We start from the raw sequence: 54,512 nt of genomic DNA, 5'->3' as shown, positions 1-54,512 counted from the left end.
GCGCGCCAGCGGCTGACGGCGCTCAAGATCGAAAATGTCCTGATAAAACAGGCAGATGGGCGACACGGACCTCCGGGTGGCGGCCCCTTCGACCGCATCATCGTCTGGCCGGCCTTCGACAGCCTGCCGCGCCATTTCGTCGATCTCATTGCCAGCAATGGCGTGATGGTCGCACCCATCGGTCCGGGCGACGGCCAGCAGGTGGTCGCGCGCCTCTCCAAGACCGGCAGCCGCTTCGAGCGCGAAGACCTGATGCTTGTGCGCTACCAGCCCTTCATCGAGGGCGTTGCGTCGGTGCTTTGAGGAAGAGCAAGGGAGTATGGTTAAAGGTTAACATATTGCCCTATTCGCGGGGGCTCCACTCCCTTAGATTTCTAATAAAGATCGTACCGTTTTAACGCCCCGGTAAGATTAACGCGCTTTAATTCACCATGCTTCGAGTATGAGTATGGACGGGTTGAGCATGCGTTTCAGGGTAATGGACCAGACGTCGCAGCGGCTTTTGCGCAATGCCGCGATCGTCTTGATCGCCGGGTTTGGCGCTGGTTGCAGCGCTGACGTGATGCGTTTCACCGACGGTATCTATACGGGATCGACGCCGAACCAGCGTTCGGTGATCAACAAGCCGGCAGCAGCGCAGCCTTATCCGCCCGCGGTGGACAGGGGTTACACCGGCTCCATCAATCGCGCCGCCGTGACGCCGGTCACGCGCAGCCCGGGGGTTGAGCGCGCGAGCCTGCCGCCCGTGTCGCAGGCTCCGGTCGCCGCTGCTCCCGCCACGCCGCCCCGTCAACCCGCGCCCGTCGCAGCGAGCGCGCCGCGCACCGTCCAGCCTGCGCCCGTCCAGCAGATGGCTTCGGCCAATCCAGCCCCGGTCAGGAGCGAAGCGGGCGAAGTCATCGTCCAGCCCGGCGAATCGCTGTTCGGCATTGCCAACCGCGTCGGCGTGTCGCCCAATGCGCTGATGCAGGCGAATGGCATAACGGACGCCAACAGGATCCAGGCTGGTCAGCGGCTGAAGCTGCCGGGCGGGCAGGGCGCACCTAGCCGTGGCGTCATCGCTGCCGACGGCACGAGAACGTCAGGCAATGGCGGCGCGCCGGTGAAGGAAACGGCGCAATTGCCGCAGAATCCGCGCGCTCCGGCGCCGCGTCCCGGCAATAGCGACGTGGCAATCCTGCCGCAAACGCCTGCCATCAAGGAAAAGCAGCCGGGCGTCGTTGCGCAAGCTTCGACCGCGCCCGCCACCACCACGCCCCCGGCAAAGGCGGGCAGTTACACGGTGCAGAGCGGCGATTCCCTCTATGGGATATCGCAGAAGACGGGCGCGTCCGTCGAGGCGATCAAGAAGGCGAACGGCCTTGCCAATGGCGCGATCCGTGTCGGCCAGTCGCTGGTCATCCCCGGCGCCGCGCCTGCTGGTGCAACGCAGGTGGCTGCCGCGCAGCCGCCCAAGCTCGATCAGGTGAAGACCGGATCGACGCCCCCTCCTGCTGCGCCGCAGGCCCAGCCGCAGCCCGCGCCGTCGAGCGTCAAGCCCTATACGCCGCCGCAGACCAGCAATAAGGTCATCGAGGATGCAGAAACCGACGTGGCCTCGGCGCCATCCGCGACCGGCATCTCGCAGATGCGCTGGCCGGTGCGCGGCCGCGTGCTCTCCAGCTTCGGCCAGCGCGAAGGCGGCTCGGTCAATGACGGCATCGACATCATGGTGCCGGAGGGCACGCCGGTGAAGGCGGCCGAAAACGGCGTTGTCATCTATGCCGGCGACGGTCTCAAGGAATTCGGCAACACCGTGCTGGTGCGCCATGAGAACGGCCTCGTCACCGTCTACGGTCATAACAGTCAGATCACGGTCCAGCGCGGCCAGAAAGTGCGCCGCGGAGAAGAGATCGCCCGCTCCGGCATGAGCGGCAACGCCAAATCGCCGAAGCTGCATTTCGAAGTGCGCAAGAACTCCGCGCCGGTTAATCCGGCGAAATATCTCGAATCGTAATGGGAGCGGAGCTGGTTTAGGCGACTTCCTGCCGTCATTCTCGGGCTTGTCCCGAGAATCTACCATAAGAAAAAGGATAAGCGACCACCGTACCGACAGGCTACCTCTCGGTAGATTCTCGGGACAAGCCCGAGAATGACGGTCGGAGGGACTAATCCATCGAATCGCCGCTGCCGGCCGCGGCGTCGGCACTGGCGCTGTTGGCGAGCACTTCGACTTCCTCGTCCTGGCCTGACGTCACCTTGAAATCGCGCTGGTAGATGCGGTCCTTGTTCTTGGCGATGGCGATATATTCGCCTTCCGCCAGCACCATGGAGGCATAGGCGCCGACGCTTTCGCGCACCGGGTCGCCCGATGTGTTGACGATCGACCAGGATGTGTCCGCCATGGCCTCGCCGCCGCGCTCGCGCACCAGCTTCAGCGTGACCTGCGCGGCGCGATGTTCGACCGTCGCCTCGGTCAGCTTGCCTGCCTCGACGCGAATATCGGCGCGGATGATGGCGTTGGCGGTGCCGTAATTCGAGACAACATGATAGGTGCCGGTGTTGAGCCGCACGACGCTGTTCGGCTTCACATTGGGAAGGATCAGCGAGCGGTCGTTCGCATTGTCCTCGTCGCCTTCATAGATCGAGAAGCGCAGAAGCTTTTCCGGGATATGGCCGCCATCTGGCAGCACGGCGTTGAGCTTGAGGCCTCCGGCATCGAGTATCATGCTTTCACGCCTTATGCCCTTGTGCATGGTGATGCGCTTGGTGGCGCCCGCGCGGCCATAGGCGACATGCACGAGATAGCTGCCCTCCGGCAGATGGAACGAAGCGGTGCCGCCCTTCGCCGTGGCGACCAGCGGTAGCTTGTCGTCGTCGCCGGGGTCGGGCGAGAAGACGCGCCAGACGAGGCCGCGCTGGATATCCGGATCGCCATCCCTCAGCTTCGCTTCCAGGATCAGCTCGGCGGTGTTGGCGAGCGGCCGGTTTTCCGGCGCCTGCGGGTTGGCATATTCGCTGATGCCGGGCAGTTTCAGGTTTGGCGCAGCCTGCTTCTCCTGCGCCATGCCTGGTGAGGCGAAGGCGAGCACGAGGGTCCCCGTGACATGCGGAAGACGCTGCAAGAGAAATGACAGACGGAGAAATCCCATAGCCCAAGTTTTGGGCCCAAACGGATGGCAATTTCAAGGCTGAAATTCCCTGTCTTACGCTTTATAAGACCGGGGCTCGCCCGTCCCCAACAAGGATCAGCATCTTGACCTCTCCCATTCTCGATTTTCTCCTGCAGCGCAGTTCCACCCCCATTTCGGCCATAGGCGAGCCGGGCCCCAGCGACACCGACATCGAGACGATGATTCGCGCCGCGATCCGTGTGCCGGATCACGGGCGGCTGACGCCCTGGCGCTTCGTCCTTTATCGCGGCGCGGCACGCGAAGAGGTGGGGCGCTATCTGGCAAGTCTCGCAGAAGAGCGGGAAGGGCCACTGCCGGAAGCCCGGCGCGAACAGGAGCTGAAGCGCTTCGCCCGCGCGCCGCTGGTCATCGGCGTCATCTCCTCGCCGGTCGCCCATGAGCGCATCCCCGAATGGGAGCAATTCCTTTCGGCGGGAGCGGCGGCGATGAACCTTTGCATTGCCGCCAATGCGCTCGGCTATGCCACGAACTGGATCACCAACTGGTACTCTTCGGATGAGAAGGGACGGCAGCTCCTCGGCCTTGCGCCGCATGAGCGGGTGGCGGGCTTCGTCCATATCGGCACCTGCGACATGAAGGTGCCGGAGCGTCCGCGCGCCGAATTCGCCGACGTCGTTTCCGACTATGCGGGGCCGTGGCGGGAAGGGAACTGACATGTTCTACGAACCGCGCAATGGGCACGGCCTGCCGCACGATCCCTTCAAGGCCATCGTCGCGCCGCGGCCCATCGGCTGGATATCGACGCGCTCGAAGGCAGGGGCGGTCAATCTCGCGCCCTATTCCTTTTTCAATGCGATTTGCGACAAGCCGCCGCTCGTGCTCTTCTCATCGAGCGGGCGCAAGGACAGTCTCACCTTCATCGAGGAGACCGGCGAATTCGCCGTCAATCTCGTCACCGAGGACCTCCTCGAAAAGATGAACGCAAGTTCCGTCAACGCGCCGCGCGGGGTGAGCGAGTTCGACTATGCGGGTTTGACGCCGGTTCCGTGCAATCTTATCGGCGCGTTGCGCGTGGGCGAGGCCCATGCCGCGCTCGAATGCGTGGCGACCGACATCAGGGAAGCGATCGACAGGCACGGCAAACGGTGCGGCAACTGGCTGGTGACGGGCGAGGTGGTCGGCGTGCATCTCGATGAGGCGATTCTGACCGATGGCATGATCGATATGCGCAAGGCAAAGTCCGTCAGCCGCCTGGGGTATATGGATTTTGCAACCACCAGCGAAGTGTACCAGATGCTGCGGCCGCGGTGGGAAGGAGGCTCATGATTAGAGTCTGTCAGGGATAATCGGAAGCGGTTTTGCCTCTGCCGTCATCCTCGGGCTTGTCCCTGATATCTGCGACGGTACGGTTTTCAGGACGGTCATCGCTATTCTCGCTCTTATTGCAGATCCTCGGGACAAGCCCGAGGATGACGGAAGAGGCTTGTTCTGCCTCGCGATTCATCCTGTATCTGACAGACTCTATATGGAATCGCGAGGCGCCCCCCTCTGTCCTGCCGGACATCTCCCCCGCAAGGGGGGAGATTGGCTAGCACGACGATCATCGCCCATCTTGCATCGTTTACGATTGGCGGAAGCGGAAATGACAGCGTAATCTCCCCCCCTTGCGGGGGAGATGTCCGGCAGGACAGAGGGGGGCGACGTAGGGCGCCAGCGTTTCCACTTCAGCAAAAAACTATCCCCCAAACGCCGCATTGATAACCGGCACCTGCGCCGGGTCAATCGCGAGCTTGGCAGTGAAGCCGTCGCGCGCGGCGGCGGCGCATTCTTTCCCCAGCCCGGCTTCGTCTCGCAGATTGGCATAGGGCGTGTCGATGGCGGTCACGCCGGCGGCTTTGGCGCCAAGAAGCGTAAGCGTGCGCGCGAGGCGGAGGGGCTCGATATAGACGCCGTCTTCATCGCGTGCCGTCCGTGCCCCGATTGCGCCTGCAAGGCTCATGGCATCCCAGCCAAGGCCAGTCAGTCGCGGCGTCGAATCGCGGTAGTCCGTCGACAGCGTCCCAGCGGCATTGGCGGCGGCGATGGTGATGATTTGCGTGGAGCCTTCATCCAGGCCCGCTTCAGCCTCATATACATTGAGCCGGGCCGAAAGCCTGACGATATCGGCAGGGCCGTTCGATTGCGGCAAAAAGACCCCGTGCGGCTTCATCGGTAGGAGGAGGGCAGCGAGATCGTCGGCATCGGCCATGCCGAGGCGCACATAAAGCGGGGCGGCGTCTTTCACTGCATCTTGCAGCAAGCCGGCCATTTCTGCCCTCGCCGTTGCCGGATCGAGAATGAGCGCGTCGGCGCCGCTCAGAAGCGCTTTCTCCAGGGCGGTTTCCGAATCGCCTGAAACAAGCAGCAGCGAGCGCATCAGGCCGCGCTCGCCCGCGTCAGCATCATGGCCTGCCGCCGGCAGCGGGTGACCAGCACATCATGCTGGTTGAAGCCGCGATGCTCGAACTCGATGATCCCGCGCTCGTCTTTCGACCGCGAAGGCCGTACGGCGATAACCTCCGTCTCCACACGTATCGTATCGCCATGAAAGACCGGGGCAGGGAAGGCGACCTCGCTCATGCCGAGATTGGCAAGCGCCGTGCCGAATGTGGTATCATACACCGAAATGCCTATCACGAGCCCCAGCGTCAGCATGGGGTTGACGGTGGGCCGGCCATACTCGCTCTTTCCGGCAAAGTGGTGATCTATATACAGGGGCTGCGGGTTCAGCGTCATCGTGGAGAACAGCATATTGTCTCCCTCGGTGATGGTCTTGCGCATGGCATGACGGAACACTTGGCCCAACTCGAATTGCTCAAGATATAATCCCGGCATTGAAGCTTCTCCTGGAACTGATCGGGTTGATGGCGGCCCGCACACGACGGCTGGGGCGCATGAGCGTCCCCATCTGCGAACCCGCCTCGCCCAATCTGAAGCCCCCACGCAAACCGGCGATGACGGGACTCATGCCCCGCTTTTGAAGATTAGAAAAAGCTTATAATCAGTTGTGCCAACGGGCAAGCCCGACAACCGACAAAGCTTGCCGGTGGGGAACATTTCACAGTCGCGGTCGTTCCGCCAGTTTCCTGTTTCTTCGCCGCTTCAGTAACGCCCCAAATTAACCTTTCGGAAACCATACGTCCAGAAGAGCGGGGAAAACTTTCTTGACATTGGAACATGAATAGAACAAAAAGAGAAATATAAGCGAACAAGAGGAGCGCAGCCATGAGCGATCTCATCCATGACGTTTTGTCCTTCGTTTCCATCAGCCTGTTTATCGCCACATTCGCCATCTGGGTCAGCGCCCTCTGAGGAGGCTGTTGAAGCCACGCGTCTTTGTCTGGACAGGTTGCCCGCATGGTCCTTAAGACTAAAGAGTGAGGCGGCTTGGAGTCGCCTGCCTTAAGCATAGGGAATGGACACGTGGCGGACGGTTCACAGGGAAATATCGGGCAGGTGGGGACGGGCAGGGCAGGGCCACGCTTCATCCATCTCAGGGTCCATTCCGCCTATTCGCTGCTCGAAGGCGCGCTGCAGATCGGGAAGATCGTCTCTCATGCCGTGGGGGATGGCGCGCCGGCGATTGCGATCACCGACACCAACAATCTGTTCGGGGCGCTGGAATTCTCGCAGAAAGCTGTCAAGGACGGTGTGCAGCCGATTGTCGGCTGCCAGCTCGATATCGGCTTCGGCGATAGCGGCGACGACAACCGCCATGCCGCGCGGCGCGAGGCGCTGGGGCTGGCGCCCATCGTGCTCATCGCCGCGACGGAGGCGGGCTATGCCAATCTGGTGCGTCTCGTCAGCCGCGCCTATCTCGACACATCGCCCGGCGATCCCGTTCATATCGAGGCGGGATGGCTTGAAGGCCGCGCGGATGGAATCATTGCGTTGACCGGCGGGGCGCTGGGCCCGCTCGGACGCGCGCTTGCGGCGGGACAGCCGGACCGGGCGCTTGCCCGGCTCAAATCCCTGCAGGGCTTCTTCGGCGACCGGCTCTATGTGGAATTGCAGCGCCCGGCGGGCTATGACCGGGCGCAAGAAGCGCGGATGGTTGAACTCGCTTATGCGCATGGCCTGCCGCTGGTGGCGACCAATGAGGCGTTTTTTCTCAAGAGTGCGGATTTCGAAGCCCATGACGCGCTGCTCGCCATCGCCGAGGGGCAGGTGCTCTCCTCCGACGAGCGCCGCCGCCTGACGCCGGATCATTATCTGAAGAGCCAGGCCGAGATGGTGGCGCTCTTCGCCGATCTGCCGGAGGCGCTTGACAATACGATCGAGATCGCGCGGCGCTGCTGCTATTATCCTGAAACGCGCAAGCCCATTCTGCCGCGTTTCACCGGCGAGGCCGACGATCCGGAGGCGGCGGTCAAGGCGGAAGCCGACGAGATGGCGCGGCAGGCGCGCGAGGGCCTGGCGATGCGGCTTGAGACGCAGGGCCTGGCGGAGGGCTATACGCGCGAGCAATATGCTGAACGGCTCGAATATGAGATCGGCATCATTACGCGCATGAAGTTTCCGGGCTACTTCCTTATCGTGTCGGACTTCATCAAATGGGCGAAAGCGCAGGGGATTCCGGTCGGGCCGGGACGCGGCTCGGGCGCGGGCTCGCTCGTCGCCTATGCGCTGACCATCACCGATGTGGACCCCTTGCGATTCTCGCTGCTGTTCGAGCGCTTCCTCAACCCTGATCGCGTGTCGATGCCGGACTTCGATATCGACTTCTGCCAGGACCGGCGCGGTGAGGTCATCTCCTACGTCCAGCGCAAATATGGCCGCGACCAGGTGGGGCAGATCATCACCTTCGGTACGTTGCAGGCCCGCGCCGTGCTGCGCGACGTCGGCCGCGTGCTCGAAATGCCCTATGGCCAGGTGGACCGGCTCTGCAAGCTCGTGCCGCAGAACCCGGCCAATCCGGTCACGCTTGGGCAGGCGATCGAAGGCGAGCCGAAGCTCGTCGAGGAGCGCGAGAAGGAGCCGGTGGTGGCCCGCCTGCTCGATATCGGGCTGAAGCTCGAGGGGCTTTACCGCCACGCCTCGACCCATGCGGCGGGTATCGTCATCGGCGACCGGCCCTTGTCGGAACTGGTGCCGATGTATCGCGATCCGCGCTCGGACATGCCTGTCACCCAGTTCAACATGAAATGGGTGGAGCAGGCGGGTCTGGTCAAGTTCGACTTCCTCGGCCTCAAGACGCTTACGGTGCTTCAGACGGCGGTGAAGCTCATCGCCCGTAAGGGCATCGAGATCGATCTTTCCAACCTGCCGCTCGACGACAAGCCCACCTATGAGATGCTGTCACGCGGCGAGACGGTCGGCGTGTTCCAGGTGGAAAGCGCCGGCATGCGCAAGGCGCTGATCGGCATGAAGCCCGATCGTATCGAGGATATCATCGCGCTCGTGGCGCTCTATCGGCCGGGCCCGATGGAGAACATTCCGACTTACAATGCGCGCAAGCATGGCGAGGAGGAAATCGCCTCGATCCATCCCAAGATCGATCATCTGGTTAAGGAGACGCAGGGCGTCATCGTCTACCAGGAGCAGGTGATGCAGATCGCGCAGGAGCTTTCCGGCTATTCGCTCGGCGAAGCGGACCTGCTTCGCCGCGCCATGGGCAAGAAGATCCGCGAGGAGATGGACAAGCAGCGCATCCGCTTCGTTGACGGCGCGGTGGAACGCGGGGTCGGCAAGGCGCAGGCCAACACGATCTTCGACTTGCTTGCGAAATTCGCGGATTACGGCTTCAACAAATCGCACGCGGCGGCCTATGCCATCGTGTCCTACCAGACGGCTTATCTGAAGGCGCATTTCCCGGTCGAGTTCATCGCGGCGTCGATGACCTACGATATGTCCAACACGGACAAGCTCAACGATTTCCGCCGCGAGGCGAACCGGCTGGGGATCGAGGTGGTGCAGCCTTCGGTGATGACCTCGTTCCGCCCGTTCGAAGTGGGCGAGAACAGGATTTTTTATTCGCTCGCCGCCATCAAGGGGGTGGGGGAAGCAGCCGTCGACCATATCGTCGAGAAGCGGCGCGAGAAGCCTTATGAAAGCCTCGAGGATTTCTGCGAGCGCATCGATCCGCGCGTCGTCAACCGCCGTGTTCTGGAAAGCCTGATCAATGCCGGTGCGCTCGACTGCTTCAAGCGCGACCGCGAGGCCATGATCGCCGGCCTCGACCGCATCATGGGCCATGCGCAGCGCACGCAGGAGAATGCCGTCAGCGGCCAGGCGGATATTTTCGGGCTCGGCGGCGGCCCGAAGGAGAAATTGCAGCTTCCGGCCGTCGCGCCATGGCTTCCCTCCGAGAAGCTCCATCGCGAATTCCAGGCGGTGGGTTTCTACCTTTCGGCTCATCCGCTCGACGAATATCGGTCGGTGCTGGAGAAGATGCGCGTGCAGAGCTGGGCTGATTTCTCCATCGCGGTGAAGCGCGGGGCGAGCGCCGGACGTCTCGCCGGTACGGTGACGGCCAAACAGGAGCGCAAGACCCGCACCGGCAACAAGATGGGCATCGTGCAGCTTTCGGATGCGACCGGCCAGTTCGAGGCGGTGCTCTTTTCCGAAGGCCTCGCGCAATATCGCGACCTCCTGGAATCCGGCAAGTCGGTGGTAATCACGGTTGCGGCGGAAGACCGGCCCGAGGGCATCTCCTTACGCATCCAGACCGTGCAATCGCTCGAGGACGAAGCAAGCCGCATCCAGAAGGCTTTGCGGCTATACTTACGTTCCAGCGAAGCGCTGCCGCATATCAAGCCGCATCTGTCGACGCGCGGTGACGGCCAGGTGAGCCTCATCGTCATCAAGGAGAACGGCCTGCGCGAGGTGGAAATCGAACTCCCCGACCGCTACCGCGTCACCCCTCAGATCGCCAGCGCCATAAAGGCGGTCCGGGGCGTGGTGGATGTGGAGCTGGTATAGCTCCACCAATCAATGCTCATTGCGCCTGCAATGCGGACAGCAGCCTGTCATAGCTTGGCGCAAGCGCTCTCATATGCGCCGCTGCTTCGCCGTCCGCTCCAATCGTCAGCGGATATTGCAGCGCGCCGATCAATTGCGCCTGTTCGGATGCGATAGTGGCGGCTTCGGTTTTGCCGATCCGGGCCAGGCAGGTCGCGGCATCTGCGAGCCGTCTGGCGCCGACGCGAATGGCGAAATGGATGAGATGGCCGCGCAGGTCCTCGTCTGGGCCGTGCTCGATCCTGCTCGCCAGGGCCATGGCGGCGTCGCCATTACCGAGCGTGCCAGGCGGAATATGGGCGGTGCGTTCCATGGAGAGCCAGCGGATTGCGCCGGGCAGGGACGCGCGGATGACGTCTTCCTCCGCCATCTCCCGGACGCGCCGGAAACCGGTTCGCATCGTGAAAGGCTCGCCATAATCGAGGGTTTCCGCGCGCCATGCGCTGAGAAAGTGATCCATGGGGAGGCAGGCGAAAGGATAACCCTGCGGGTCATGCATCCGCACCCTGTTGCCTTCGATGGCGAGCACGACCACGTAATGGTCCGCTCCGATTGCGCCTTTCATGCCCGGCTGGTGCTTGAGATGCCCCATTTCGACGGGGCCGGCCCAGACGGGTCCATTGGCGAGCGCGAGCCGGAGCCGGTCGAGGGCTTCCTCATCGCTTCCGCCCTTCGTCACCGTCGATTCCCAGCCCAATGCCGCGAGCGCATCATCAAAACCGGCTTCCGGCGTCCAGCCATAGGGATCGAAGAAGGGCAGGGCGCCGCCGACGAGCTGCATTCCGAAAGGGCTGCAGGTGGCGAATTCGATAATCGCCGGGGACGGCGCGTCCTCGCCGAACATCATGGCAAAGGAATTAGCATAGCAATAGGGGCCGGAGCCGATATAGGGGAAATGCTTCATGCGTGCCTCCAAACAGGTCGATAGAGGCAAGACAAGAGCGGCATTTTTCTCAAAATTGTCAACCCGCGCGCTCAGCCTTCCGCGCTTTCCGGCGGCGTTTCCACCCGGCCCTTGCCGAACGTATAGCCCGTTTCCACGGCCTTGTTGCCGAATTTCCCGCGCAGTTTGTCTATGGCGCTTTCGGCGACGGCGCGTTTGGTGGCCTGGCTGTCCACCAGATCGGGCGGGTCGGCGCGGCCGGCGTCGGAGAGGTCGCTGACGCCGATGCCGATCAAGCGGAACCTTGTTCCGTCTAGCTCCTTTTCCAGCAGGTTGAGCCCGGTGCGAAAAATCCGGTCGGCGAGTTGGGTGGGGTCGGCGAGCTGGCGATTGCGGGTTCTGGTCTTGAAATCCTGCGTCTTCAGCTTTAGCACCACGGTGCGCCCGGCGATGCCGCCGGCCTTGAGCCGCCGCGACACCTTTTCCGACAGCGCGCGCAGAATCGGCACGAGATCCTCGGCGGATGACAGGTCGGTGTTGAAGGTGGTTTCCGCCGAGACGCTTTTCATCTCGCTTTCCGGCTCGACGCGCCGCGTGTCCTGACCGCGCGCGAGGCGGTAAAGCCGCTGGCCCATCTGGCCATAGGCCTTCATCAGTGCCGTTTCGTCTATGTCCTGCAATTGGCCGATGGTGCGGATGCCGTCTCCTTGCAGGGTGGCGGCGAAGGCCTTGCCGACGCCCCAGATCAGCGTCACCGGCTTATCGCGCAGGAAGGAAACAGCTTCCTCCTCGCCGATGATGGAGAAGCCGCGCGGCTTTTCGAAATCGGAGGCGACTTTAGCCAGGAATTTGCAATAGGAGAGGCCGACGGAAATGGTGATGCCGATTTCGTCTTCGATGCGCCGGGCAAAACGAGCAAGCACGCGGGCAGGGGGATCGCGGTGCACCTTGTCTGTGCCCTTCAAGTCCAGAAAGGCCTCGTCGATCGAAAGCGGCTCGACCAGCGGCGTCAGCTCCAGCATCAGCCGCCGGATTTCGCGCCCCACCGCGACATATTTCTCCATATTGGGCTTGATCACCACCGCCTGCGGGCAGGCTTCCAACGCCTTGAACATCGGCATGGCCGAGCGGACCCCATGGATGCGGGCGATATAACAGGCGGTCGAGACGACGCCGCGCTTGCCGCCGCCGATGATCAGGGGCTTGTCCCGGAGCTCCGGGTTGTCCCGCTTCTCGACAGCCGCATAAAAGGCGTCGCAATCGATATGGGCGAGCGAAAGCCGGTAAAGCTCCTGATGGCGCACGAGCCTTGGGCTGCCGCACGCCTGGCAGCGCCGGCTCGCCGTGGAGCGTTGCAGCGCCAGGCAATCGCGGCAGAAGCCGGAAAGCGGATCGTTCGGCGCGCTTCCCGTGTGCATGGGCTACACCTGCCGGTCCCATGCCTCGTCGCCGCCGGGAAGGGCGTGCAGGGCGCGCTGCAAATCCGCGGGCTGGTTGCCGCTTGCCTCGCAGAAGCGCAACAGCGTCGGCTCATGGCCGAGATAGAATTGCAGCACACCCGCCAGGAAGCCCGGCTCACGTGCGGCCGCCCTGATGTCTTCCGCGCGGATGCCCGAGAGCGCGAGGAAGCGCGGCAGAAGCTCGTCGTCCTGCGCCAGAAAAGCCAGCGCCTGGATTGCGATGGCCTGCGCCGCATCGGCTTTGATATCAGTGTTCTTCATTTGTCCCGTCCCTGTCTGACGAATCTTTAGGGCTAGCCATTCCGTTCTGCAACTTTATACTAGGCTATCTTATAGCGGGCGCCGGTAGACATTTGCCTTTCGTCAATCAAATTGTTCTAAAGTGCAATTGGCTGGTTGGGCGGCATGGGGCGGGATTATTGCTGCGCGCAATGATAACAGAACTCAGGCGCGGCCATATTCGAGAAAGTTTTCAATGATAAAAAAAGTGATGATCGTTGAAGACAACGAGCTGAACATGAAGCTTTTCCGGGATTTGATTGAGGCGAGCGGGTATGAGACCATCCGCACCCGCAACGGCCTGGAAGCGCTGGAGCTCGCCCGGACGCACAGGCCGGATCTGATCCTGATGGATATCCAGTTACCGGAGGTCTCTGGCCTCGAGGTGACCAAATGGCTGAAGGAAGACGATGAATTACGCCATATCCCTGTGATCGCCGTTACCGCCTTCGCGATGAAGGGCGATGAGGAGCGCATCCGCCAAGGGGGGTGCGAGGCCTATATCTCCAAGCCGATATCCGTCCCCCGCTTCATCGAAACCATCAAATCCTATCTGGGCGATGTTTAGCCGCATTATGCGGTGCCGGGTGCTCCGCTCGGCCGCGAAATGCACTTGAAGGAACCTTCCGTGACCGCTCGCATCCTTGTCGTGGACGATCTTCCCGCCAATGTGAAGCTTCTCGAATCGAGGCTCCTCGCGGAATATTACGACGTCGTGTCTGCATCGAACGGCCTGCAGGCGATCGAGATCTGCCAGAGCAGCAATGTCGACATCGTGCTTCTCGATGTCATGATGCCGGGCATGGACGGGTTCGAGGTTTGCCGGCGCCTGAAGGACGACCCAAAGACCGTGCATATCCCCATCGTGATGGTGACGGCGCTCGACCGGCCGCAGGACCGCATCCGCGGGCTGGAAGCCGGCGCCGACGATTTTCTCACCAAGCCGGTGAAAGATCTGCAATTGCTGTCGCGCGTGAAAAGCCTGGCCCGGCTGAAAAGCCTGTCGGACGAGCTGCTGCTGCGCGCAGCCTCGTCGCGGGAAGCGGATATGGAGGCGCTGTTTCTTGCCCGCGCCGACGACACCGGGAAAGACGCAAATCTGCTGGTCATTGACGAGAATCCGGCTGCGGCGTTGCGGCTGAAGGCGCTGCTTTCGGTCGATAACCGGGCGGATGTGATCGCGGAGCCTTCCGCCGGGCTGCTCGGCGCGGTCGAGGGCAGTTATGATTGCGTGATTGTCGCCACCGGCTTCGCCGATTACGATCCCTTGCGGCTGTGCTCACAGATGCGCGCGATCGAGCGCACGCGGCTTCTTCCTGTTATCCTCATCACCGACCCCGGCGAAACCGACCTGGTCGCCCGGGCGCTTGATCTCGGCGTCAATGATTATCTGATGCGCCCGCTCGACCGCAATGAGCTGCTTGCCCGGGTGCGCACCCAGGTGAAGCGCAAGCGCTATAACGATCTCCTGCGCAAGAGCCTGAGCCGCACCATCGAGATGGCCGTGACCGACAGCCTGACCGGGCTCCATAACCGCCGCTATCTCGACGGGCATATGCCGACGCTTTTCGAGCGGTCGGTCTCGCGCGAGCGCCCGCTCTCGGTGCTGATCATCGACGTGGATCATTTCAAGCGGATCAACGACACGTTCGGCCACGATGCCGGAGACGACGTGCTGCGCGATTTCGCCGGCCGACTCAACCGCAATATTCGCGGGATCGACCTTGCCTGCCGCTATGGCGGCGAGGAGTTCGTCGTGGTGCTGCCCGATACGGACCAGCGCATGGCCGCGGTGGTGGCGGAGCGTATCCGCGGCACCGTAGCTTCTACGCCCTTTGTCATCAGGAGCGGCACGGTAAGCGTGGATGTGACGATCAGCATAGGCATCGCTTCGTTGCAGCCGCGCAACGACAGTGTGGAAAAACTCTTCAAGCGCGCCGACACAGCCCTCTACGAGGCGAAGAAAAATGGGCGGAATCGGGTGGTAGGCGCGGTAGCATGATGCAAATTCGTTAATGCGTAAATACGCATTTACCATGTTTTGTGATATGGTTAGCAAAGTTTTAAGATTTAGTTGCTTTTTTCCCACATTTGAGCAAATTTCTACAGTGTAAGAGCGCGTAGCAGGAGCGACCGCGCAGGCAATGCCCCATGATGCTCAGGTCCGCCGCATCTCCTGGGTCCGTGGGGTCGGTCGGTCGGCGTTGGCACAAAAGTGGAATCCTCGTACCGCTGCCTCATCGCCGACCGACCCCCTTTTTGAACTTCCGTCATTCCTGTGCTTGTTACAGGAATCCGTGCCTCGACATCTCCACCAAAACAACGGTTCACATTGAAGATATCTGTCCATGGCTCGAAGGGGATATGTTTATATCCTGGCGTCGCAAAAGAACGGGACGCTTTACATCGGCGTGACGAGCGACCTGGCGGGACGACTGTTGCAACATCGTTCCGGGCAGGGTTCGCAGTTCGCATCCCGATACGGTGTCATGCGACTGGTGTGGTTTGACGAATATGAACTGATTACCGACGCCATCACTCGCGAAAAGACCATCAAGAAATGGCCCCGCCAGTGGAAGATCAATCTCATCGAGCAGAATAATCCTCATTGGCACGATATTGCTTGGCACCTCGTCTGATTTGAACCGTTGTGAGATGGAGATGTCAAGGCATGGATTCCTGTGACAAGCACAGGAATGACGGATTGCTTTAATGTCGCTAATAATCTTCAACCTTGCAGCCTGCACAACGGTTCTCGCTGAGAGTAGCCATCTCCACCTCCGTCATTCCTGTGCTTGTCACAGGAATCCATGCCTCGACATCTCCACAGCAACAGCGGTTTGGGCCGCACAAACAAAAACGCCGCCCTTTCGGACGGCGTTCTTCAAACCTAAAAACCAAGCGATTACTTGATCTTGGTTTCCTTGAACTCGACGTGCTTCTTCGCAATCGGGTCGTACTTACGCTTCGTCATCTTTTCCGTCATCGTACGGCTGTTCTTCGTCGTAACGTAGAAGAAGCCGGTGTCGGCGGTCGACAAAAGCTTGATCTTGATGGTCGTAGCCTTGGCCATTTTCTGAAGTCCTGCTCTTTTTAAATTGAAACCGCCTGCGATTCCGGCGATTTCATCCGGCAGCGGAAATTCGGCGCGACACTACGAATATACCGGCAAAAGTCAACCCCGCTTCTTGGACACAAATAGCCGGAGGAGCGCTATCAGCATATAAAGCGCGAAAAATATGCCGAGCACCACGGCGAAGCCCTTCGGCCCCATCGCATCCATGCCGATGCCGACTGCTTGCGGTCCCGCCAGCATGCCAAGCGCATAGCAGAAGACGAAGGCGGCGTTGGCAGAGGCAAGCTCGCGTCCGGTCAGCTTGGAGCCGAGATGCGCGAGGCCCACCGTATAGAGGCCCGCCACCACGCCGCCCCAGACGAAGAGGAGAGCGGCCACCAGATACCAGTTGCCGATGATGAAGGGCAGGATGGCCATGCCCGCAAGGCCGATCGCAGCGCAGACGATGAGGAGGTTGCGGCGGTCGCGCACCCGGTCGCTGACGATGCCAAGGGGGATCTGCAGGAGCACATTGCCGAGCCCGATCATGGTGAGCAGCAGAGCCGCCTCGCTTTCCGTATAGCCGACACGGGTGCCGAAGACCGGGAAGAGGGCGAAGCCGCCGGTCTCCACCGCGCCGAAGACGAAGACGGCTGCCGTCGCGGTCGGCACGGCGAAGATATAGGGCAGGAACGGCACATGCTCGCCATCGTCGAAATCCGGGCTGTCCCTCCAGGCGAGAAGCACGGGGATCGTTGCCAGCATGATGATGGCGAAGCCCGCGGCGAAGGGCATCATGCCCGTGCTGCCGATCTGGGAGAAGAGCCAGGGGCCTGCTGCGAAGCCGAGCGAGAGCATGGTGGCGTAAACGCCGAGCACCAGCCCGCGCTTTTCAGGCGGGGCGGAAGCGTTGATCCAGTATTCCGACAGGACGAAGAGGACGGTCAGCGAGAAGTGCAGCACGATCCGCAGGGCGAACCAGGCCCAGAGCGCATCGAAGAAATGGAAGCCGAGAAAGGCGAAGCCGCCGGTGAGAAGCATCGCCAGGATCGACCGCACCACGCCGAACCGTGCCGCGATGGGCGCGGCGAGCGGGGCGGCGGCGATGGAGGCAATGCCCGCCACGGCCGTGTTCGCGCCGATGAGGCTGGCCGAATAGCCGCGCGATTCGAGGAGCACGCTCAGGAGAGGAATGCCAAGGCCGATCGCCATGCCGACCGCGCTGATCGTGGCGATGGCAGCGGCGAGCGAGCGCCAGGCGGTGGGGTGGGCCGCGTCTGTCATTGGGAGACTCTTATTGGAGTGTTCCATTATCGAATGAAGGCCGCGGAGGTGCGCTCCCTCCTTCCCCCTTGCGGGGAAGGTGGCCGCGTTAGCGGACGGATGGGGGTGGTGACGTTTGCGCTTGCTTCGAAGAATGTAGCGTACGCGTCACCACCCCCACCCGACCCTTCGGGCCACCCTCCCCGCAAGGGGGAGGGAAGGGAGCCAAGCCGATTCGCGAACCACTAAAGATGCTCCGTCTCTCCGCCGAACCCATGCATATAATACGCCCATTGCAGCCCGATGGTGGCGCCCTTGAGCGGCTGCAGGAGGAGCAGCGAGAGGAGCACTGTTAGCGGTCCCCACATCGCCATATGCGCCCAGAGCGGCAGCGTGAGCGTTGCCTCGACGCCCATAAAGCCCGCGACCACGACATGGCCGACGATGAAGATCGTCAAATAAGCGGGGAGGTCGTCGGCGCGCTGGTGGTGATATTCCTCGCCGCAGGCCTCGCACGAGTCGACCGGCTTGACGAAGGCGCGGAACAGTTTGCCTTCGCCGCAATGCGGGCAGCGACCGCAGAAGCCGCGCCACATGGCTTGCAAGAGGGGGCGCTGCGGACGGGCGGCGGCAGTTGCGCCGCCGAAAACTTGGCGGTCATCGATTGACTGGTTCATTGGCGTCCTCTCCGCTTTGACCGGGGGATGCCTGACGGCTTGCCCCGGCGGCCACGCATGGCGCGGCTCGATTTATGGTGCGAGCGCATCGAGGCGGGCAGGGGATGCGGCTCCGAGACCATCTCGAAGCGGAGCGCCCCGGCTATCGGCAGCGCCTCGACCAGCCTGACATCGACAATATCGCCGAGGCGATAGCCCTTGCCGCTGCGTTCGCCGGCAAGGGTGTGGTTCGCCTCATCGTAGAGATAATACTCAGACCTAAGCGTTGAAATGGGGATGAAGCCATCTGCGCCATATGTCGCAAGCTGGACGAAGAGCCCGGCCTTGGTGACGCCGGAAATCCGGCCCTGGAACTCATTGCCGACCTGCCCGGCCAGATGATGGGCGATCAGCCGGTCGATGGTGTCGCGCTCCGCCGCCATGGCGCGGCGCTCGGTGGCCGAGATGAGCGCGGCAATCTCATCGAGATGCGCTTCCTCGTCCGATGTCAGGCCGCCGGGGCCGAGGTCGAGCGCCCGGATCAGCGCGCGGTGGACGATAAGGTCGGCATAGCGGCGGATCGGCGAGGTGAAATGCGCATAGCGCATGAGGTTCAAGCCGAAATGGCCGATATTGTCAGGATTATATTCGGCCTGGCTTTGCGAGCGCAGCACCACCTGATTGACCAGCTCTTCATGCGCGCTGCCCTCGACTTGGCTGAGGATCTTGTTGAACTGGCCGGGCTTCAACTGCGCGCCTTTGGCGAGGCTCATGTCGAGCGTGCGCAGGAACTCGCGCAAGGATTCCTGCTTGGCCATCGAGGGCGCGTCATGGATACGGTAGATCAGCTTCTGCCGCTGCTTTTCCAGCGTCTCCGCCGCGGCGACATTCGCCTGGATCATGAACTCTTCGATGAGCTTATGCGCATCGAGTCGGGGCGGAATGATAACCTTGTCCACCTTGCCCTCAGGCGTGAGGAGGATCTTCTTCTCCGGCAGGTCGAGTTCCAGCGGCTCGCGCGCGTCGCGCCCACGTTTGAGCGCTGCATAGGCCTCCCAGAGTGGCTTCAGCACCGTGTCCAGGATCGGGCCGGTCTTCTCGTCCGGCGCGCCGTCTATGGCCGCCTGCGCCTGTGTGTAGGCGAGGCGGGCGGCGGAGCGCATCATGATCCGGTGGAATTTGTGGGCACGCTTGCGGCCATCGGCAGTGAAGACCATGCGAACGGCAAGGGCAGGGCGGTCGACGAGTTCCTTCAGCGAGCAGAGATCGTTGGAGATCCGCTCCGGCAGCATCGGCACCACCCGGTCGGGGAAATAGACCGAATTGCCGCGCTTCAGCGCCTCGCGGTCGAGCGCCGTGCCCGGCTGCACATAGGCCGCCACATCGGCAATCGCGACCGTGACGATGTGGCCGCCGGGATTGGCGGGATCAGGGTCCGGTTCGGCATAGACCGCGTCGTCATGGTCCTTGGCGTCGGCGGGGTCGATGGTCACGAGCGGAACGGCGCGCCAATCCTCGCGATGCGCCATGGTCGCCGGTTTTGCCTCTTCCGCCTCGCGAAGCGCCGCTTCGGGAAACACATGCGGGATCTCGTGAGCGTGGATGGCGATCATCGATAGCGCCTTTTCGCTGTCCACCGAGCCCACTACATCGCGCACGCTGGCGCGGGGCAGGCCATAGCGCCCGGCGGCGCGGGCGACATCCACCTCGACCAGATCGCCGGGCTTCGCGCCATTGAGCGCATCGGCGTCAATGATCAGTTCCGGCTGGCGGCGGTCCACCGGCTCCAGCCGCCATTCGCCCGCGCGAATCTGGCGCAGCACACCGAGCACTGCGGCGCGGCGATGCTCCAGCCGCTTGATGATGCGGGCGGTATAGACAGGGCCGGTTCGCTCCGCCGAAGGGAAGGTCTTGGCAAGCACGCGGTCGCCCACGCCGGGGGCAGGGCCCTTGTCGCCGCGCGAAAGCCGGATCAGCACCTGCGGCGCGGTGTCTTCCGCACCTGTCCACTCCGCCGGCTTGGCGATGAGACCGCCATCCTTGTCCCGGCCCGTAATGTCGAGGACCGTGACATGGGGCAGCGCGCCCTTGGTCGTCAGCCGCTTGGCGCGCTTTTCGATCAGCCCTTCATCGGCGAGATCGCGCAGCAAGTCCTTCAAATAAACCCGCGCCTCGCCTTTCAGGTTGAAGGCCTTGGCGATATCGCGCTTGCCCGCCTTGTCCGGATTTTCGTTGATGAAGGTCAGGATGTCGTCGCGCGTGGGAAGGTGCGCAGGCTTTGCTGCCCGCTCCGGTTTTGAAGGTTTTGAAATCCGCCGCGCCAAATCCTAGAGCCTTTTCTTTTCAAAGGGAAATGTTGGCGGGACAGTACCCCCCTCTGTCCTGCCGGACATCTCCCCCTCAAGGGGGGAGATTGGCTGACGCCACCCTCGGCCTTCCTTCTCCAACCTCTCCGATTGGTGCAGGACGCCTATGAGGGCGTAATCTCCCCCCTTGAGGGGGAGATGCCCGGCAGGGCAGAGGGGGGTGATTGGCGAGATCATAGATTTCTATTCCGCCTTCGCGGTTTTCTTCGTCGTCTTAACCGTGCTCTTCGCCGCCGCCTTCGCCTTGGCAGGTGCCTTCTTCTTCCCCGGTGAAGCGCCCGCCTTCTCCGCGATAAACACCAACGCTTCTTCCAGCGTCACGGTTGCAGGGTCCTTGCCTTTCGGCAGGGTGGCATTGACCTTGCCCCAGTTCACATAAGGCCCGTAGCGTCCGTCGCGCACGGTGATGGCGCCGCCATCGGGGTGGTCGCCGAGCGTCGCCAGCGCCGCGGGCGTCGAGCGGCCCCGCCCTCCGCCCTTCGCCTGCTTGTCCGCCAGCACGGTGACGGCTCTGTTAATGCCGATGGAGAACACTTCCTCGACGCTCTCGACATTCGCATAAGTGCCGTCATGCATGACATAGGGGCCGTAGCGCCCGATGCCGGCGGAGATCATCTTGCCGGTCTCGGGATGCTGCCCGATGTCACGCGGCAGCGACAACAGCGCTACTGCCTTCTCATGGTCTATGGTGTCCATGGTCCAGCCTTTCGGCAGGCTGGCCCGCTTGGCATCCTTGCCTTCGCCGCGCTGGATATAGGGGCCGAACCGGCCGGTGCGCACGGTGATTTCCTCGCCCGTAAAGGGATCCTTGCCAAGCGATTTCGGCTCGTCGCTGCCTGCGGTCCCGGCCTCGCCATTGGCGTCGCCGCCGAGCTGGCGGGTGAACTTGCACTCCGGATAGTTCGAGCATCCCACAAAGGCGCCGAACTTGCCAAGCTTCAAGGACAGGGTGCCCGTGCCGCAGGTCGGGCAGCTGCGCGGGTTGCTGCCATCCTCGCGCGCGGGGAAGACGAGGGGGCTCAACTCCTCGTTCAGCGCATCCAGCACCTCGGTGACGCGCAATTCCTTGGTATTGCCGACAGCGGCGGAAAAATTCGCCCAGAAATCACGCAGCACGTCCTTCCAGCGGAGCTTGCCGTCGGAGATGAGGTCGAGCTTTTCCTCCAGATCTGCCGTGAAATCATATTCCACATAGCGGTCGAAAAAACTTTCGAGGAAGGCCGTCACCAGCCGCCCCTTGGGCTCTGGGACGAGCTTGCGCTTGTCGATGGTCACATATTCGCGGTCGCGCAGGGTGCTGATCGTCGCCGCATAGGTGGATGGCCGGCCGATGCCGATTTCTTCCATCTTTTTGACGAGGGTCGCTTCGGAATAGCGCGGCGGCGGTTCGGTCGAATGCTGCGTGGCGTTGATGGCCTCACGCGCCAGCGCCTCATTCGCGCGGATTTCCGGCAGGCGACCGCCTTCCTCGTCGTCTTCCTCTTCCTCGCGGTGCTCGGTATAGGCGGCGATGAAGCCGTCGAAGCGGATGACGGAGCCGGTGGCGCGCAGCTGCGCCGTCTCACCGCCATTTGCCGCCTCGATCTCCACGGTCGTGCGCTCGATATCGGCGGACTGCATCTGGCTGGCGATGGCGCGCTTCCAGATCAGGTCGTAGAGCTTCGCCTGATCCTCGTCGAGATATTTGCGCATTTCCTTGGGATGGCGCGCGAAATCGGTGGGACGGATCGCTTCGTGCGCTTCCTGCGCGTTCTTGGCCTTGGTCGAATAATAACGCGGCTTCTCAGGCACATATTTTTCGCCGAAGCCGCTGCCGATGGCGCGCCGCGCCGCCTGGATGGCGTCCGGGTCCATCTGCACGCCGTCTGTACGCATATAGGTGATGAGACCCGCCGTCTCGCCGCCGATATCGATGCCCTCATAGAGCCGCTGGGCGATCTTCATCGTGCGGTCGGAGGAGAAGCCGAGCTTGGCGGAAGCCGCCTGCTGCAGCGTCGAGGTGGTGAAGGGCGGGGCCGGGTTGCGTTTCGTCGGCTTCGCCTCGACGGACAAGGCGCGGAAATTTGCGCCGTTCAGCATCGCCTTGATGGCGTTGGCCTGTTCGGCGTTCTTGATGTCGAGCTTGCCGAGTTTCTTGCCGTTATAGGCGGTGAGCCGCGCCTCGAACGAATCATCGCGCGGCGTCTTCAGGATGGCAGCAATGTTCCAATATTCCTCGCGGATGAAGCGCTCGATCTCCTCCTCGCGCTCGCAGATGAGGCGCAGCGCCACCGATTGGACGCGGCCGGCCGAACGCGCGCCGGGCAGCTTGCGCCAGAGCACGGGCGAGAGATTGAAGCCGACGAGATAATCGAGCGCACGGCGAGCGAGATAGGCGTCCACCAGCGGCATGTCGATCTCGCGTGGGCTCGCCATGGCGTCGAGCACGGACTTCTTGGTAATGGCGTTGAAGGCGACGCGCTTGACCGATTTCGAGCCCAGCGCCTTCTTCTGCCGCAGCACTTCGAGAATATGCCACGAGATGGCTTCGCCCTCGCGATCCGGGTCGGTTGCGAGAATGAGGCCGTCGCTCTCCCTCACCGCCTTGGCGATGTCGTTCAAACGCTTGGCGGCGGGGCCGTCGACCTCCCAGGACATGGCAAAGTCTTCGTCCGGGCGCACTGACCCGTCTTTGGGCGGCAGGTCCCGAACATGGCCGAACGAGGCCAGGACCTTGTAACCGGAACCCAGATATTTGTTGATTGTTTTTGCCTTGGCAGGCGATTCCACGACGACGACGTTCATAATTGTCTCTAACTGGCCCCGCCTCTACATAAATTTCAACGGGCGAGGTAAAATTCGCTTCCCAAATGAACAGCCCTTTCCATTTGGTCAAGGGCTGGGTGCTAATTTTCCATTAAATGCAATCTTTGGTTGCTTCATATCATTTTAAAATCGGCGATAGTATTACCATGAAATGATCTATTGATAAACCGTACGCATTCGACCCGATTATTAGCATATCGAACGCCATCCTTTGTCGATCAAAAATTTTCAGGTCTGCCATGAACAATCCGACTACAACACGTACTGAAACCCTTTCTTATATCCACCAACTGCTCGAGGAACTGCACGGAATGGCGCACAATGCCAATTTCCCGATGCTGGCTTACTTCATCGGAATGGCAGTTATCGAGAGCGAGGAGGCCATGTGGCACGAACAGCAGGACTCAGGCGGGGAGAAGAGAGACTGACCCGCCGGAATGACGGTTGAGCCGTCCTGCCAGATCGAGTTCGAGCAGGACGAGGAATACCTGTGACGGGTGCAGGCGGGTGTGGCGGATCAGATCGTCCACAGCCGTCGGTGTCGGGCTCAGGGCTTCGATCAGGCGCTCACGCTCCTCATCGGTGAGAAGCGGCATGGGTTCGTTCGCTGCCTCGTCGAGCCGTTCGCCGGGGCTTCGCAGCGGCAACTCGCCTCGGGCCGGCTCCTTGCCGATGAGCGGCGTTAGCGCGTCGATAACGTCATTGGCATCGGTCACGAGAATGGCTCCGTTCTTGATCAGCTTGTTGGTGCCCACCGAGCGCGGATCGAGTGGCGAGCCGGGCACGGCGAAGAGCAGCCGGCCCATTTCGCCCGCCAGCCGGGCGCTGATCAGCGAGCCTGAGCGGTCGGCGGCTTCGACGACGACGAGGCCCAGCGATATGCCGGCGATGATACGGTTGCGGCGGGGAAAATCGCGGGCGCGCGGCTCCCAGCCCATCGGCATCTCGCTGACAAGCGCGCCATTCCCGGCGGGAATGGCTTTATAGAGATGCAGGTTTTCGGGTGGGTAGGGCTTGTCGAGCCCGCCCGCGAGCACGGCGATGGTGCCTGTCTCCAGGCTCGCTTCATGGGCGGCGGCATCGATGCCGCGGGCGAGCCCGGAGACGATGGCGAAACCCGCCGCGCCAAGCTCGCGCACCAGCCGCTGGGTAAAACGGTTGCCCGCGAGCGAGGAGTTGCGCGCGCCGACGATCGCGACCGGCGGCGCGCCGAACACGCGCGTATCGCCCTTGACGACGAGCAGCGGCGGCGGGGCCTCGTAATGGCGCAGATAGGGCGGATATTCCGGCTCGCCCATGCCGATGAGCTGCGCGCCCATCCGCTCGATTTGCTCCAGCTCCCGTTCGGCTTCCTCCATACTCACCACGCGAATAGGCCGTTTGCCGCCGCCGCGATACATGAGCTCGGGCAGCATTTCCAGTGCATCGTTGGCAGAGCCGAAATGCGAGATGAGATCGCGAAAGGTGACGGGGCCGACATTTTCGCTGCGGATCAAGCGCAGCCAGTTGAGCCGCTGCCGGCGGGAGAGGCGAATGCCACGAGCAGGATGCGATGGCGTTGAAGGGGGCATCCTGCTCGTGGTCCTTATTGACGAGGCGCGTGTTCGTCATCCGAAGTCCTCGGGTGAAACCCGAGGATGTCCTGAGGATGACGGAAAGATAGCGTCACTTCTTGGCTCCGATCTTTCCCTCGGTGTCGTTGAGGAGGCGGGAAATATTGGCTTGGTGCTTGATGAAAATGATGACGCTCATGAGCGCGAGGAGCAGCGCCGTATCGTGGAGCCCCATGAAATAGAGCGCGATGGGCACCACGACAGCCGCGACGAGGGCGGAAAGCGATGAATACCGGGTGAGGAAAGCCACGATAAGCCAGACTGCGGCGAAGATGAGCGCGCCCTTCCAGGCAAGGCCGATCAGCACACCCAGATAGGTCGCGACGCCCTTGCCGCCCTTGAAGCCGAGCCAGACGGGAAAGATATGTCCCACAAATGCGCCGAAACCGGCGGCAAGCGCGGCTTCCAGCCCCCAATGCCGCGCGATCAGCACGGCAGCCGTGCCTTTCAGTGCGTCGAGAATGAGCGTGGCCGCCGCGAGCTTCTTGTTGCCGGTGCGCAGCACATTCGTCGCGCCGATATTGCCCGAGCCGATGGAGCGCACATCGCCGAGACCTGCAAGCCGCGTCAGGATCAGGCCGAAGGGGATCGAGCCGAGCAGATAGCCGAAAACAAGCGCGGCCAGAACGGAAAGAAGGCCTGCCTGAAGCATGATCGAATCGGTCATTCGCCGCTCTCCGGGCATTGAAGGGAGAAACTTGGATACGCGCAGAAGTGGGTGACTGGCGCACACATATCCATTTGGCCGCTTTAAAGGTTGAACACGGTTTTCCCCGCCACCATAGTCTGCAAAACGCGGCCTTGGAAGCGTGCGCCCTCGAAACAGCTGTTCTTCGAGCGTGAAAGCAGATATTTTTCCTCAACGATCCACGGCTCGTCGAGATCGACAACCGCCAGATCCGCCGGTGCCCCGGGCTTCAGCGTACCCGCGTTGAGGCCGAAGATCCGCGCCGGAGCGGTGGAGAGCACCTCGACGATTCGGATAAGCGGCAGGCTGCCATTGTGATAAAGCCTGAGCGCTGCCGTCAGCAGCGTTTCGAGGCCGATCGCGCCTGCTGCCGCGTCTGCGAAGGGCAGGCGCTTGGTGTCCACGTCCTGCGGATCATGGGCGGAAGCGACGAGGTCGATCACGCCCGCGCGCACGGCTTCCACCATCGCCAGCCGGTCTTCCTCGGTCCGCAAGGGCGGCGAGAGGCGGTAGAAGGTGCGGAATTCGCCGATATCGTTCTCGTTGAGCGAGAGATGGTTGATCGAAATGCCCGCCGTGACAGGCAGGCCTTGATCCTTGGCGCGCAGAATCGCTTCCGCCGAAAGGCCGGTGGAGATTTGCGCGGCGTGGTATTTGCTGCGCGTCAGCGCCGCCAGCCGTAAATCGCGCTCGAGCGGGATGACTTCCGCCTCGCGCGGAATGCCGGGCAGGCCCAGCCAGCTGGCGAACAGCCCCTCGTTCATGACGCCATTGGCGGCAAGGTATGGATCGTGCGTCTCATGCGCCACCACCATGCCGAAATCGCGCGCGTAGGTCAGCGCCCGGCGCATCAACAGCGTGTTGGCGATGGTCTTGCGCCCCTCGGTGATCGCAACCGCGCCGGCTTCCTTCAGAAGGCCGAACTCGGTCATCTCCTCGCCGTGAAGGCCCTTGGTGATCGCCGCCGCCGGGTGAATGTTGACGATGGCGGTGTCCCGCGCGGTGCGCTTGACGAATTCGACCAGTGCGACCGAATCGATCACAGGATCGGTGTCCGGCATCATGATGATGGAAGTGACGCCGCCCGCCGCCGCAGCCCGGCTAGCCGAGGCAATGGTTTCGCGGTGTTCCGCGCCCGGCTCGCCGATGAAGACGCGGGCATCGACCAGCCCGGGAATGATCGTCTTGCCGGTGGCGTCGATGCGCTCAGCCCCTTCAGGCGTGCCCTGACCCAGCGCATCTGCGCCCGCCGCGACGATCGAGCCATCCTTGACGATGACGGTGCCGACCTCATCCAGCCCGCGCGAGGGATCGACGATACGGGCGTTTTCGAAAACGGTCGCGCTCATGCCCGGCTCCCCGTCTGCTCATCGTTGCGGCGCGGGTCGAGCAGCGCCTCCATGACGGCCATGCGCACGGCCACGCCCATCTCCACCTGGCTCTGGATCATGCTCTGAGGTCCGTCGGCGACGTCGGAGGCGATCTCGACGCCGCGATTCATCGGGCCGGGATGCATGACCAGCGCATCGGGCTTGGCATGTTTCAGCTTCTCGCTATCGAGGCCGTAATAATGGAAATATTCGCGCACCGAAGGCACGAAGGAGCCCGCCATGCGCTCGCGCTGGAGTCGCAGCATCATGACGACATCAGCATCCTTCAATCCTTCCTCCATGGAGTTGAATACCTCGACGCCCATCTCAGCGATGCCTGACGGCAGCAGGGTGGAGGGCGCGACGACGCGCAGGCGTGCGCCGAGCGCATGAAGCGCCAGGATATTGGATCGCGCCACGCGCGAGTGCAGCACGTCGCCGCAGATGGCGATGGTGAGCCCCGCGATCCGGCCCTTGGCGCGGCGGATGGTGAGCGCGTCGAGCAGCGCCTGGGTCGGGTGCTCATGCGCGCCGTCGCCGGCATTGACCACCGAGCAGCCGACCTTCTGCGCCAGCAGCGCCGCCGCCCCCGCCGAGGCGTGGCGGATGACGAGGATGTCGGGCCGCATGGCGTTGAGCGTCATCGCCGTGTCGATGAGCGTTTCGCCCTTCTTCACCGACGAATTGCCCACTGACATGTTCATCACATCCGCGCCCAGCCGCTTTCCGGCCAGCTCAAAGGAAGACTGCGTCCGCGTCGACGATTCGAAGAAGAGGTTGATCTGGGTGCGCCCGCGCAGCACGGCCTTTTTCTTCTCGGGCTGGCGGGAAATCGCCACGGCCTCGTCGGCCAGGTCGAGAAGGCAGGTGATATCCTGCGGGGAAAGGCCCTTGATGCCAAGCAGGTGGCGGTGAGGAAAGATGGGGGAGGCTGGGTTCGATATCATGTTAAAACACCCCTATAGAGCGGTTCTCGCCGCGATGGAATAGGAAGAACCGCTCCATAGCTTTTTTCCGCCGCATTTATGCGCCGCGGCGGTTCCAAGCCGCCGGAAGGCCCCGGTGCGAACAGCCCGCAAGCAATGTATATAGGTGGATGAAAAATTTAGGGTATCTCGCTACGAGATCATATATTCTTTGCCTGCCGGCCCCGTTTTGGACAGGGGGCTGTCAAATTCATAATGGGAACTGCCTTTGAAAACGCACGAGGTCACCAACCAGACGCCGCCGATGACCGGCACCAACGCCTATCTTGGCGACCCGTTGCTCATGCGCATCACGTCCGGCTTCCCGAAGGCGCTGCATAGCGATCTGGAGCAGTCGGGCCGCTTCGTCCTGTCGGCGGAGGCGCAGGATCTGGCGCGGCTCGCCAATACCGAGCTGCCCAAGCTCAAGACCCATGACCGGCAGGGCAGGCGTCTCGATCAGGTGGATTACCACCCTGCCTATCACGCGCTGATGCGCCGCTCGATCGCGCAGGGGCTTCATTCTTCCATCTGGGAGGACGGGCAGGGCGAGGCGAGCCGCCGCCACCAGGTCCGCGCGGCGCGCTTCTATCTGACCGCGCAACTGGAGACCGGGCATCTCTGCCCGGTCACCATGACCAATGCCTCGCTCGCCGCCATCATGGCGAGCCCGAATCTCTACAAGGAATGGGCGCCGCTCATCCTCACCCGCAAATACGACCCGAGCCAACGTGCCCCTGCCAAGAAGACCGGGCTGACGCTCGGTATGGGCATGACGGAGAAACAGGGCGGCACGGATGTGCGCGCCAACACCACCAAGGCCGACCGGGCGGGCAATGGCTTCTACCGTATCACCGGCCATAAATGGTTTCTCTCCGCGCCAATGTCGGATGCCTTTCTGGTACTGGCGCAAGCCGCAGAGGGGCTTTCCTGCTTCCTCGTGCCGCGCATGCTGCCGGATGGATCTTCCAACGGCCTCAGATTCCAGCGCCTCAAGGATAAGCTCGGCAACCGTTCCAACGCTTCGTCGGAAGTGGAATTCGAGGAGACGCTGGGCCAGATGGTCGGCAAGCCGGGCGATGGCGTGAAAACCATCATCGACATGGTGACGCTGACGCGGCTCGATTGCGCCATCGCTTCCGCCGGGCTGATGCGGGCGGGGCTGGCGGAAGCCGTGCACCACGCCCGCCATCGCCAGGTTTTCGGATCGCCGCTCATCGATCAGCCGCTGATGCAGCGGGTACTGGCCGACATGGCGCTCGACGTGGCGGGAGCGACCGCCCTGTCGCTCCGACTCGCCCGCGCCTTCGACATAGCGGCCATCGACCGCACCGAGGCGGCTTTCGCCCGTGTCATGACCCCCGTGGTCAAATATTGGGTCGCGAAGATCGCCCCGGCGCTTCTCTACGAGGCGATGGAGTGTCTCGGCGGCAATGGCTATATTGAGGAAGGCAATCTAGCCCGCTATTACCGGGAAGCGCCGGTCAATGCGATCTGGGAAGGCTCCGGCAATGTCATGGCGCTCGATGTGCGCCGCGTGCTATTACGCGCGCCGAAGCTATTCGATGATGTGCTGGCCTGGATCGCCCGGCAACTCGGCCGCAGCGGGCAGGGCACGGGCGATGTGCTGCGCGCCGCGATGAGTGTGACGACTTCGGATGAAGGTGCCGCCCGCCTGCTGACGGAACAACTGGCGCTCGCCGCAGCCGGGGCGGAACTCAAGCACCTCGGCATGGAAGAAATCGCCGACGCCTTCGTTGAAACCCGCCTCGCGGGACAGTGGCGCACCACCTACGGCATGCTGGATGCGCGGCATGATGCTAAGAAGATTCTCGATGCGCTTTATCCGGCGGAGTAAAGAGGATGCAAAGGAGAACAGCGCTTGAATCGGCAGCAGCGCATGGCGGAATAAGCTACGGCCATCTGCCGGCGGAGCGTTTGCGGGCCATCCTTTTAGGCGACGAGCCTACGGAGGCGGAAAAGGCGCGGGTCTTCCAAGCACTGTCCGAAACGCCGCTCTATAGGCTGGCAACGCTGGCACGGGAAATCGAGCTACCGTTCGATGCGCTGAAGGAGCGATTTTCGGGCCTTTACGGGATTGAACTGGAGGATGCGCAGCAATGGAAGCATGGCGGTCACTGATCCGGCGGGCCGTTTCCCGGCTTGAAGCAGTCGGGCTCGACCGGCGCGATTGGGTTTGGGGCGGCGGAACCGTGCTGATGCTGCGATATCTCCACCGGCAGAGCCATGATATCGATATTTTCATCAACGACGTTCAATATCTTTCCTATCTTTCGCCGCGCCTCAATGATCGGGATTCAGCGGAGATGCAGGGATATAGCGAGCAGGCAAATCACCTTCGTCTCGAATATCCGGAAGGAGAGCTTGATTTCCTCACCGTCGCGCCGGTATTTCCCGATCTGAAGCCGCAGCCGACCAGAGTGGAGGGCGTGGAAGGTCCTATCCAAACCATGCGCGACAAGGAAATACTGGGCCAGAAGCTTCACTATCGCGCCGCCGGGTTTACAGGGCGAGACCTCTACGATTTCGTCGCTGTCGCGAAAGCCGATCCAGGCCTGTTGTCCGACCGAGATCTGCATGACATCGCCCGACAGCGTCGGGATGCCTTGGCTGCTTCGCTCTCGTCGCCCAATTGCGAGAGAGGATATTTGCAGGTGGAACGGCCGTCTTTAACGATCCCCTTCTCCGAGGCCCGTGCCGTTTTGTTGGATTGGATCGAAAAGTAACGTCGCTATTCATCCCGCTGTCTTAACATATGCAGCCGATCCAGCGCCCCCTGCAGGATAAAAGCCGCCGCCGCCGAATCGATCCGCTCCGCCCGTTTCTGGCGCGAGACGTCCATGCCGATCAGCGCCCGTTCCGCCGCGACCGTGGAGAGCCGCTCGTCCCAATAGACGAAGGGCAGTTCGGTCAGTTTCTCCATATTGCGCACGAAGGCGCGTGTCGCCTGCACGCGCGGGCCCTCGCTGCCGTCCATGTTGACGGGCAGGCCGATGACCACCGCGCCGGCATTCTCCGCCTTCAGCGCCGCCAGCAGCAGCTGCGCATCCAGGGTGAATTTCACCCGCTTGATCACGGGTCGCGGATTGGCGAAGGACAGGCCCCGGTCGGACACGGCGAGGCCGATGGTTTTGGTGCCCAAGTCCAGCCCGGCGACGGTCTGGCCCGGCTGGAGAGCCGTCTCGACAGACTCGATAGCGAGAATCGTCAAATTCCGTTCCACCCTTGAAATGCGTTATTCCGGCGTCATAACTGTCTGCTTGACGTATGGCGATATGCAAGGAGTGATTATCATGAAACTCACATGGCTCGGCCATTCGGCCTTTCGCGTGGATATTTCGGACGCCGCGATCCTGATCGACCCTTTCATTACTGGCAACCCCGGCGCAAAGGGCGTCGACCTCAAGGAAGCGGCCAAGGGGATTACCCATATCGCCCTTACGCATGGCCATGGCGATCATGTCGGCGACACGATCAAGATTGCTGAGGAAACAGGCGCGACCGTTATCGCCAATGCCGATCTGGCCGCATGGCTGGCCCATCGGGGCGTAGAGAAGGTCGATATGGGCAATACCGGCGGCACGCTCAGCCACAAGGGCTTTTCGGTGACCTTCGTCAACGCGCTGCATTCCTCCGCCACGGTTACGGAAGACGGTGTTTCCCATTCGCTCGGCAATGCAAACGGACTCGTGTTCCATTTCGAGAACGAGCCGACGCTCTATCACATGGGCGATACGGATATTTTCTCCGACATGAAGCTTATCAACGAGCTGCACCGCCCGCAGATCGGCCTCGTGCCCATCGGCGACCGCTTCACCATGGGCGGCGCGGTGGCGGGGCTCGCCTGCCAGCGTTATTTCGATTTCTCCACTGCCATTCCGTGCCATTACGGCTCGTTTCCGATCATCGACGCGACGCCGGATAAGTTCGTCACGGCGATGGAAGGCGTGAGCACGAAGGTGGCGGTGCCGAAGGTGGGCGAGACGCTTTCATTCTAATGGGGCGAGTCGACATCTCCTGGCAATTGGCATATATTGCCAATAAACTTGACGGAGATTTGCATGGCCACCCGAAACGTCGTTCTCACCGATAGTCAGTCCGCTCTAGTGGACCGGTTGGTTGCCTCCGGGCGCTATCAGAACGCCTCGGAGGCCTTGCGGGCTGGTTTGCGCCTTCTCGAACAGGAGGAGGCCGAATTGGCCGATTTGCGGGAGCGGTTGATGGAAGGGCTGGAACAGGCGCGGCGCGGTGATTTTGCCGAAGGCACCGGAGAGGAAGCGATTCGCCGCGCATTCGCTGCCGCTCGCGCCAAATCCTTATGAGCAAGCCGTGGCGCCTGACACGGCGGGCGGAAGCATCGCTCAACGATATTGCCCGTTGGACAAATGAGACATTCGGTCCACGGCAAGCGGCTGCCTATGAGGAAGATTTGATCGCTCGCTGTGCGGCAATTGCTGCGGGAACCGTGATCTCACAGAGCTGCAGACGTATCATCCATCCTGCTCTGTCCGAGAATTTGCGCTTTGCGCGCGCGGGCCAGCATTTTGTGATCTTCGTTGAAGATGCCGAGCAGGTGGCCATCATCGATTTCCTGCATAGCCGTACGGACTTAGCCCGGCGGCTCGCCGCTTTGGGTGACCTCAAACAGTCATAAGCATTATTGCGCTTGGAGCCACTGCCCGATATAGCCCATGCGAGAGCATTTTAGCCGCATGATCTTATCCGAAAGTCCTGCAACTTTTCGGGATCATGCTCGAACTCAGGTGGGTAGGCATGTCAGTCGATCTTTCAACCGTGAAGCGCGTGGCGCATCTGGCGCGTATTGCCGTGAGTAGCGAGGATGCGCAGCGCATGACCGGTGAGCTCAACGCGATCCTCGGTTTCGTCGAGCAGCTTGACGAGGTGGATGTGAGCGGCGTCGAGCCGATGACATCGGTCACGCCGATGGCGATGCGGGCGCGTGAAGATGTGGTGACTGACGGCAACAAGGCCGCCGATATCGTCGCCAATGCGCCCGTCACGGAAGAGAATTTCTTTCTCGTGCCGAAGGTCGTGGAGTAAGCGCCATGACCGTCGCTATTGCCGTGGAAACGCCGCTGCAGGACGATGTGCGCGTGCTGGTGGAACAGCTCAACGCGCATCTCCTGCCGCTCTCTCCCGAAGAATTCCAGTTCAAGATGACCGTGGAGCAGATGGCGGGGCCGGATACGACGGTGTTCGTTGCCCGCGATGCGACCGGACGGGCCGTCGGCTGCGGCGCGCTGAAGGTGCATGCGGACGGCGTCGGCGAGGTCAAGCGCATGTTCACGCTGCCGGAAGTGCGCGGCCTAAGGGTCGGGTCGGCGCTGCTTGAGGCGATCACCCAGCTCGCCGAGCAGAAGGGGCTCGCGCAGCTGGTGCTGGAGACGGGCACCGGTCCTGGTTTCGAGGGTGCGTGGCGGCTTTATGAGCGCTCCGGCTTCACCCGCTGCGGCGCGGTGCTCGATTACCCCGATTCCGAATATAGTGCATTTTTCGAGAAGCGCCTTTCTTCCGTGGCGCACTGAAAGGTTTGATGATGACCGATTTGACCGCACTCACCATTGCCGAAGCGCGGAGCAAGCTGAAGGCCAAGGAGATATCGGCGTCGGAATTGACCGAAGCCTATCTCACGGCCATCGATGCGGCCAATGGAGAGATCAATGCCTATGTCGCGGTGACGCCTGACAAGGCGCGGGAAATGGCGAAGGCCTCCGACGCGCGTCTGGCGAAAGGCGAGGGCGGCGCGCTGGAAGGCATTCCGCTCGGCATCAAGGATCTCTTCGCCACGGAAGGCGTGCATACGCAGGCCTGCTCGCACATTCTCGACGGCTTCAAGCCGCGCTATGAATCGACCGTGACGGCCAATCTTTGGGCCGATGGCGCTGTCATGCTGGGCAAGCTCAATATGGATGAGTTCGCCATGGGCTCGTCCAACGAGACGTCCTACTACGGACCGGTGAAGAACCCCTGGCGCGCCAAGGGCTCGAATGCCGATCTGGTGCCGGGCGGCTCGTCCGGCGGCTCGGCTGCGGCGGTCGCCGCCCGGCTCTGCGCCGGCGCGACGGCCACCGATACGGGCGGCTCGATCCGCCAGCCCGCGGCCTTCACCGGCACGGTCGGCATCAAGCCCACCTATGGCCGCGTCTCGCGCTGGGGCACGGTTGCCTTCGCATCCTCGCTGGATCAGGCGGGACCGATTGCGCGCGACGTGCGTGACAGCGCGATTCTGCTGAAATCCATGGCCTCAGTTGATCTGAAGGATACGACCTCCGTCGACCTGCCGGTGCCGGATTACGAGGCGGCCATCGGTAAATCGGTCAAGGGCATGAAGATCGGCATTCCCCGGGAATACCGCGTCGAGGGCATGCCGGAGGAGATCGAGAAGCTCTGGCAGCAAGGCATCGCCTGGCTGAAAGATGCGGGGGCGGAAATCGTCGACATTTCGCTTCCGCATACCAAATATGCGCTGCCCGCCTATTACATCGTCGCGCCCGCCGAGGCGTCGTCCAATCTCGCGCGCTATGACGGCGTGCGCTACGGTCTGCGCGTGCCGGGCAAGGACATCGTGGAGATGTATGAGAACACGCGCGCCGCGGGCTTCGGCCGCGAGGTCAAGCGCCGCATCATGATCGGCACTTATGTGCTCTCCGCCGGCTATTACGATGCCTATTACCTGAAGGCGCAGAAGGTGCGCACGCTCATCAAGAAGGATTTCGAGGAGGTGTTCCATGCGGGCGTCGACGCGATCCTGACGCCTGCGACCCCCTCCGCCGCCTTCGGCCTTGCCGACGAGGCGCTCGCGGCAGACCCGGTGAAGATGTATTTGAACGACATCTTCACCGTGACGGTCAATATGGCCGGCCTGCCGGGCATCGCCGTTCCGGCTGGCCTGAACGGGCAGGGCCTGCCGCTCGGCCTCCAACTGATCGGACGGCCTTTCGGCGAGGAAACCCTGTTCCAGACGGCGCATATCATCGAGCAGGCAGCGGGCCGTTTCACCGCGCCGCGCTGGTGGTAAGGCACTATGGAGATCCGGCGGGCGGTTGCCAGCGACAGGGCTGCAATCGCCGCCGTCGGATGCCGCGCCTGGATTTCCTCCTTCACACAATTCGAGCCGGATGCGAATGAGCCGGGCGTGCGTGTGCGGGTGGAAAAGGTCTTCCGCACTTTCGCAGACGAGTTTTATCCGTCCATCCGCATTGCCGAAACGGCGGGCATTGTCCTCGGCTGGGGCGCACGGGACACGGACGCGGATTATATTTCTGACCTCTGGATCGACCCGTCCTTTCACCGGCGCGGTATCGGCTTGGCGCTGATGGACGCGCTGCTGGCCGAAATCCTGCTTGCCGGATATCCAATGGCGCGCATCGACACGCATGCTCGCAATCTTCCTGCCATTCGTCTCTATGAGCGCTGCGGCTTCGAGGTCGTCTGGCGCGGGCAGGAATGGTCCGAAAGCCTTGGCCGCAACATAGAGAAGGTGCGGATGGAGATGGTTCTCCATGCGGAACGCGGAAATATTGATCCTGAATAAGGATTGTTTAGCGCCGTCTTTGTTCTATTCTACTTATGGTCCTGGCCATGGGGTCTTCCGGAACTATGCCGAACCGGAGCCAGGGCAAGCAGAAGGGGAGTGAACATGTGGATTGAACTGACTGATGTCAACGGCGAGCGCATTGCGGTCAATTTCGACCATGTCGTGTCCTACAATGCCTATGGCCACGGCGCGCATCTGGTGACCACGACGCCGGACCTTACTTTTTTCGTCAAGGAAGACATCGACACGATCCAGAATCGGATCGGCCTCAAGCCGATGAAGGCGCCGCAGCCGGTGAAGTGAGAGAACCGCCGGCCTTCGGCGCTCTTTCGCAACGAAACAATTGCACGCTTGAAGCGTTATGAATGCTGGACATCCGTCAAGGTGCCGGCATGAGACTGCATTCGTCCAGATTGCCCCGCAAGCAGTTTCATCGAAACGCTGGGAGCCCCACATGGATGATCCAACTATCCCTCGGGCCGGCCTGGTTGCGCATATCCGCTTCGGCAACATGCTGGCCGCGCTGCTCTGGCTCTCGTTCCTCTATGCCAGCTATAACGGCGCCATGGTGGTGGCGCTGACGGAGATCATGCCGCCTCAAGTGCGCACCACTGGTTTCTCCGTCGCCTATTCGCTCGCCACGGCGCTTTTCGGCGGGTTCACACCGCTTATCGCCACTTGGCTGATAGAGGAAACAGGAAACCGCGCCGCGCCCGGCCTATGGGTGGCCTTCGCCGGCTTGTGCGGCCTCGTGGCGACGATTGCCATCTACTGGCTCGGAATACGGGCGCGGGACACATCGGCGCCTGATATTGCTTTGGCCAAATAACGGGAACAGGGGCTCATGCCCCCATTCCCTGCAACCCGAGCTTACCACGTTCCCGTATTGGGCATAGACGCCCATGGTTCCTGCGGGGCGAGGCGCTCGCCCTTCTGGAGGAGTTCGATGGAGATACCGTCGGGCGAGCGAACGAAGGCCATGTGGCCGTCACGCGGCGGGCGGTTGATGGTCACGCCCTTGTCCATCAGCTTCTGGCAGGTGGCGTAGATGTCATCCACCTCATAGGCGAGGTGACCGAAATTGCGCCCGCCTGTATACTCCTCGGGGTCCCAATTATAGGTCAGCTCCAGTTCCGGCGCCCGCTCGGCAACGGAACGGTCCTTATCCTCGGGCGCAGCGAGGAAGATCAGCGTGAAGCGGCCTTTTTCGTTGTCGATGCGGCGGATTTCCTCAAAGCCGAACTTGTTGACGTAAAAATCCAGCGATTCCTCGATATCGCGGATTCGGACCATGGTGTGGAGATAGCGCATGTCGGCTCCTTCTTATTCGACGTGTTTTTGATTAGGGCGGGGATGGCTGAATCGCAACCCGGTGCCGCCGGTATATCGCATTCCTTCCATGTCGCGGATAAAACAATGGGCAGAATAAAGTCTGTGGTATCCGGTTAATAATCGGAAGTAGGGCCTTGCTCCGTCGCGCCGGTGAAGTGTTATTCTCAAGTTGAGAATCAATGTAATTTTCACCGAGATTGAAAGGAGGGGACTGGCGCTATGGCGGACAAATCCATGTCGAAGGACCAGTTCCTTGGCAGCGCATCTTCCGAGGAGATCGTCGATCTTCTGGAAGTGTCGGGCTCGATCAAATGGTTCGACGTCGCCAAGGGCTACGGCTTCATTGTGCCCGACAGGCCCGGTCTTTCCGATATCCTGCTGCATGTCACGTCGCTGCGCCGGGACGGCTTTCAGACGGCGCTCGAGGGGGCGCGCGTGGTCTGCGAGGTGAAGCACGGCGAGCGGGGGCTGCAATGCTTCCGCGTCATCTCGATGGACAATTCCACAGCTGTCCATCCGGCGCAATTGCCGCCGCAGCGAACCCATGTCACTGTGGTGCCGTCGAGCGGGCTTGAGCGCGTCATCGTCAAATGGTTCAACCGCACCAAGGGTTTCGGCTTCCTGACGCGCGGCGAGGGGACGGAAGACATTTTCATCCACATGGAAACGTTGCGCCGCTTCGGCCTGACCGAGCTGCGCCCCGGGCAGGTGGTGCTTATCCGCTACGGCACGGGCGAAAAAGGCCTGATGGCGGCGGAAGTGCATCCGGATATCGGCACGCAGTTTCCGGTCTCTCATTAGATGCGAGATATTCAGGTGAGAGCGGGCTGCAAATGGCGTCTTTCTGCGCTTCCGGTGCTCACGTACTAAAGTACGCTGCGCTCCGGTTCTCGAAAGCCACCATTTTCGCCTCGCCCTAACCTGAATCTCCCTGCATCTAACCCGGGCGGCAAAAGATTACGTTCCGTCATTGACGCGCGGCGGGCGATGGGTGAAAGCTGCTGACATCCCAACCGTCCAGCGGACCAGTCCTATGCAGCGCTTCGCCGCGATCCTTCTCCTGTTTCTTATCGTTCTTCCCGCCCATGCCCAACGAATCGAGCCGATGCGGCTGGCGGTCGACGCCCATCCTCTGGTGTTCGAGACGGCCAAGGGCAAGAAGTCCCTCGAGGTCGAAATCGCCGATACCGATGCGGAGCGGATGCGCGGGCTGATGTATCGGACCGATCTTCCCGAAAACCGGGCCATGCTGTTCGTCTTCGATGAGACGCAGCCGGTGATGATGTGGATGAAAAACACACCATTGCCGCTCGACATGGTGTTTCTTGCCAAGGACGGCACCATCGCCACGATTCGTGAGAACACCGAGCCGTTCTCAGAGACGATCATCTCCTCGATCGTACCGGCTGCTTTCGTTGTCGAGCTGCGCGCCGGCACCGCCAAGCGGCTCGGGCTTGCCATTGGCGAGCATGTGCGCCATCCCGCCATTTGCGGGCAGTGCGCCGAGTAGAAAGGATTACCATGACTTCCCCTGATATCTTCGCTTTCGAGCATGATGGACGACGTCTTGCGTTTCGCGAGGCGGGCGAGGGCGAGCCCGTTCTGCTCATCCATGGCTTTGCTTCATCGAGCTATGTTAACTGGGTCGGCCCGGGCTGGTTCCAGACGCTAACGGAAGCGGGATACCGCGTCATCGCGATCGACAATCGCGGCCATGGCGAATCGGACAAGAGCCATGAGCCCTCGGATTACACGCCAAGCCTGATGGCCGGAGATGCGGCGGCGCTGCTGGATCATCTCGGCATCGGGACCGCGCATGTCATGGGCTATTCCATGGGCGCGCGCATCGCTGCCTTCATGGCGCTGGAGCATCCTTCCAGGGTGCATGACGTGGTTTTCGGCGGCCTCGGCATCGGCATGGTGACGGGTGCGGGCAATTGGGAGCCGATTCACGAGGCGCTTCTGGCCGAGGATCCCGCGACGATCACCCATCCGCGCGGGCTGATGTTCCGCAAATTCGCCGACCAGACGAAAAGCGACCGCATCGCGCTCGCCGCCTGCGTGCTGACCTCGAAGGTGGAACTCACCGCCGACGAAGTGGGGCACATCACCCAGCCTGCGCTCGTGGCGGTCGGGACAAAGGACGATATCGGCGGCAATCCGCATGAGCTGGCGGCGCTTTTGTCCAATGGACGCGCGCTTGATATACCGGATCGGGACCATATGCTTGCGGTGGGCGACCGGGTCTTCAAACGGGCGGTTCTGGAATTTTTGCAGGAAAACCCTATTTGAGGCCCCATGCTGGCCGCTAACGGCTGCGTTCAGCCGAATTGATGTGTCAAGCAAAGCGATTTGCTCTATCCTGCCGTGAATGAGTAAGACAGTCTGCCAGGATTGGGAGTTTTGAGAATGCACCATACCGCCAAGCTGGTGAAAACCATCAACCAGGTGGACCCGATCTGGGCTTCCATTCGCGCCGAGGCAGAGGAAGCAGCGCTGCGCGATCCGCTCCTGACTGCCTTTCTCCAATCGACTGTGCTGAACCAGCAGAGCCTCGAGGAGGCGGTGAGTCATCGCATCGCCGAAAGGCTCGGTCATGCGGACCTCGACGCCGGCATCCTGCGCCAGACCTTCGCCGAGATGGAGCGCGCGCTCCCCGAATGGTCGGGAATCTTGCGCGTCGACATCCAGGCCTTCCATGATCGCGATCCGGCCTGCCATCGCCTTCTCGATCCGGTGCTTTATCTGAAAGGCTTTCATGCCATCCAGACGCACCGGCTGGCGCATTGGCTGTGGAAGGAAGGGCGCAAGGATTTCGCCTATTACCTGCAAAGCCGCTCTTCCTCCGTGTTCCAGACCGATATTCACCCGGCGGCGCGGCTCGGCACCGGTATCTTTCTCGACCATGCGACGGGGCTCGTCGTTGGCGAGACGGCTGTCATCGAGGACAATGTCTCGATCCTGCACGGTGTCACGCTTGGCGGTACAGGCAAGGCCGGCGGCGACCGCCATCCGAAGATCAGGCAGGGCGTTCTGCTCGGGGCAGGGGCCAAGATCCTCGGCAATATCGAAGTCGGGCCCTGCTCCAAGGTGGCGGCGGGATCGGTGGTGGTGAAGCCGGTGCCGAGCAATGTGACGGTGGCGGGCGTTCCCGCACGCATTCTTGGCGAAAGCGGCTGTGCGGAGCCAGCCCGCGCGATGGATCAACTCATCGACTGAGCGCCTCAAAAACGGTGACAATTGCCATCCGGGCTTTACAGGGCAGGACGCCGCGTGTCACAACCCGCCTCCAACAAGAAATCAGGAGAATCCGTTTGAAACCCGAAGAACTGCGAAAACTCGACGCCTATTTCAAACGTGTCTTCAAGAATCCCGGACTGGAAGTAAAGGCTCGCCCGAGGAAGAACGATTCCTGTGAGCTTTATCTTGATGATGAGTTTCTCGGCCTCATCTACAAGGATGAGGAGGATGGTGAGCTGTCCTATAATTTCTCGATGGCTATTCTTGACGTCGATCTCTAAAGCAGGCGCATGATCTTATCCAAAAAATCTGCAACTTTTCGGGATCATGCTAGGGCAGTTGCATGAACCTGTGGGCCGTGGGGCCCGGATCATGATTTACCCGAAGCGGTTGGGGCATCGGCGAGATGGCCCGCCGCGAATGATCTGACGGCGTCGTCAAGGGCGCGCCAGTTGCTGAGGAGATCGCGCGGGAAGCGGTAGAGGAGCTGCAGATCCTTGCCGAAATGGATGTCGCGTTCGCAGGGCGCGGCTGTTCCCTTGGCGGCGCTCTCATTCAGGCAGCGTGCGACGAAAGCGGGCATGCCGTTCTCGCCCGAAGCAACCACCAATTCCTCATCCGTATAGCCGCTATCGGCGCGAAGCGCGTGGACGGTCAGCCCAGCCGGGCCGGCTTTTCCCGGCTGCTCGATCAAGGTGGAATAGATCGGCTGATAGCGGCCGGACATGTCGCGCGACATGGTGCGGCTCTCGATGGAGAGGAACAGCAACTCCCGCTTCGCCGTGGCAAAATTGAAATCGTTGCGCGTGTCAGTGCTATAGCCCGCCATATCAGGCCATTTGAGATAGAGATCGACACGCTCCGCAATGCCGTCGCGCCGCTGCGCCGGAAAGCGGATCATGTTCGAGGGAAGGCGCAAAACGTCGTTGCCGATGACGATCTCGCGTATGGTCGTATCGTCCGTATGCCCGCCCATGGCGATAAGGGGGCCGAGATAGCGGCCGCCGAAATTGATCGCCGCGGAAAGCACGGCAAGGCCGAGGAAAACATAGAAGATGCGCGTGAAGAGACGGCTTTCCGTCGCCACGAATCCTGTCTCTTCCGCGCTTTGCATCGGGTCCGCCCTGACCGCCATATCCTGTCCGCGCCCACTATTGGGCCTTATGGTTAATACGCCGTGAAACTTGCAGGAAGGTCGGCCCCTCGGCCATCATGAGCGGAACACGAGGAGAAACTTATGCCCATCTATGCGCTCGACGGCCATCAGCCGGAATTCCAGGATCGTGCAACGAACTGGATCGCGCCCGGTGCCACGCTTATCGGCAAGGTGCGGATAGGCCAGGGCGCGGGCGTATGGTTCGGCGCCGTGCTGCGCGGCGACAATGAGTTCATCACCATCGGTCGCGACACCAATATTCAAGAGCATGTGGTCATGCATACCGATATGGGCTATCCGCTTACCATAGGCGAGGGCTGCACCATCGGCCACCGCGCCATGCTGCATGGCTGCACAATTGGCGAGAACAGCCTTGTTGGTATCGGCGCGATCATTTTGAATGCCGCGAAGATCGGCCGGAATTCGCTGGTCGGCGCAGGCGCGCTTGTTACCGAGGGCAAGGAATTTCCTGACAATTCGCTGATCATCGGTCAGCCCGCGCGGGTCGCGCGGACGCTCGATGAAAAGGCCATCGAACAGTTGAAGCTCTCCGCGCGGCATTATGTGGAGAATGGGCGGCGATTTATGCGCGGTTTGGAAGTTATAAGCGAATAGTCGCGCTTACAGCTTTGCCTTCTCGAACACTTCAACCACCCAATCCAGAAACACCCGCACGCGCGGCGATAATTGCCGGTTCTGCGGATAAAACGCTGCAAGCGGCAGGAGCGGGGGCGGAAAATCAGGGAGCACTTCGACAAGGGTACCCCGCGAGATATCCTCGCGAAAACGATAGCGCGGCGCCTGGATGATGCCATAGCCCATTCGCGCCAGATGATGGATGGTTTCGGCTTCGTTGGCGGTGAGGCGGCAGGGGAGCGTCACCTCCCGCACCCCTTCGGCGGTCTCGAACTCCAGCGGCATGACCCGCCCCGTGCGTGAAGAGACGAAGCCGATCATCTGGTGGCCGTCGAGATCGTCTGGTGTAGCCGGAACGCCGTTCCGTTTCAGATATTCCGGGCTGGCGCAGGTCATTTCCGGGATGGACGGAAGCTTGCGCATGATCATGCCGCTATCGTCTGGCTCGCCCGCGCGGATGACGCAATCGATGCCTTCGCGCACCATATCGACCAGCCGGTCGCCCTGACCGATATGCAGGACGATCTGCGGATAGGCGTCGAGGAATTCCGGCAGGCGCGGCAGCAGGAAGGAGCGGGTCAGAACGCCATGCGCGTCGATGCGCAGCATTCCTGCCGGCACGCCGCCGCGCAGCGCGCTCTCCGCCTCGTCAATATCGGCGAGGATCGACAGGCAGCGCTGGTAATAGGCCTCGCCGTCGGGCGTCGGCGCGACATGGCGTGTGGTGCGCTGAAGCAGCCGGCTCCCCAGATCGCTCTCCAGCCGCCGCATGGCCTCGGTTGCCGTCGAGCGGGGAATGCGGAGATCAGCCGCCGCCGCCGTGAAGCTGCGGCGGTCGATGACCCGGACAAAGAGGCGCATTGCATCGAGACGGTCCATGATTGTTCGGACTAGCCGAATTTTCTTACCCGCGAAAGGGAGATTATCCCGCCGCCCTCGCAATCTATTTTCCGGTCAACCAATGGAGGTTGACATGAAACTCAAAGACAAAACGGCAATCGTCACGGGCGCGAGCAAGGGCATCGGCGCGGCCATAGCGCTTCGGCTGGCGAGTGAAGGCGCGGCCGTGGTGGTGAATTATGCGCGGGGCGAAGCGGCGGCGCGCGGCGTGGTCAAGGAAATCGAGAAGGTCGGCGGCAAGGCCGTCGCGGTGCAGGCGGATGTGGGCGACTCGTCCGCGGTGACGGCCTTGTTCGAAGCTGCGGAAGCTGCGTTCGGCCCGATCGATATCCTCGTCAACAATGCGGGCATGATGCGGCTCTCGCCGCTGGCCAATGCCACCGACGCGGATTTCAACGACCATATCGCCGTCAATCTGGGCGGGGTCTTCTATGGCATGCGCGAGGGCGCGAAACGGCTGCGCGACGGCGGACGCATCATCACTCTCTCCACGAGCGTTGTCGGCTCCTATCCGCCCGGATACGGCCTCTATGCCGCGACGAAGGCTGCCGTCGAGGCGATGACGCATATTCTCTCAAAGGAGCTAGGCTCGCGCGGAATCACCGCGAATGTCATCGCGCCCGGTCCGGTCGCGACTGAACTCTTCATGCACGGCAAGTCCGAGGAACTGGTGGCGAATATCACGCGGTCGATCCCGCTCGGACGCCTGGGCCAGCCCGACGATATCGCCGACGCCGTCGCTTTCCTGGCGGGTCCCGATGGCCGCTGGGTCAATGGCCAGACCATCCGCGTCAATGGCGGCATGATCTAATTCGTTCAAACAAGGAGTACAGAAATGCCTTTCGTCAACTATAAACTGCCGCAGGCCGCGCTTTCGAAGGCGCAGAAGGAAGAGCTGATCCACAAGACGACCGAACTGGTGGTCGGCTTCTTCAGCGAAGCAGCCCGCCCGCACACCATGGTTCTGATCGAGGAAGTGCCCGATGGCGGCTATGGCCGTGCGGACGAAGTGTTCGTCATCCCGGAGGAATATCGGGCGAAGGATTGATTTTAAAGCGTATTCTACGAGGGCGGCACTGATCGGGCGCCGCGAAAGCATTGCCTTTTCACGGCTGCCTTCAGATATTTGATTGTTTCTTCTGAAAAAGAAGAAAAAGCTGGTGGAACCGTTTATATAATCGTCCGTTATGAATGGTTCAAACGCGGCCTGCACAAAGGGTGGCACCAGCCAATGTCAAATGTTGAAAGTTTTCCGGCGGCCTTACCGGGTTTGTCGGAATATGAAGCGCTGCTAGCGGCCGCGCCGAGCGTCTTGGACGCAATGCCCGGCGCGGTCTATATCTGCGATCATGAGGGCTGGGTTGTCAGGTACAATGCGGAGGCTGCCGAAGCCTGGGGCCGGGAGCCGTCACTGAACGGCCCTCGCGAGCGTTTTTGCGGTTCGCACCGGCTTTTCTTGCCCGACGGGACAATGCTTCTTCATGAGGAGTGTCCCATGGCGAGCGCAGTCCAAGCCGGCATCGAGACGCGCAACGCAGAGGTCATGATAGAGAGGCCGGATGGTTCGCGCATCTGGGCGCTCGTGAATATCCGGCCCCTCAGGGGGCAGCGCGGTGAAATCCAGGGCGCAGTCAACTGCTTTCAGGATATTTCCGCCCGCAAGCGAATCGAGGCTGAGCTTCACCGCAGCGCCGAAGATCTCGAGGATTTTTTCGAGAACGCTGCGATCGGGCTTCACATCGTCAGCAAAGACGGGATCATTCAGCGCGCCAACAAGGCTGAACTCGACCTTTTGGGATATTCGCCTGAGGAATATGTAGGCCGGCCGATCGCGGACTTTCACGCGGACGCGGAGACGATTCAAGATATTCTGAAACGGCTCACCAGCGGTCAGGAGCTCACGCGCTACCCAGCCCGGCTGCGGGCGAAGGACGGAAGCATCAAATATGTCCTGATCACCTCGAACGGTCGCTTCGAGGGGGACAGGTTCAGGAGCACCCGGTGTTTCACAACCGATGTCACCGCCATTTACGAGGCGGAGAGTGCGCGGCACGAGAGCGACGAGCGGCTGGCCGCGACCTATGAGGCCGCGACGGTGGGAATCACCGAAGTTGGGGCCGAAGGGAATATCCTGCGTGCCAATGACGCGATCTGCCAGATATTGGGGCGCACGCGGGAAGAGCTGCTGGCGATGAACTTCCTGGACTATACCGGTCAGGCGGATCGGGAGCGGGACGCCGATTGTTACGCAAAACAGGTCGCGGGCGAGATCAACGGATATTCGATCCGCAAAAAGGCAATCAGGCCGGACGGCAAGTCTATCTATCTCGATGTTCATAGCTCGTCCGTGCGCGATCGCGAAGGTAACTTCCGCTATGGCGTCCGTGTCATTCAGGACGTGACCGAGGCGAAGCTTACCGAGGACAAGCTGCGGGCAAGCGAGCAGCAAATGCGCGATTTGCTGGAAGCATTGCCCGCGGCGGTCTATACGACGGATGCGGACGGTGTCATAACCTTCTACAATAAAGCTGCCGTGGAGATGGCAGGCCGGACGCCGCCGCCGGGTGAAAAATGGTGCGTGACCTGGCGTCTCTACAACCCGGATGGGACGCCGCTTCCCCATGACGAATGCCCGATGGCGGTTGCGTTGAAGGAGGGGCGGCGGGTCCGAGGCGTCGAGGCAATCGCCGAACGGCCCGATGGCACACGTATTCCCTTTATTCCCTATCCCACTCCGCTGCGCGATGCCGACGGCAAGCTGGTCGGAGCGATCAACATGCTGGTCGATATCTCCGAGCGGAAAAAGGCGGAAGAATATGCCCAACGTCTGGCTTTGATCGTGGAGTTTTCGGACGACGCGATTTTGAGCAAGGATACACAAGGCATCATCCAGAGCTGGAACAAGGGCGCGGAACGGCTCTACGGATACGAGGCGAGCGAAGCGGTCGGCCAGTCCATCACCATGTTGGTGGCACCTGACCGTCCCGATGAAGAGACCATCATCCTTGGTAAAATCCGGCGTGGCGAGCATGTCAGCCATTACGAGACCGTGCGCAAGCGAAAGGATGGAACGCTTGTCGACGTGTCTCTGACAGTGTCCCCTCTGAAAAACGCATGGGGCCATATCGTCGGAGCCTCCGGCATATCGCGCGATATCACCGAGCGACGCCGTCAGGAAGAACGCCGCCAGCTCCTCATCAACGAACTGAACCATAGGGTGAAGAACACGCTGGCGACCGTCCAATCGCTTGCCGCGCAAACATTTCGCGGCGACAATCGCGGTTCCGCCTATCATCGTTTTGAAAGCAGGCTCATCGCGCTTTCCCGCGCCCATGATGTGCTCACCCGGGAACACTGGGGGGATGTGGAGCTTCGCGAACTGGTGGAAGAGGCGGTCACGCCGATGTGCGCCGACCCCATGAGTCGCATCGGCATGTCTGGCCCCGTGGTTCGCTTGCGCCCGAAGATAGCGCTTTCCCTGTCGCTGGCTTTTCATGAGCTTGCCACCAATGCAGCGAAATATGGGGCGCTCTGCAACGACGCCGGACGTGTCGATATACGCTGGGAAATTATGCGCTCGCATGGCGAGCCGCGCCTGCGGCTTCTTTGGTCTGAAGAGGGCGGGCCTGCAGTGAAGGAACCGGAGGTAAAAGGGTTCGGGACGCGCCTTCTCGAGCAGGCGCTGGTCAGGGAACTGGGCGCTGAGGTCGAGCTGTCCTTTTTTCCCAGCGGCGTTGTATGCGACATTCAAATTGCTGTTAATTGAGAGGGTGTCTTGAACGGTTCAGTTCCCGAATTTAAACCGCTTCGAGTCCTTATCGTCGAGGATGAAGCCCTAGTCGGCATGTTGATCGAGGACAATCTCGTGGATATGGGTCATGAGGTGGCTGCGATGGCCTCCCGCCTCAAGCCGGCCCTCGAACTGGCCCGGAATGGTTCGTTCGACGTGGCTATCCTCGACGTTAATCTCGATGGCGAGCCCAGCTACCCCATCGCCGATGTGCTTATGGAGCGCGGCATCCCGGTGATTTTCGCATCCGGCTACGGTCCCGGCGGGCTGGACTCCAACTACGCCGGAACGCCGATCCTGACAAAGCCGTTCATCGCCGCAGATTTGGAAAAAGCGCTGTTAAGCGTTACAGGGCGCCTGTAGGACGGCCGGCCCAGAAACGTAGGAGCCGACCCCTGGGGAGGGGCCGGCTCCTGAACCCGGTCATTGGGGACGGGTGGGGGACACGACCGGGTTGCCGCATAAGGCTTGCGCCTTATTCCTGATAGGTTCGGAAGGATGCGAAGTGCTTTCTCCCGAACCTCACGTAAACTACTGAATGCTGCCGACCAGGATCTGGCGGTCGTCGTCGATCGAAACCCACACGCCGGTGTGGCGGGTCGATTGACGCTTGAGATATTGATACTCCGTCTGGTTCCAGACGAGGACGCGCGGCTCCAGATTGTCCAGGATGAAATCGCCCCGGTCGGTCCGCATGGTCAGTACGGCGTGGCCGTCGCCATTCGTCTGGCGCACGACGGTAATCAGCAAATCGCTGATGGGAACGCCGGCTTCGGCGAGGCGCTTGCGCTTCAACAGGGCGTAATCCTCGCAATCGCCATATTGCGTGGGATAAGACCAGACTTCGGGCTTGCCCCACATCTCCATGTCCGTGCGCGCCTCGATCTGGCTGTTGACCTGATTGTTGATCTCGATGACCTTGCCCCACAGCTCCTTGGTCAGCGTGACGGACTTGTCCGCCTTGCTGACGATGCTGCACTCATCGGTATAACGCTGACAGAATTCATAGTGCCCGATCGGCTGGGTCGTGCGCTCGCCGACGTTCATCCAGGGTGAAACAGTCTGTGCCGCCTGGGCAGCCCCCATGCCGATCAAAAGAAAAACCCCCGCCAGTGCTGCTCTGAATGTCATGTGCGTCATCTCCATTGACGTCACACTGACATGCATAGTTTTAGGTCACGCGAATATTGATGGCAAAATACAAATAAAAGACAGAGAAAACAAGTAGAAAATTCGCTTCAAATTTTAAATTTTCAAGTAAAAAATAAGTAATAAAATTGAATAATCAGTTTAGGCGATCATTGGCCCCCGGATATGGCAGGACGGGCGGAAGCGGATGTCCCGGTCCCGCCATATGCCAAGCGAAATGATGCTTGATCTGCCGAAGCGAGAGGCCCGTTACGGCGTCTCGCACTGTTCCGGCACGCTTTCCTCAAGCGATTTTTCCGATGGGGTGAGGGAGCCGGTCATGATGCTCATCGGCTGGTAGGGCGGCATTGCCTGATTGGCGGGGCTTGCGAGCCGCAGCGTATAGCAGCCGGTGAACACCTGCTCCTTGCCATCAGTTAAGACCGATTTGATCGCCAGCGGCAGGCTCCAATAGATCGAACCGGCGGCGCCGTCTGGTTGCGTCTTCCCGAGCGCGACGGTCACGGATTTCGTGTTCTCATAGCCCTTGGCATAGGTGGCGAAATCAGGCTCGCGCCCTTCTTCGGAATAATAGCTGTAGGCCCGTGCATATTCCTTGCGGTTGACGGCGTTGTAATAGGAGCGGATCAACGCCTCCGGCGAGCTGCGGTCGTCCATGTAGCCGGCAAGCGGGCCGGCCTCCTCCTCCTGTGCCTGAGCGGGCAGGGCGGTGAATAGAAGCGCCGCGCAGCAAGCCAGTGATTTCAGTGAAATGACGGTATTGTGTGGTGTCATCTCTGCCCTCCCAAGACAGGCATGGTTGGTCTATTGCGATGATGGTGGTACAACACTACCTATAATTCAAGGCGAAGCGGTGACCTTTTCTAACGGGTCACACGCTAGAGGCGTTCAAGAAGCGAGGCAGATATGGGCCGTTTTGCAGTCATGACCATTTCCGATGCCGCCGCTGCCCGCGTGCGCGAGATCGTGGAGGGCCGCGAGGGGGCAGAGGGAATCCGTGTTGGCGTCAAGAAGGGCGGCTGCGCGGGCATGGAATATACGATCGACCTGGTGAGCGAGCCCAATCCGAAGGATGATGTTGTCGAAAAGGGCGGCGCGCGGGTTTTCATCGCGCCGGAGGCTGTGCTTTTCCTCCTGGGGACCCAGATGGATTTCGAGGTGACGACGCTTCGCACCGGCTTTATTTTCCACAACCCGAATCAGACGTCGGCCTGCGGCTGCGGCGAATCGGTGGAGCTGAAACCCGCCTCGCCGGAGCGGCTGGAACAGGCACGCAGCGCGGCTTGAAGCAATTCATCCGATGGATGACGACGATATCCGCGATCTCTTCGCGTCGCTCGGGCCGGTCGCCATTAGGCGGCTGTTCGGCGGCAAGGGCATCTATTACGGCGGCCTGATCATCGCCATCGAATATGACGGCGAAATTCTTCTCAAGGCGGATGACCTCAGTGCTCCCTTTTTCGAGGAAGCTGGGTGCACGCAATGGACCTACACGGGCAAGAATCGGTCTAAGCCCGTCCCCATGCCCTATTGGAGCCTTCCGGGCGATGCGCTCGATGATCCCGACATCATGGCCGAATGGGCGCGGCGTGCTTATGAGGCGGCGGTGCGGAAGGGGAAATGAGGGGCGGGTTTAGAGTATTCATCTTTAAACAGAACCGCCAGCGAGCACCCCTTATCCAACCGCGCTTCGCGCGGCCACCTTCTCCCACAAGGGGAGAAGGCTGAAGCACTGCATTAACCTCACCGCCAATCACCAACGTTTGCGGTTGGCAGTAAGCGCCTTGCCAGATACTTCCTTCTGCTCTTGTGGGAGAAGGTGGCCGCGCGAAGCGCGGTCGGATGAGGGGTATGGCCAGCCTAAATCTTCGCGTCGATCAGCATGAACGCGGGAATATCATCGCCGAAGCCGAGCGGTGCGGGCTCGTCATCCAGATCACGATAGTTGCGCCGGCGGCGGTCCTGCTCGAATTGCGGCTTGCCGCGGCGTTCCTCGTTGTTGCGCTTGATCGCGTCGCGGTGGGGTTTTTCCGCGCGGACCGGGGCAGGCGTCTCGATGTCGGAGAAATCCGGAATTTCCACGTCGGGTTGGGGACTGGCTGCCTCGACCTTGGGGCGGCTCTTTTCCTTGCCCTTGCGCTCGCCTGATTTACCGCGGGCGCTGCGGCCACGGCGCGGCGTTTCCTCGGTTTCCGTTGCGGGCGGCAGGGTGGAAAGATCGCCGTCGAGCCATTCGATGTCAGCGCCGATCATCTTCTCGATTGCCGCCAGATATTTGGTGTCGTTCGCCGTGACCAAGGTAAAGGCCTTGCCGGAGCGCCCGGCGCGGCCGGTGCGGCCGATGCGGTGGACATAGTCTTCCGCATGGATGGGCACGTCGAAATTGAAGACGTGGCTCACGTCGGGAATGTCGAGGCCACGCGCCGCGACGTCGGAGGCGACAAGCAGCTTCAGCTTGCCCTCGCGGAAATTGGCGAGCATGGTCATGCGGGCGCGCTGGTCCATGTCGCCATGAAGCGCGCCGGCGTCGAACTCATGCCGGACCAGCGAGCGGAAGAGATCCGCCACATCCTTCTTGCGGTTGCAGAAGATGATGGCGTTCTTCAGGTCCGCCTCCTCGGCGCGGATCAGATCGCGCAGCACGGCGCGCTTTTCCCAATCCTTCTTGCCGGATTTGACGAGACGCTGCGTCACCGTCGTGGCGGTCGAGGATGCCTTCGCCACTTCGACGCGGGCAGGTGAGTGCAGGAACTGCTCCGTCAGCTTGGTGATCTCTGGCGGCATGGTGGCCGAGAAGAACAGGGTCTGGCGGGTGAAGGGGATCAGCTTGCAGATGCGCTCGATATCGGGGATGAAGCCCATGTCGAGCATCCGGTCCGCCTCGTCGATGACAAGGATTTCGACGCCGGTGAGAAGCAGCTTGCCGCGCTCGAAATGGTCGAGCAGGCGGCCTGGCGTCGCGATCAGCACATCTGCGCCGCGCTCCAGCTTGCGCTCCTGCTCGTCGAAGGAGACGCCGCCGATCAGAAGCGCCACGTTGAGGCGGTGATTGACGCCATATTTGGCGAAATTTTCCTCGACCTGCGCGGCGAGCTCGCGCGTCGGCTCAAGGATGAGCGTGCGCGGCATCCGTGCGCGTGCGCGGCCCTTCTCGAGCAGCGTCAGCATCGGCAGAACGAAGGAGGCAGTCTTGCCGGTGCCCGTCTGGGCAATGCCAAGAACATCCTTGCGTTCAAGGGCGTGGGGAATGGCTCCGGCCTGAATGGGGGTCGGTGTGGTATAGCCCGCGGCTTCGACAGCGGCGAGCACTTTCGCAGACAGGCCCAAATCGGCAAAGGTGGTCAATGGAAGCGTAGCTCTCTCGTTGGAAAAGCGCAATAAATCCGCTCAAGCGTTTCTTGCGTTAGGCGTTACGTCGCAGATATGCAAATGTCAACCGAAATGGCTGAATTGCGTAAGACTCTGAAGACGTGACTATAGGATAACGTCTCAATAAAGAAATTGTTCGTTGAGGATGCGTTCATTCCAGGAATGATCCTCATCGAACAGGATTGTGGCTGTCTTGTCGTGCGCCTCCTCGATGGTGACCGATATGACGGACTTGACCTCCGTATGATCAGCCACGGCATTGACGGGCCGTTTATCCTCCTCGAGAATATCGAAGCGGACCGTCACGTCCTTCGGCAGCAGCGCGCCGCGCCAGCGGCGGGGGCGGAAGGGGCTGACCGGGGTGAGGGCAAGCAACGGCGAATCGAGCGGCAGGATGGGCCCCTGTGCCGAAAGATTATAAGCAGTGGAGCCCGCCGGGGTCGCCACCAGCACGCCGTCGCAGATCAGTTCATCGAGCCGCGTCTTGCCGTCGATGCTGACCTTGATCTTCGCCGCCTGATAGGATTGCCGCAGCAGCGACACTTCGTTGATGGCGAGCGCGGTGACGATTTCTCCGCTCTTCGTTTCGGCCTGCATGGTCAGCGGCCTTATGGTTTCGGCATGGGCCGCCTCGATGCGCTCGCGCAAGCCGTCCTCGCGATAGGCGTTCATAAGGAAGCCAACGGAGCCTTTATTCATTCCATAGATGGGTTTTCCGGAATTCATGAAATCATGCAGCGTCTGCAGCATGAAGCCGTCGCCGCCCAGCGCGACGATAACATCGGCATTTTCGGGGCGTTCCTGCCCATAAAGCGCCGCCAGCCGACCGGCCGCCTCCGCCGATTCATCAGTGCCCGACGAGATGAAGGAAAAGGCGTGTATTTCCCGGTTCATGATTTTCCGTCGGTGCGTTGGCGGATCGAATCGTACAGGCAGTGTAGGGGAATTGGGCAAGAAGTGAAATGGTGCCCCCGGACGGACTCGAACCGCCGACCCCCTGATTACAAATCAGGTGCTCTACCAACTGAGCTACAAGGGCACTGATCCCGAGTTAGCATAATCGAGCGAAGTGTAAAATGGAAATTCGCAAGGTGGCAAGAGTCATGCGCTCCGGCCACAGCAAGTAGCCGTCATTGCGATCCGCGGAACCAAGATAGGGCTGCCCCGTTCTCATCTACCGAGGGGGGCAAAGGAACGAACGGAGAGGTAGCCATGAAAACGTCAATTGCATTATCCGCCGCATTGGTCGGCGCGAGCTTGATCGCGGGGGCTGGCTCGGCTTTCGCGCAAGATGCCATTATTACCGAAGTGCCGCCGCCGGTGCGCGAATATGTCATCGCCCATCCCATCGAGCCTGTTGTCATCCAGGAACAAATAAGCCCGGGCTATGTCATCCCCGAGACGATCGAGGTCCGGCCAGTGCCCGACTCGCCGGGCTATGGGTATATCTATGTGAATGGCGAGCCTGTTATCGTGCAGCTGGAAAGCCGCAGGGTCGTCTATCTCAATGAATGACTTGCTGGATAATTGATATCGGCCGGGCGGGATTGATTTTCCGCCCGCCGCCGTACCGAGCCTGATGCTCCCACGACGGCCAGAGCGAGGATCGCTATGGTGATCTGGTATATGGCGGGCATCATTGGATTGCCGGTCATCTGGATAAGCCATGTGACGAGCGCCGGGGCCATGGCGCCGAAGACGAGCACGGCGATGTTGTAGGATAGCGCGACCCCGGTGGAACGGACGGATACGGGGAAAAGCGCCGCCAACAATCCCGGATGGCAGCCCGAGAGGGCGGCAAACAGCAGGCTCGCCACCAGTTGCGCCATCATGAGATGGGTCAGGTCCGGCGCCGAAAGGACGAATGCGTAAAGCGGCCAGGCGAGGATCATGTAAAGGCCCGCTCCCCAGAAGAAGAGCCGGAAGGCGCCGATCCGGTCCGCAAGCCAGCCCGCTACAGGATATGCGCATATCTCGACGAGGCCCGCGAAGGCGAGTGCGAGAAACGCATCCGTGCGCGAGAGATGAAGCTCGCGCACCGCATAGACAGCCAGATAACTATGCCAGAGCTGCGAAATGGCGGTACCCACGGCGACGAGCGCCAGGCCGCAGAGCAGGGCCGGCATCTGCGTCGAAAAGACGGACACTATTGTCGGCGAGGGGAAATCCTTGCGATGCCGGGATTTCGCCTTGAATTCGGGTGTTTCCGAAACCTTCCAGCGCAGATAGAGGCCGACCGGACCGATGAGCGCGCCGGCGAAAAATGGCAGCCGCCAGCCCCAGTCGGCAAGTGCTGCTGACGGCAGGCTTTGTTCGATCAGGAAGGCGAAGGCGGATGCAACGAGGACGCCGACCCCTTGGGCGCACATCTGCAGGCTGCCATAGAACATGCGGCGCCCCGGCGGAGCGTGCTCCACCAGGAACACGGCCGAGGCCGCGAATTCGCCGCCGACGGATATGCCTTGCAGGATCCGCGCGATGACCACGAGCAGCGGCGCGGTGATGCCGATGGCGGCATAGCCAGGGACAAGCGCGAGCATGAGACTGCCGGCAGCCATCACTGCCATCATCGGGAAAAGCGCTTTGCGGCGTCCGGCCCGGTCGGCATAAAGGCCGAACAACAGCCCGCCCAATGGCCGCGCGACAAAGCCGATGGCAAAGACGGAAAAGGCGAGGACCAGCGAGAGCCCTGGTGCGGCTTCCGGAAAGAAGGTTTGCGCAATCAATTGCGCAAAGAGGGCGTAGCTGATGAAGTTGAACCATTCGAGGCCGTTGCCGATAACAGAAGCTGCTACCGTGCGGAACGAGGGAAGCTGCAATACCGTGCCAGCCTCGATGATCCCCGATTTTTCTGCCCCTCGACCGAGATCGTTAGGCATAACGCGTTATTATTGCAACTATTGGGGCTTAGTGCAATCAAAAACAACCAATGCTACCTGACGAAACTGACCGGGATGCCTGACTGCGGATGCGGAATCACATCCATCGGAATGCCGTAGATGCGCTGAAGCTCCACGGGCACCATGATGTCCGAAGGCGTTCCGCGCGCAATCAGGCGGCCCGAATGGAGCGCCACCAGCTCGTCGCAGAAGCGCGCGGCCATGTTGATGTCATGAAGGACGACCACGACGCCGATGCCCTTGGCCTTGCTCAGGCGATGCACGAGCGACAGCACTTCCATCTGGTGCGCGACATCGAGCGCGGAAATCGGCTCATCCAGAAGCAGGCATTGCGCATCCTGCGCCACCAGCATGGCAAGCCAGACGCGCTGGCGCTCGCCGCCTGAAAGCGTATCCACCAGCCGGTCGGCGAAGGGCGCGATGTCGGTCAGTTCGATCGCCTCATCGACTTTTTCCCGGTCGATCTTGCTGAAGCGCCCCAACGCGCCATGCCAGGGGTAGCGGCCGAGCGCCACCAGTTCCTTGACGAGCATTCCCGCGGCGGGCGGCGTCTGCTGCGGCAGATAGGCCACCTTGCGGGCAAACTGCCTGTCGCCCCAGGCTGGAAGAGGCGTTCCCTCGAAGCGCACTTCGCCGCCGGTCGGCTCCTGCTGTCGGGCGAGAAGCTTGATCAGGGTCGATTTCCCCGAGCCGTTATGACCGATAAGCCCGATGACGCGGCGCGCCGGCAGCGTAAGCGTGAGCGGATGAAGAAGCTGGCGCTCCGGAACGGAGAACGACACCGCGTCGAGATCATAGAGCGTATCGGGCACGACGCCCGCCGATTGCCGGGCCATTTCCGTCGTGGATCGGGGATTGAAAAAGCTCATGCTCGGCTCGTTTGCTGGTGAATTGTTAAGAATAGAACAGGAGGTTCGTTAACACATTCGAGAACTTCGTGTTAAGA

At 61.4% G+C, this 54,512-nt stretch carries 57 protein-coding genes, 1 tRNA gene and 2 pseudogenes (1 of these 60 cut by a window edge); 34 read left to right on the top strand and 26 right to left on the bottom strand.

Annotated features, from left to right (window positions below):
- Both ACOWVG_RS11595 and ACOWVG_RS11590 read left to right on the top strand, forming a co-directional pair.
- On the top strand, positions 1-303 hold the final stretch of the coding sequence (locus ACOWVG_RS11595; RefSeq protein ID WP_420962337.1) for a protein-L-isoaspartate(D-aspartate) O-methyltransferase. The gene continues 351 nt to the left of window position 1, outside the view; only the last 303 of its 654 coding nucleotides appear in the window; the start codon falls outside the window, past its left edge; it ends in the stop codon at positions 301-303.
- Between the two features lie 160 nt (positions 304-463).
- Positions 464-1,996 (top strand): peptidoglycan DD-metalloendopeptidase family protein, encoded by a 1,533-nt coding sequence (locus ACOWVG_RS11590; protein WP_420962336.1) that lies wholly within the window; start codon positions 464-466, stop codon positions 1,994-1,996.
- A 151-nt stretch (positions 1,997-2,147) separates the two neighbouring features.
- Here the strand turns inward: ACOWVG_RS11590 and ACOWVG_RS11585 are convergent, their stop codons facing one another.
- On the bottom strand, positions 2,148-3,131 hold the full coding sequence (locus ACOWVG_RS11585; RefSeq protein ID WP_420962335.1) for a hypothetical protein: 984 nt from the start codon (positions 3,129-3,131) through the stop codon (positions 2,148-2,150).
- A 104-nt stretch (positions 3,132-3,235) separates the two neighbouring features.
- Here ACOWVG_RS11585 and ACOWVG_RS11580 point away from each other — a divergent pair, with 104 nt between their 5' ends.
- Both ACOWVG_RS11580 and ACOWVG_RS11575 read left to right on the top strand, forming a co-directional pair.
- The gene (locus ACOWVG_RS11580) at positions 3,236-3,826 is read left to right on the top strand and encodes a nitroreductase family protein (protein WP_420962334.1); all 591 of its coding nucleotides are present in this window, start codon (positions 3,236-3,238) and stop codon (positions 3,824-3,826) included.
- 1 nt (position 3,827) lies between these two features.
- Positions 3,828-4,439, top strand: coding sequence for a flavin reductase family protein (locus ACOWVG_RS11575; RefSeq protein ID WP_420962333.1), 612 nt, complete (start codon positions 3,828-3,830; stop codon positions 4,437-4,439).
- Positions 4,440-4,848: 409 nt separating this feature from the next.
- Here the strand turns inward: ACOWVG_RS11575 and ACOWVG_RS11570 are convergent, their stop codons facing one another.
- Positions 4,849-5,529, bottom strand: a complete 681-nt coding sequence (locus ACOWVG_RS11570) for an aldolase/citrate lyase family protein (RefSeq protein ID WP_420962332.1) — start codon at positions 5,527-5,529, stop codon at positions 4,849-4,851.
- Positions 5,529-5,987, bottom strand: coding sequence for a MaoC family dehydratase (locus ACOWVG_RS11565; protein WP_420962331.1), 459 nt, complete (start codon positions 5,985-5,987; stop codon positions 5,529-5,531). Before ACOWVG_RS11565 ends, ACOWVG_RS11570 begins: the two co-directional genes overlap by 1 nt.
- Before the next feature lie 588 nt (positions 5,988-6,575).
- Between ACOWVG_RS11565 and dnaE the strand changes: the two genes are divergently transcribed.
- Entirely contained in the window at positions 6,576-10,073 is a 3,498-nt protein-coding gene (dnaE, locus tag ACOWVG_RS11560; protein ID WP_420962330.1) for a DNA polymerase III subunit alpha, read from the top strand.
- Between the two features lie 16 nt (positions 10,074-10,089).
- Here the strand turns inward: dnaE and ACOWVG_RS11555 are convergent, their stop codons facing one another.
- From ACOWVG_RS11555 to ACOWVG_RS11545, 3 genes are all read right to left on the bottom strand, one after another.
- Positions 10,090-11,016, bottom strand: a complete 927-nt coding sequence (locus tag ACOWVG_RS11555) for a hypothetical protein (protein ID WP_420962329.1) — start codon at positions 11,014-11,016, stop codon at positions 10,090-10,092.
- Positions 11,017-11,087: 71 nt separating this feature from the next.
- Positions 11,088-12,413, bottom strand: coding sequence for a DNA polymerase IV (locus tag ACOWVG_RS11550; RefSeq protein ID WP_420962328.1), 1,326 nt, complete (start codon positions 12,411-12,413; stop codon positions 11,088-11,090).
- A 3-nt stretch (positions 12,414-12,416) separates the two neighbouring features.
- Positions 12,417-12,716: a DUF3572 domain-containing protein gene (locus tag ACOWVG_RS11545; RefSeq protein ID WP_420962327.1), complete on the bottom strand. Its 300-nt coding sequence runs from the start codon at positions 12,714-12,716 to the stop codon at positions 12,417-12,419.
- A 214-nt stretch (positions 12,717-12,930) separates the two neighbouring features.
- Here ACOWVG_RS11545 and ACOWVG_RS11540 point away from each other — a divergent pair, with 214 nt between their 5' ends.
- The 3 genes from ACOWVG_RS11540 to ACOWVG_RS11530 all read left to right on the top strand — a co-directional run bounded on the left by ACOWVG_RS11540 (position 12,931) and on the right by ACOWVG_RS11530 (position 15,373).
- Positions 12,931-13,302 carry a response regulator gene (locus ACOWVG_RS11540; protein ID WP_420962326.1) on the top strand — a complete coding sequence of 124 codons (372 nt, stop codon included), beginning with the start codon at positions 12,931-12,933 and terminating at the stop codon, positions 13,300-13,302.
- A gap of 60 nt (positions 13,303-13,362) precedes the next feature.
- Positions 13,363-14,736, top strand: a complete 1,374-nt coding sequence (locus tag ACOWVG_RS11535; RefSeq protein ID WP_420962325.1) for a PleD family two-component system response regulator — start codon at positions 13,363-13,365, stop codon at positions 14,734-14,736.
- Between the two features lie 346 nt (positions 14,737-15,082).
- Positions 15,083-15,373 carry a GIY-YIG nuclease family protein gene (locus ACOWVG_RS11530; RefSeq protein ID WP_420962324.1) on the top strand — a complete coding sequence of 97 codons (291 nt, stop codon included), beginning with the start codon at positions 15,083-15,085 and terminating at the stop codon, positions 15,371-15,373.
- A 266-nt stretch (positions 15,374-15,639) separates the two neighbouring features.
- Here the strand turns inward: ACOWVG_RS11530 and rpmG are convergent, their stop codons facing one another.
- From rpmG to topA, 5 genes are all read right to left on the bottom strand, one after another.
- The gene (gene rpmG / locus ACOWVG_RS11525) at positions 15,640-15,807 is read right to left on the bottom strand and encodes a 50S ribosomal protein L33 (RefSeq protein WP_420962323.1); all 168 of its coding nucleotides are present in this window, start codon (positions 15,805-15,807) and stop codon (positions 15,640-15,642) included.
- A 102-nt stretch (positions 15,808-15,909) separates the two neighbouring features.
- Positions 15,910-17,073 carry an MFS transporter gene (locus ACOWVG_RS11520; RefSeq protein ID WP_420962322.1) on the bottom strand — a complete coding sequence of 388 codons (1,164 nt, stop codon included), beginning with the start codon at positions 17,071-17,073 and terminating at the stop codon, positions 15,910-15,912.
- Positions 17,074-17,297: 224 nt separating this feature from the next.
- Positions 17,298-17,729 carry a DUF983 domain-containing protein gene (locus ACOWVG_RS11515; protein ID WP_420962321.1) on the bottom strand — a complete coding sequence of 144 codons (432 nt, stop codon included), beginning with the start codon at positions 17,727-17,729 and terminating at the stop codon, positions 17,298-17,300.
- Entirely contained in the window at positions 17,726-20,032 is a 2,307-nt protein-coding gene (gene rnr, locus ACOWVG_RS11510; protein ID WP_420962320.1) for a ribonuclease R, read from the bottom strand. The genes ACOWVG_RS11515 and rnr overlap by 4 nt, the downstream gene beginning before the upstream one ends.
- Before the next feature lie 225 nt (positions 20,033-20,257).
- Positions 20,258-22,858: a type I DNA topoisomerase gene (gene topA / locus ACOWVG_RS11505; RefSeq protein WP_420962319.1), complete on the bottom strand. Its 2,601-nt coding sequence runs from the start codon at positions 22,856-22,858 to the stop codon at positions 20,258-20,260.
- A gap of 260 nt (positions 22,859-23,118) precedes the next feature.
- Between topA and ACOWVG_RS11500 the strand changes: the two genes are divergently transcribed.
- Complete coding sequence (locus ACOWVG_RS11500; protein ID WP_420962318.1) at positions 23,119-23,307, top strand: hypothetical protein; 189 nt, start codon at positions 23,119-23,121, stop codon at positions 23,305-23,307.
- Here the strand turns inward: ACOWVG_RS11500 and dprA are convergent.
- The 4 genes from dprA to ACOWVG_RS11480 form a co-directional block, all read right to left on the bottom strand.
- The gene (gene dprA, locus ACOWVG_RS11495) at positions 23,284-24,450 is read right to left on the bottom strand and encodes a DNA-processing protein DprA (RefSeq protein ID WP_420962317.1); all 1,167 of its coding nucleotides are present in this window, start codon (positions 24,448-24,450) and stop codon (positions 23,284-23,286) included. The two genes, ACOWVG_RS11500 and dprA, sit on opposite strands and share 24 nt — an antisense overlap.
- Before the next feature lie 94 nt (positions 24,451-24,544).
- Positions 24,545-25,144 carry a glycerol-3-phosphate 1-O-acyltransferase PlsY gene (gene plsY / locus ACOWVG_RS11490; protein ID WP_420962422.1) on the bottom strand — a complete coding sequence of 200 codons (600 nt, stop codon included), beginning with the start codon at positions 25,142-25,144 and terminating at the stop codon, positions 24,545-24,547.
- Positions 25,145-25,242: 98 nt separating this feature from the next.
- The gene (locus tag ACOWVG_RS11485; RefSeq protein ID WP_420962316.1) at positions 25,243-26,529 is read right to left on the bottom strand and encodes a dihydroorotase; all 1,287 of its coding nucleotides are present in this window, start codon (positions 26,527-26,529) and stop codon (positions 25,243-25,245) included.
- The gene (locus ACOWVG_RS11480) at positions 26,526-27,497 is read right to left on the bottom strand and encodes an aspartate carbamoyltransferase catalytic subunit (RefSeq protein ID WP_420962315.1); all 972 of its coding nucleotides are present in this window, start codon (positions 27,495-27,497) and stop codon (positions 26,526-26,528) included. Before ACOWVG_RS11480 ends, ACOWVG_RS11485 begins: the two co-directional genes overlap by 4 nt.
- Before the next feature lie 247 nt (positions 27,498-27,744).
- Here ACOWVG_RS11480 and ACOWVG_RS11475 point away from each other — a divergent pair, with 247 nt between their 5' ends.
- Genes ACOWVG_RS11475 through ACOWVG_RS11465 form a run of 3 tightly spaced genes read left to right on the top strand, consistent with a single transcriptional unit; the run spans position 27,745 to position 30,262 of the window.
- Complete coding sequence (locus ACOWVG_RS11475) at positions 27,745-29,373, top strand: acyl-CoA dehydrogenase family protein (RefSeq protein ID WP_420962314.1); 1,629 nt, start codon at positions 27,745-27,747, stop codon at positions 29,371-29,373.
- 5 nt (positions 29,374-29,378) lie between these two features.
- Positions 29,379-29,657, top strand: coding sequence for a hypothetical protein (locus ACOWVG_RS11470; protein ID WP_420962313.1), 279 nt, complete (start codon positions 29,379-29,381; stop codon positions 29,655-29,657).
- Positions 29,636-30,262, top strand: a complete 627-nt coding sequence (locus ACOWVG_RS11465) for a nucleotidyl transferase AbiEii/AbiGii toxin family protein (RefSeq protein WP_420962312.1) — start codon at positions 29,636-29,638, stop codon at positions 30,260-30,262. The genes ACOWVG_RS11470 and ACOWVG_RS11465 overlap by 22 nt, the downstream gene beginning before the upstream one ends.
- Positions 30,263-30,267: 5 nt before the next feature.
- Here the strand turns inward: ACOWVG_RS11465 and ruvX are convergent, their stop codons facing one another.
- Positions 30,268-30,747: a Holliday junction resolvase RuvX gene (ruvX, locus tag ACOWVG_RS11460; RefSeq protein WP_420962311.1), complete on the bottom strand. Its 480-nt coding sequence runs from the start codon at positions 30,745-30,747 to the stop codon at positions 30,268-30,270.
- Positions 30,748-30,829: 82 nt separating this feature from the next.
- Between ruvX and ACOWVG_RS11455 the strand changes: the two genes are divergently transcribed.
- From ACOWVG_RS11455 to ACOWVG_RS11415, 9 genes and pseudogenes are all read left to right on the top strand, one after another.
- Positions 30,830-31,534, top strand: coding sequence for a metal-dependent hydrolase (locus ACOWVG_RS11455; protein WP_420962310.1), 705 nt, complete (start codon positions 30,830-30,832; stop codon positions 31,532-31,534).
- 63 nt (positions 31,535-31,597) lie between these two features.
- Positions 31,598-31,858 carry a type II toxin-antitoxin system ParD family antitoxin gene (locus tag ACOWVG_RS11450; protein WP_420962308.1) on the top strand — a complete coding sequence of 87 codons (261 nt, stop codon included), beginning with the start codon at positions 31,598-31,600 and terminating at the stop codon, positions 31,856-31,858.
- Entirely contained in the window at positions 31,855-32,190 is a 336-nt protein-coding gene (locus tag ACOWVG_RS11445) for a type II toxin-antitoxin system RelE/ParE family toxin (RefSeq protein WP_420962307.1), read from the top strand. Before ACOWVG_RS11450 ends, ACOWVG_RS11445 begins: the two co-directional genes overlap by 4 nt.
- A 119-nt stretch (positions 32,191-32,309) precedes the next feature.
- Positions 32,310-32,597 carry an Asp-tRNA(Asn)/Glu-tRNA(Gln) amidotransferase subunit GatC gene (gatC, locus tag ACOWVG_RS11440; RefSeq protein ID WP_420962306.1) on the top strand — a complete coding sequence of 96 codons (288 nt, stop codon included), beginning with the start codon at positions 32,310-32,312 and terminating at the stop codon, positions 32,595-32,597.
- 5 nt (positions 32,598-32,602) lie between these two features.
- Positions 32,603-33,082, top strand: a complete 480-nt coding sequence (locus ACOWVG_RS11435; RefSeq protein WP_420962305.1) for a GNAT family N-acetyltransferase — start codon at positions 32,603-32,605, stop codon at positions 33,080-33,082.
- A gap of 11 nt (positions 33,083-33,093) precedes the next feature.
- Complete coding sequence (gatA, locus tag ACOWVG_RS11430; protein ID WP_420962304.1) at positions 33,094-34,575, top strand: Asp-tRNA(Asn)/Glu-tRNA(Gln) amidotransferase subunit GatA; 1,482 nt, start codon at positions 33,094-33,096, stop codon at positions 34,573-34,575.
- 6 nt (positions 34,576-34,581) lie between these two features.
- Positions 34,582-35,091, top strand: coding sequence for a GNAT family N-acetyltransferase (locus ACOWVG_RS11425; protein ID WP_420962303.1), 510 nt, complete (start codon positions 34,582-34,584; stop codon positions 35,089-35,091).
- A gap of 105 nt (positions 35,092-35,196) precedes the next feature.
- On the top strand, positions 35,197-35,397 hold the full coding sequence (locus tag ACOWVG_RS11420) for a hypothetical protein (RefSeq protein ID WP_420962302.1): 201 nt from the start codon (positions 35,197-35,199) through the stop codon (positions 35,395-35,397).
- A gap of 175 nt (positions 35,398-35,572) precedes the next feature.
- A pseudogene (locus ACOWVG_RS11415) lies at positions 35,573-35,923 on the top strand (MFS transporter); the annotation flags it as partial.
- Positions 35,924-35,964: 41 nt separating this feature from the next.
- Here the strand turns inward: ACOWVG_RS11415 and ACOWVG_RS11410 are convergent.
- The gene (locus ACOWVG_RS11410; RefSeq protein WP_420962301.1) at positions 35,965-36,405 is read right to left on the bottom strand and encodes a VOC family protein; all 441 of its coding nucleotides are present in this window, start codon (positions 36,403-36,405) and stop codon (positions 35,965-35,967) included.
- Positions 36,406-36,645: 240 nt separating this feature from the next.
- On the opposite strand from ACOWVG_RS11410, the gene ACOWVG_RS11405 reads away from it, so the two are divergent.
- The 5 genes from ACOWVG_RS11405 (at position 36,646) to ACOWVG_RS11385 (ending at position 39,947) form a co-directional block, all read left to right on the top strand.
- Positions 36,646-37,227: a cold-shock protein gene (locus ACOWVG_RS11405; RefSeq protein WP_420962300.1), complete on the top strand. Its 582-nt coding sequence runs from the start codon at positions 36,646-36,648 to the stop codon at positions 37,225-37,227.
- 232 nt (positions 37,228-37,459) lie between these two features.
- Positions 37,460-37,936, top strand: coding sequence for a DUF192 domain-containing protein (locus ACOWVG_RS11400; RefSeq protein ID WP_420962299.1), 477 nt, complete (start codon positions 37,460-37,462; stop codon positions 37,934-37,936).
- Between the two features lie 11 nt (positions 37,937-37,947).
- Complete coding sequence (locus ACOWVG_RS11395) at positions 37,948-38,718, top strand: alpha/beta fold hydrolase (RefSeq protein WP_420962298.1); 771 nt, start codon at positions 37,948-37,950, stop codon at positions 38,716-38,718.
- A gap of 117 nt (positions 38,719-38,835) precedes the next feature.
- Positions 38,836-39,645 carry a serine O-acetyltransferase gene (gene cysE, locus ACOWVG_RS11390; RefSeq protein ID WP_420962297.1) on the top strand — a complete coding sequence of 270 codons (810 nt, stop codon included), beginning with the start codon at positions 38,836-38,838 and terminating at the stop codon, positions 39,643-39,645.
- 95 nt (positions 39,646-39,740) lie between these two features.
- Positions 39,741-39,947 (top strand): DUF3126 family protein, encoded by a 207-nt coding sequence (locus tag ACOWVG_RS11385; protein WP_188821671.1) that lies wholly within the window; start codon positions 39,741-39,743, stop codon positions 39,945-39,947.
- Between the two features lie 89 nt (positions 39,948-40,036).
- Here the strand turns inward: ACOWVG_RS11385 and ACOWVG_RS11380 are convergent, their stop codons facing one another.
- On the bottom strand, positions 40,037-40,801 hold the full coding sequence (locus ACOWVG_RS11380) for a hypothetical protein (RefSeq protein ID WP_420962296.1): 765 nt from the start codon (positions 40,799-40,801) through the stop codon (positions 40,037-40,039).
- 102 nt (positions 40,802-40,903) lie between these two features.
- Between ACOWVG_RS11380 and ACOWVG_RS11375 the strand changes: the two genes are divergently transcribed.
- Complete coding sequence (locus ACOWVG_RS11375; protein ID WP_420962295.1) at positions 40,904-41,437, top strand: gamma carbonic anhydrase family protein; 534 nt, start codon at positions 40,904-40,906, stop codon at positions 41,435-41,437.
- Between the two features lie 6 nt (positions 41,438-41,443).
- Here the strand turns inward: ACOWVG_RS11375 and ACOWVG_RS11370 are convergent, their stop codons facing one another.
- A complete protein-coding gene (locus ACOWVG_RS11370; protein ID WP_420962294.1) occupies positions 41,444-42,337 on the bottom strand; it encodes a LysR family transcriptional regulator in 894 nt (297 codons plus the stop codon).
- 94 nt (positions 42,338-42,431) lie between these two features.
- Between ACOWVG_RS11370 and ACOWVG_RS11365 the strand changes: the two genes are divergently transcribed.
- The 4 genes from ACOWVG_RS11365 to ACOWVG_RS11350 all read left to right on the top strand — a co-directional run bounded on the left by ACOWVG_RS11365 (position 42,432) and on the right by ACOWVG_RS11350 (position 46,511).
- Positions 42,432-43,169 (top strand): SDR family oxidoreductase, encoded by a 738-nt coding sequence (locus ACOWVG_RS11365; RefSeq protein WP_420962293.1) that lies wholly within the window; start codon positions 42,432-42,434, stop codon positions 43,167-43,169.
- Positions 43,170-43,193: 24 nt separating this feature from the next.
- Complete coding sequence (locus ACOWVG_RS11360) at positions 43,194-43,406, top strand: tautomerase family protein (RefSeq protein WP_420962292.1); 213 nt, start codon at positions 43,194-43,196, stop codon at positions 43,404-43,406.
- 183 nt (positions 43,407-43,589) lie between these two features.
- Positions 43,590-46,124, top strand: a complete 2,535-nt coding sequence (locus ACOWVG_RS11355) for a PAS domain S-box protein (RefSeq protein ID WP_420962291.1) — start codon at positions 43,590-43,592, stop codon at positions 46,122-46,124.
- Between the two features lie 9 nt (positions 46,125-46,133).
- Positions 46,134-46,511 (top strand): response regulator, encoded by a 378-nt coding sequence (locus tag ACOWVG_RS11350; RefSeq protein WP_420962290.1) that lies wholly within the window; start codon positions 46,134-46,136, stop codon positions 46,509-46,511.
- A 168-nt stretch (positions 46,512-46,679) separates the two neighbouring features.
- Here ACOWVG_RS11350 and ACOWVG_RS11345 read toward each other — a convergent pair whose 3' ends face one another.
- On the bottom strand, positions 46,680-47,279 hold the full coding sequence (locus tag ACOWVG_RS11345) for a transglutaminase-like cysteine peptidase (protein ID WP_420962288.1): 600 nt from the start codon (positions 47,277-47,279) through the stop codon (positions 46,680-46,682).
- A gap of 267 nt (positions 47,280-47,546) precedes the next feature.
- Positions 47,547-47,975: pseudogene (locus ACOWVG_RS11340) on the bottom strand (hypothetical protein); the annotation flags it as partial.
- A gap of 228 nt (positions 47,976-48,203) precedes the next feature.
- Here ACOWVG_RS11340 and sufA point away from each other — a divergent pair.
- On the top strand, positions 48,204-48,584 hold the full coding sequence (gene sufA, locus ACOWVG_RS11335; protein WP_420962287.1) for a Fe-S cluster assembly scaffold SufA: 381 nt from the start codon (positions 48,204-48,206) through the stop codon (positions 48,582-48,584).
- Positions 48,585-48,597: 13 nt separating this feature from the next.
- A complete protein-coding gene (locus ACOWVG_RS11330) occupies positions 48,598-48,921 on the top strand; it encodes a TfoX/Sxy family protein (RefSeq protein ID WP_420962286.1) in 324 nt (107 codons plus the stop codon).
- 236 nt (positions 48,922-49,157) lie between these two features.
- Here the strand turns inward: ACOWVG_RS11330 and ACOWVG_RS11325 are convergent, their stop codons facing one another.
- From ACOWVG_RS11325 to ACOWVG_RS11315, 3 genes are all read right to left on the bottom strand, one after another.
- Positions 49,158-50,675, bottom strand: a complete 1,518-nt coding sequence (locus tag ACOWVG_RS11325) for a DEAD/DEAH box helicase (protein WP_420962285.1) — start codon at positions 50,673-50,675, stop codon at positions 49,158-49,160.
- A 111-nt stretch (positions 50,676-50,786) separates the two neighbouring features.
- Positions 50,787-51,560, bottom strand: a complete 774-nt coding sequence (locus ACOWVG_RS11320; RefSeq protein WP_420962284.1) for an NAD kinase — start codon at positions 51,558-51,560, stop codon at positions 50,787-50,789.
- 69 nt (positions 51,561-51,629) lie between these two features.
- Positions 51,630-51,705: transfer RNA gene (locus ACOWVG_RS11315), tRNA-Thr, on the bottom strand.
- Between the two features lie 173 nt (positions 51,706-51,878).
- On the opposite strand from ACOWVG_RS11315, the gene ACOWVG_RS11310 reads away from it, so the two are divergent.
- Positions 51,879-52,181, top strand: coding sequence for a DUF1236 domain-containing protein (locus ACOWVG_RS11310; RefSeq protein WP_420962283.1), 303 nt, complete (start codon positions 51,879-51,881; stop codon positions 52,179-52,181).
- On the opposite strand, the gene ACOWVG_RS11305 is transcribed toward ACOWVG_RS11310, so the two are convergent.
- Positions 52,166-53,545 (bottom strand): MFS transporter, encoded by a 1,380-nt coding sequence (locus ACOWVG_RS11305; RefSeq protein WP_420962281.1) that lies wholly within the window; start codon positions 53,543-53,545, stop codon positions 52,166-52,168. The genes ACOWVG_RS11310 and ACOWVG_RS11305 overlap by 16 nt on opposite strands.
- Before the next feature lie 53 nt (positions 53,546-53,598).
- A complete protein-coding gene (locus tag ACOWVG_RS11300) occupies positions 53,599-54,402 on the bottom strand; it encodes an ATP-binding cassette domain-containing protein (protein ID WP_420962421.1) in 804 nt (267 codons plus the stop codon).
- Positions 54,403-54,512 lie beyond the last annotated feature (110 nt).

It is taken from the genome of Brucella sp. IR073 (genome assembly GCF_049065735.1).
GTDB lineage: Bacteria > Pseudomonadota > Alphaproteobacteria > Rhizobiales > Rhizobiaceae > Paramesorhizobium.
This window is presented reverse-complemented; position numbering and strand designations above follow the sequence as displayed.

Coding starts and splice junctions, on each gene's coding strand:
- ACOWVG_RS11465 (WP_420962312.1), top strand. CDS start 29,636: ATGGAAGCATGGCGGTCACTGATCCGGCGGGCCGTTTCCCGGCTTGAA.
- ACOWVG_RS11355 (WP_420962291.1), top strand. CDS start 43,590: ATGTCAAATGTTGAAAGTTTTCCGGCGGCCTTACCGGGTTTGTCGGAA.
- ACOWVG_RS11420 (WP_420962302.1), top strand. CDS start 35,197: ATGTGGATTGAACTGACTGATGTCAACGGCGAGCGCATTGCGGTCAAT.
- ACOWVG_RS11380 (WP_420962296.1), bottom strand. CDS start 40,801: ATGGCGGTCAGGGCGGACCCGATGCAAAGCGCGGAAGAGACAGGATTC.
- ACOWVG_RS11530 (WP_420962324.1), top strand. CDS start 15,083: ATGGCTCGAAGGGGATATGTTTATATCCTGGCGTCGCAAAAGAACGGG.
- sufA (WP_420962287.1), top strand. CDS start 48,204: ATGGGCCGTTTTGCAGTCATGACCATTTCCGATGCCGCCGCTGCCCGC.
- plsY (WP_420962422.1), bottom strand. CDS start 25,144: ATGCTTCAGGCAGGCCTTCTTTCCGTTCTGGCCGCGCTTGTTTTCGGC.
- ACOWVG_RS11515 (WP_420962321.1), bottom strand. CDS start 17,729: ATGAACCAGTCAATCGATGACCGCCAAGTTTTCGGCGGCGCAACTGCC.
- ACOWVG_RS11320 (WP_420962284.1), bottom strand. CDS start 51,560: ATGAACCGGGAAATACACGCCTTTTCCTTCATCTCGTCGGGCACTGAT.
- ACOWVG_RS11565 (WP_420962331.1), bottom strand. CDS start 5,987: ATGCCGGGATTATATCTTGAGCAATTCGAGTTGGGCCAAGTGTTCCGT.
- ACOWVG_RS11450 (WP_420962308.1), top strand. CDS start 31,598: ATGGCCACCCGAAACGTCGTTCTCACCGATAGTCAGTCCGCTCTAGTG.
- ACOWVG_RS11470 (WP_420962313.1), top strand. CDS start 29,379: ATGCAAAGGAGAACAGCGCTTGAATCGGCAGCAGCGCATGGCGGAATA.
- ACOWVG_RS11400 (WP_420962299.1), top strand. CDS start 37,460: ATGCAGCGCTTCGCCGCGATCCTTCTCCTGTTTCTTATCGTTCTTCCC.
- ACOWVG_RS11485 (WP_420962316.1), bottom strand. CDS start 26,529: ATGAGCGCGACCGTTTTCGAAAACGCCCGTATCGTCGATCCCTCGCGC.
- ACOWVG_RS11305 (WP_420962281.1), bottom strand. CDS start 53,545: ATGCCTAACGATCTCGGTCGAGGGGCAGAAAAATCGGGGATCATCGAG.
- gatA (WP_420962304.1), top strand. CDS start 33,094: ATGACCGATTTGACCGCACTCACCATTGCCGAAGCGCGGAGCAAGCTG.
- ACOWVG_RS11500 (WP_420962318.1), top strand. CDS start 23,119: ATGAACAATCCGACTACAACACGTACTGAAACCCTTTCTTATATCCAC.
- ACOWVG_RS11365 (WP_420962293.1), top strand. CDS start 42,432: ATGAAACTCAAAGACAAAACGGCAATCGTCACGGGCGCGAGCAAGGGC.
- ACOWVG_RS11480 (WP_420962315.1), bottom strand. CDS start 27,497: ATGATATCGAACCCAGCCTCCCCCATCTTTCCTCACCGCCACCTGCTT.
- dprA (WP_420962317.1), bottom strand. CDS start 24,450: ATGCCCCCTTCAACGCCATCGCATCCTGCTCGTGGCATTCGCCTCTCC.
- ACOWVG_RS11545 (WP_420962327.1), bottom strand. CDS start 12,716: ATGAAGAACACTGATATCAAAGCCGATGCGGCGCAGGCCATCGCAATC.
- ACOWVG_RS11585 (WP_420962335.1), bottom strand. CDS start 3,131: ATGGGATTTCTCCGTCTGTCATTTCTCTTGCAGCGTCTTCCGCATGTC.
- ACOWVG_RS11435 (WP_420962305.1), top strand. CDS start 32,603: ATGACCGTCGCTATTGCCGTGGAAACGCCGCTGCAGGACGATGTGCGC.
- topA (WP_420962319.1), bottom strand. CDS start 22,858: ATGAACGTCGTCGTCGTGGAATCGCCTGCCAAGGCAAAAACAATCAAC.
- ACOWVG_RS11345 (WP_420962288.1), bottom strand. CDS start 47,279: ATGACATTCAGAGCAGCACTGGCGGGGGTTTTTCTTTTGATCGGCATG.
- ACOWVG_RS11410 (WP_420962301.1), bottom strand. CDS start 36,405: ATGCGCTATCTCCACACCATGGTCCGAATCCGCGATATCGAGGAATCG.
- cysE (WP_420962297.1), top strand. CDS start 38,836: ATGCACCATACCGCCAAGCTGGTGAAAACCATCAACCAGGTGGACCCG.
- ACOWVG_RS11520 (WP_420962322.1), bottom strand. CDS start 17,073: ATGACAGACGCGGCCCACCCCACCGCCTGGCGCTCGCTCGCCGCTGCC.
- ACOWVG_RS11310 (WP_420962283.1), top strand. CDS start 51,879: ATGAAAACGTCAATTGCATTATCCGCCGCATTGGTCGGCGCGAGCTTG.
- ACOWVG_RS11425 (WP_420962303.1), top strand. CDS start 34,582: ATGGAGATCCGGCGGGCGGTTGCCAGCGACAGGGCTGCAATCGCCGCC.
- ACOWVG_RS11570 (WP_420962332.1), bottom strand. CDS start 5,529: ATGCGCTCGCTGCTGCTTGTTTCAGGCGATTCGGAAACCGCCCTGGAG.
- ACOWVG_RS11375 (WP_420962295.1), top strand. CDS start 40,904: ATGCCCATCTATGCGCTCGACGGCCATCAGCCGGAATTCCAGGATCGT.
- ACOWVG_RS11550 (WP_420962328.1), bottom strand. CDS start 12,413: ATGCACACGGGAAGCGCGCCGAACGATCCGCTTTCCGGCTTCTGCCGC.
- ACOWVG_RS11300 (WP_420962421.1), bottom strand. CDS start 54,402: ATGGCCCGGCAATCGGCGGGCGTCGTGCCCGATACGCTCTATGATCTC.
- gatC (WP_420962306.1), top strand. CDS start 32,310: ATGTCAGTCGATCTTTCAACCGTGAAGCGCGTGGCGCATCTGGCGCGT.
- ACOWVG_RS11555 (WP_420962329.1), bottom strand. CDS start 11,016: ATGAAGCATTTCCCCTATATCGGCTCCGGCCCCTATTGCTATGCTAAT.
- ACOWVG_RS11405 (WP_420962300.1), top strand. CDS start 36,646: ATGGCGGACAAATCCATGTCGAAGGACCAGTTCCTTGGCAGCGCATCT.
- ACOWVG_RS11370 (WP_420962294.1), bottom strand. CDS start 42,337: ATGGACCGTCTCGATGCAATGCGCCTCTTTGTCCGGGTCATCGACCGC.
- ACOWVG_RS11395 (WP_420962298.1), top strand. CDS start 37,948: ATGACTTCCCCTGATATCTTCGCTTTCGAGCATGATGGACGACGTCTT.
- ACOWVG_RS11445 (WP_420962307.1), top strand. CDS start 31,855: ATGAGCAAGCCGTGGCGCCTGACACGGCGGGCGGAAGCATCGCTCAAC.
- ACOWVG_RS11455 (WP_420962310.1), top strand. CDS start 30,830: ATGAAACTCACATGGCTCGGCCATTCGGCCTTTCGCGTGGATATTTCG.
- ACOWVG_RS11575 (WP_420962333.1), top strand. CDS start 3,828: ATGTTCTACGAACCGCGCAATGGGCACGGCCTGCCGCACGATCCCTTC.
- ACOWVG_RS11590 (WP_420962336.1), top strand. CDS start 464: ATGCGTTTCAGGGTAATGGACCAGACGTCGCAGCGGCTTTTGCGCAAT.
- ACOWVG_RS11330 (WP_420962286.1), top strand. CDS start 48,598: ATGGATGACGACGATATCCGCGATCTCTTCGCGTCGCTCGGGCCGGTC.
- ACOWVG_RS11360 (WP_420962292.1), top strand. CDS start 43,194: ATGCCTTTCGTCAACTATAAACTGCCGCAGGCCGCGCTTTCGAAGGCG.
- ACOWVG_RS11540 (WP_420962326.1), top strand. CDS start 12,931: ATGATAAAAAAAGTGATGATCGTTGAAGACAACGAGCTGAACATGAAG.
- rpmG (WP_420962323.1), bottom strand. CDS start 15,807: ATGGCCAAGGCTACGACCATCAAGATCAAGCTTTTGTCGACCGCCGAC.